Origin of the sequence: Falsiroseomonas sp. E2-1-a4 (assembly GCF_051433165.1) — a bacterium.
GTDB lineage: Bacteria > Pseudomonadota > Alphaproteobacteria > Acetobacterales > Acetobacteraceae > Falsiroseomonas.
In genome coordinates this window covers 55,213-112,619 of record NZ_JBHMFS010000010.1, presented here as the reverse complement: position 1 = coordinate 112,619, position 57,407 = coordinate 55,213, and the positions used below count along the sequence as shown (strand labels likewise).

General features: G+C 69.9%; 47 protein-coding genes and 1 tRNA gene (2 of these 48 only partly in view). 22 read left to right on the top strand and 26 right to left on the bottom strand.

The features are described from left to right. The 3 genes in view from ACFHNC_RS12955 to pcaG are tightly spaced (each overlapping or abutting the next) and all read left to right on the top strand, a layout consistent with a single transcriptional unit that may run on beyond the window. Positions 1-772, top strand: the 3' portion of a protein-coding gene (locus tag ACFHNC_RS12955; protein ID WP_437169631.1) for an ATP-grasp domain-containing protein. The gene continues 368 nt to the left of window position 1, outside the view; 772 of the gene's 1,140 nt are visible here — the last part of the coding sequence; its start codon lies beyond the left edge, outside the window; it ends in the stop codon at positions 770-772. Further along, the gene (locus ACFHNC_RS12950) at positions 772-1,476 is read left to right on the top strand and encodes a protocatechuate 3,4-dioxygenase subunit beta (RefSeq protein ID WP_437169630.1); all 705 of its coding nucleotides are present in this window, start codon (positions 772-774) and stop codon (positions 1,474-1,476) included. Before ACFHNC_RS12955 ends, ACFHNC_RS12950 begins: the two co-directional genes overlap by 1 nt. Next, a complete protein-coding gene (pcaG, locus tag ACFHNC_RS12945; protein WP_437169629.1) occupies positions 1,473-2,093 on the top strand; it encodes a protocatechuate 3,4-dioxygenase subunit alpha in 621 nt (206 codons plus the stop codon). The genes ACFHNC_RS12950 and pcaG overlap by 4 nt, the downstream gene beginning before the upstream one ends. Before the next feature lie 64 nt (positions 2,094-2,157). Here the strand turns inward: pcaG and ACFHNC_RS12940 are convergent, their stop codons facing one another. Beyond that, complete coding sequence (locus ACFHNC_RS12940) at positions 2,158-2,622, bottom strand: DUF3237 domain-containing protein (protein WP_437169628.1); 465 nt, start codon at positions 2,620-2,622, stop codon at positions 2,158-2,160. A 9-nt stretch (positions 2,623-2,631) separates the two neighbouring features. Beyond that, the gene (locus tag ACFHNC_RS12935; protein ID WP_437169627.1) at positions 2,632-3,048 is read right to left on the bottom strand and encodes a rhodanese-like domain-containing protein; all 417 of its coding nucleotides are present in this window, start codon (positions 3,046-3,048) and stop codon (positions 2,632-2,634) included. A gap of 111 nt (positions 3,049-3,159) precedes the next feature. Here ACFHNC_RS12935 and ACFHNC_RS12930 point away from each other — a divergent pair, with 111 nt between their 5' ends. Beyond that, positions 3,160-3,321, top strand: coding sequence for a hypothetical protein (locus tag ACFHNC_RS12930; RefSeq protein ID WP_437169626.1), 162 nt, complete (start codon positions 3,160-3,162; stop codon positions 3,319-3,321). Between the two features lie 49 nt (positions 3,322-3,370). Here the strand turns inward: ACFHNC_RS12930 and ACFHNC_RS12925 are convergent, their stop codons facing one another. Continuing rightward, a complete protein-coding gene (locus tag ACFHNC_RS12925; protein WP_437169625.1) occupies positions 3,371-4,105 on the bottom strand; it encodes a glycerophosphodiester phosphodiesterase family protein in 735 nt (244 codons plus the stop codon). A 159-nt stretch (positions 4,106-4,264) separates the two neighbouring features. Here ACFHNC_RS12925 and ACFHNC_RS12920 point away from each other — a divergent pair, with 159 nt between their 5' ends. From ACFHNC_RS12920 to ACFHNC_RS12910, 3 genes are all read left to right on the top strand, one after another. Next, entirely contained in the window at positions 4,265-4,585 is a 321-nt protein-coding gene (locus ACFHNC_RS12920) for a hypothetical protein (protein ID WP_437169624.1), read from the top strand. Between the two features lie 162 nt (positions 4,586-4,747). Further along, complete coding sequence (locus ACFHNC_RS12915) at positions 4,748-5,815, top strand: TRAP transporter substrate-binding protein (protein ID WP_437169623.1); 1,068 nt, start codon at positions 4,748-4,750, stop codon at positions 5,813-5,815. After that, the gene (locus ACFHNC_RS12910; protein ID WP_437169622.1) at positions 5,816-8,740 is read left to right on the top strand and encodes an ATP-binding protein; all 2,925 of its coding nucleotides are present in this window, start codon (positions 5,816-5,818) and stop codon (positions 8,738-8,740) included. Between the two features lie 19 nt (positions 8,741-8,759). Here ACFHNC_RS12910 and ACFHNC_RS12905 read toward each other — a convergent pair whose 3' ends face one another. Both ACFHNC_RS12905 and ACFHNC_RS12900 read right to left on the bottom strand, forming a co-directional pair. Beyond that, entirely contained in the window at positions 8,760-9,686 is a 927-nt protein-coding gene (locus ACFHNC_RS12905; RefSeq protein ID WP_437169621.1) for a nucleoside hydrolase, read from the bottom strand. Next, the gene (locus ACFHNC_RS12900; protein WP_437169620.1) at positions 9,683-10,852 is read right to left on the bottom strand and encodes an amidohydrolase; all 1,170 of its coding nucleotides are present in this window, start codon (positions 10,850-10,852) and stop codon (positions 9,683-9,685) included. Before ACFHNC_RS12900 ends, ACFHNC_RS12905 begins: the two co-directional genes overlap by 4 nt. A gap of 134 nt (positions 10,853-10,986) precedes the next feature. Here ACFHNC_RS12900 and ACFHNC_RS12895 point away from each other — a divergent pair, with 134 nt between their 5' ends. Genes ACFHNC_RS12895 through ACFHNC_RS12885 form a run of 3 tightly spaced genes read left to right on the top strand, consistent with a single transcriptional unit; the run spans position 10,987 to position 15,013 of the window. Next, entirely contained in the window at positions 10,987-11,679 is a 693-nt protein-coding gene (locus ACFHNC_RS12895) for a phosphoribosyltransferase (RefSeq protein ID WP_437169619.1), read from the top strand. Then, entirely contained in the window at positions 11,676-13,247 is a 1,572-nt protein-coding gene (locus ACFHNC_RS12890) for an ABC transporter substrate-binding protein (RefSeq protein ID WP_437169618.1), read from the top strand. The genes ACFHNC_RS12895 and ACFHNC_RS12890 overlap by 4 nt, the downstream gene beginning before the upstream one ends. Then, complete coding sequence (locus ACFHNC_RS12885; RefSeq protein ID WP_437169617.1) at positions 13,244-15,013, top strand: adenine deaminase; 1,770 nt, start codon at positions 13,244-13,246, stop codon at positions 15,011-15,013. The genes ACFHNC_RS12890 and ACFHNC_RS12885 overlap by 4 nt, the downstream gene beginning before the upstream one ends. Here ACFHNC_RS12885 and opgC read toward each other — a convergent pair. From opgC to ACFHNC_RS12855, 6 genes are all read right to left on the bottom strand, one after another. Further along, entirely contained in the window at positions 15,010-16,119 is a 1,110-nt protein-coding gene (gene opgC / locus ACFHNC_RS12880; protein WP_437169616.1) for an OpgC domain-containing protein, read from the bottom strand. The genes ACFHNC_RS12885 and opgC overlap by 4 nt on opposite strands. A 3-nt stretch (positions 16,120-16,122) precedes the next feature. Then, a complete protein-coding gene (locus tag ACFHNC_RS12875; protein WP_437169615.1) occupies positions 16,123-16,587 on the bottom strand; it encodes a hypothetical protein in 465 nt (154 codons plus the stop codon). Positions 16,588-16,653: 66 nt separating this feature from the next. Further along, the gene (locus ACFHNC_RS12870; RefSeq protein WP_437169614.1) at positions 16,654-17,532 is read right to left on the bottom strand and encodes an endonuclease/exonuclease/phosphatase family protein; all 879 of its coding nucleotides are present in this window, start codon (positions 17,530-17,532) and stop codon (positions 16,654-16,656) included. A gap of 82 nt (positions 17,533-17,614) precedes the next feature. Then, complete coding sequence (locus ACFHNC_RS12865; RefSeq protein WP_437169613.1) at positions 17,615-18,484, bottom strand: transglutaminase family protein; 870 nt, start codon at positions 18,482-18,484, stop codon at positions 17,615-17,617. Further along, positions 18,485-20,911: a circularly permuted type 2 ATP-grasp protein gene (locus ACFHNC_RS12860; protein WP_437169612.1), complete on the bottom strand. Its 2,427-nt coding sequence runs from the start codon at positions 20,909-20,911 to the stop codon at positions 18,485-18,487. A 47-nt stretch (positions 20,912-20,958) separates the two neighbouring features. Next, positions 20,959-24,231, bottom strand: coding sequence for a DUF2126 domain-containing protein (locus tag ACFHNC_RS12855; protein WP_437169611.1), 3,273 nt, complete (start codon positions 24,229-24,231; stop codon positions 20,959-20,961). A 143-nt stretch (positions 24,232-24,374) separates the two neighbouring features. Between ACFHNC_RS12855 and ACFHNC_RS12850 the strand changes: the two genes are divergently transcribed. The 11 genes from ACFHNC_RS12850 to ACFHNC_RS12800 all read left to right on the top strand — a co-directional run bounded on the left by ACFHNC_RS12850 (position 24,375) and on the right by ACFHNC_RS12800 (position 42,679). Beyond that, on the top strand, positions 24,375-25,121 hold the full coding sequence (locus ACFHNC_RS12850) for an SDR family oxidoreductase (protein WP_437169610.1): 747 nt from the start codon (positions 24,375-24,377) through the stop codon (positions 25,119-25,121). 87 nt (positions 25,122-25,208) lie between these two features. Beyond that, positions 25,209-25,961, top strand: a complete 753-nt coding sequence (locus ACFHNC_RS12845) for an SDR family NAD(P)-dependent oxidoreductase (RefSeq protein ID WP_437169609.1) — start codon at positions 25,209-25,211, stop codon at positions 25,959-25,961. Next, on the top strand, positions 25,958-26,902 hold the full coding sequence (locus ACFHNC_RS12840) for a glucokinase (RefSeq protein WP_437169608.1): 945 nt from the start codon (positions 25,958-25,960) through the stop codon (positions 26,900-26,902). The genes ACFHNC_RS12845 and ACFHNC_RS12840 overlap by 4 nt, the downstream gene beginning before the upstream one ends. 141 nt (positions 26,903-27,043) lie before the next feature. Next, a complete protein-coding gene (locus ACFHNC_RS12835; RefSeq protein ID WP_437169607.1) occupies positions 27,044-29,536 on the top strand; it encodes a glycogen/starch/alpha-glucan phosphorylase in 2,493 nt (830 codons plus the stop codon). A 13-nt stretch (positions 29,537-29,549) separates the two neighbouring features. Then, positions 29,550-31,787, top strand: a complete 2,238-nt coding sequence (glgB, locus tag ACFHNC_RS12830) for a 1,4-alpha-glucan branching protein GlgB (RefSeq protein WP_437169606.1) — start codon at positions 29,550-29,552, stop codon at positions 31,785-31,787. Then, positions 31,771-33,042, top strand: a complete 1,272-nt coding sequence (glgC, locus tag ACFHNC_RS12825) for a glucose-1-phosphate adenylyltransferase (protein WP_437169605.1) — start codon at positions 31,771-31,773, stop codon at positions 33,040-33,042. Before glgB ends, glgC begins: the two co-directional genes overlap by 17 nt. Before the next feature lie 2 nt (positions 33,043-33,044). Next, positions 33,045-34,487, top strand: coding sequence for a glycogen synthase GlgA (glgA, locus tag ACFHNC_RS12820; RefSeq protein WP_437169710.1), 1,443 nt, complete (start codon positions 33,045-33,047; stop codon positions 34,485-34,487). Continuing rightward, the gene (gene glgX, locus ACFHNC_RS12815) at positions 34,477-38,541 is read left to right on the top strand and encodes a glycogen debranching protein GlgX (protein ID WP_437169604.1); all 4,065 of its coding nucleotides are present in this window, start codon (positions 34,477-34,479) and stop codon (positions 38,539-38,541) included. Before glgA ends, glgX begins: the two co-directional genes overlap by 11 nt. Before the next feature lie 53 nt (positions 38,542-38,594). After that, the gene (locus ACFHNC_RS12810; RefSeq protein ID WP_437169603.1) at positions 38,595-39,695 is read left to right on the top strand and encodes an alpha-hydroxy acid oxidase; all 1,101 of its coding nucleotides are present in this window, start codon (positions 38,595-38,597) and stop codon (positions 39,693-39,695) included. Positions 39,696-40,023: 328 nt separating this feature from the next. Next, complete coding sequence (locus ACFHNC_RS12805; protein WP_437169602.1) at positions 40,024-41,820, top strand: hypothetical protein; 1,797 nt, start codon at positions 40,024-40,026, stop codon at positions 41,818-41,820. 148 nt (positions 41,821-41,968) lie between these two features. After that, positions 41,969-42,679 carry a hypothetical protein gene (locus ACFHNC_RS12800; RefSeq protein ID WP_437169601.1) on the top strand — a complete coding sequence of 237 codons (711 nt, stop codon included), beginning with the start codon at positions 41,969-41,971 and terminating at the stop codon, positions 42,677-42,679. Positions 42,680-42,743: 64 nt separating this feature from the next. Here ACFHNC_RS12800 and ACFHNC_RS12795 read toward each other — a convergent pair. The 12 genes from ACFHNC_RS12795 to thrS all read right to left on the bottom strand — a co-directional run bounded on the left by ACFHNC_RS12795 (position 42,744) and on the right by thrS (position 53,350). Then, positions 42,744-42,820 (bottom strand) — tRNA-Arg (locus ACFHNC_RS12795). 73 nt (positions 42,821-42,893) lie between these two features. Beyond that, complete coding sequence (leuB, locus tag ACFHNC_RS12790; RefSeq protein WP_437169600.1) at positions 42,894-44,006, bottom strand: 3-isopropylmalate dehydrogenase; 1,113 nt, start codon at positions 44,004-44,006, stop codon at positions 42,894-42,896. An 85-nt stretch (positions 44,007-44,091) separates the two neighbouring features. Next, positions 44,092-44,709 carry a 3-isopropylmalate dehydratase small subunit gene (gene leuD, locus ACFHNC_RS12785; protein WP_437169599.1) on the bottom strand — a complete coding sequence of 206 codons (618 nt, stop codon included), beginning with the start codon at positions 44,707-44,709 and terminating at the stop codon, positions 44,092-44,094. Between the two features lies 1 nt (position 44,710). Continuing rightward, positions 44,711-46,129, bottom strand: coding sequence for a 3-isopropylmalate dehydratase large subunit (leuC, locus tag ACFHNC_RS12780; protein WP_437169598.1), 1,419 nt, complete (start codon positions 46,127-46,129; stop codon positions 44,711-44,713). A gap of 69 nt (positions 46,130-46,198) precedes the next feature. After that, positions 46,199-46,588 (bottom strand): 50S ribosomal protein L19, encoded by a 390-nt coding sequence (gene rplS / locus ACFHNC_RS12775; protein WP_437169597.1) that lies wholly within the window; start codon positions 46,586-46,588, stop codon positions 46,199-46,201. A gap of 26 nt (positions 46,589-46,614) precedes the next feature. Then, positions 46,615-47,373: a tRNA (guanosine(37)-N1)-methyltransferase TrmD gene (trmD, locus tag ACFHNC_RS12770; RefSeq protein ID WP_437169596.1), complete on the bottom strand. Its 759-nt coding sequence runs from the start codon at positions 47,371-47,373 to the stop codon at positions 46,615-46,617. Beyond that, complete coding sequence (rimM, locus tag ACFHNC_RS12765; protein ID WP_437169595.1) at positions 47,370-47,885, bottom strand: ribosome maturation factor RimM; 516 nt, start codon at positions 47,883-47,885, stop codon at positions 47,370-47,372. The genes trmD and rimM overlap by 4 nt, the downstream gene beginning before the upstream one ends. A 25-nt stretch (positions 47,886-47,910) precedes the next feature. Beyond that, on the bottom strand, positions 47,911-48,243 hold the full coding sequence (gene rpsP / locus ACFHNC_RS12760) for a 30S ribosomal protein S16 (protein WP_168054308.1): 333 nt from the start codon (positions 48,241-48,243) through the stop codon (positions 47,911-47,913). A 13-nt stretch (positions 48,244-48,256) separates the two neighbouring features. Next, positions 48,257-49,642, bottom strand: coding sequence for a signal recognition particle protein (gene ffh, locus ACFHNC_RS12755; protein WP_437169594.1), 1,386 nt, complete (start codon positions 49,640-49,642; stop codon positions 48,257-48,259). Positions 49,643-49,805: 163 nt separating this feature from the next. Continuing rightward, the gene (locus ACFHNC_RS12750; protein WP_437169593.1) at positions 49,806-50,717 is read right to left on the bottom strand and encodes a class I SAM-dependent methyltransferase; all 912 of its coding nucleotides are present in this window, start codon (positions 50,715-50,717) and stop codon (positions 49,806-49,808) included. 25 nt (positions 50,718-50,742) lie between these two features. Beyond that, complete coding sequence (infC, locus tag ACFHNC_RS12745) at positions 50,743-51,267, bottom strand: translation initiation factor IF-3 (RefSeq protein ID WP_304807540.1); 525 nt, start codon at positions 51,265-51,267, stop codon at positions 50,743-50,745. A 127-nt stretch (positions 51,268-51,394) separates the two neighbouring features. Beyond that, entirely contained in the window at positions 51,395-53,350 is a 1,956-nt protein-coding gene (gene thrS / locus ACFHNC_RS12740; RefSeq protein WP_437169592.1) for a threonine--tRNA ligase, read from the bottom strand. Between the two features lie 139 nt (positions 53,351-53,489). On the opposite strand from thrS, the gene ACFHNC_RS12735 reads away from it, so the two are divergent. Then, on the top strand, positions 53,490-54,995 hold the full coding sequence (locus ACFHNC_RS12735; protein WP_437169591.1) for an NYN domain-containing protein: 1,506 nt from the start codon (positions 53,490-53,492) through the stop codon (positions 54,993-54,995). Between the two features lie 52 nt (positions 54,996-55,047). On the opposite strand, the gene ACFHNC_RS12730 is transcribed toward ACFHNC_RS12735, so the two are convergent. The 3 genes in view from ACFHNC_RS12730 to ACFHNC_RS12720 are tightly spaced (at most 51 nt apart) and all read right to left on the bottom strand, a layout consistent with a single transcriptional unit that may run on beyond the window. Beyond that, a complete protein-coding gene (locus ACFHNC_RS12730) occupies positions 55,048-55,965 on the bottom strand; it encodes a glycosyltransferase family 9 protein (protein ID WP_437169709.1) in 918 nt (305 codons plus the stop codon). A 2-nt stretch (positions 55,966-55,967) separates the two neighbouring features. Further along, positions 55,968-57,092 carry a glycosyltransferase family 4 protein gene (locus tag ACFHNC_RS12725; RefSeq protein WP_437169590.1) on the bottom strand — a complete coding sequence of 375 codons (1,125 nt, stop codon included), beginning with the start codon at positions 57,090-57,092 and terminating at the stop codon, positions 55,968-55,970. 51 nt (positions 57,093-57,143) lie between these two features. Beyond that, positions 57,144-57,407 carry the 3' portion of an isopenicillin N synthase family dioxygenase gene (locus ACFHNC_RS12720; protein WP_437169589.1) on the bottom strand. Its footprint extends 300 nt past the window's final position, so only the last 264 of its 564 coding nucleotides appear in the window; its start codon lies beyond the right edge, outside the window; its stop codon occupies positions 57,144-57,146.

The following is a 57,407-nucleotide window of genomic DNA, read 5'->3' as shown; positions in this document are numbered from 1 at the left end:
CATCCTGCCCGAATCCCCCGCCGCCCTGCCCGACAGCCTCCGCATCCTGCGCGGCGCCTTCCCGGCCGATCTCGCGGCACGCCTGGCGCGGCTGGTGGTGCGGCTGGCGCGGGTGATGGTGGCGGAGGATCTGGAGAGCCTGGAGATCAACCCGCTGGCGCGGCTCGCCGATGGCACCCTGGTCGCCTGCGACTGCAAGGCGGTGCGCGACGAGGCCGCCGGCTTCCGCCACGACAGCGAGGCCACGGCGCTGTCCGCGGGCCTGGAATCCGCCGCGATGACGCCCCTGGAACGCCGCGCGCGGGACGAAGGGTTCCAGATGGTCGAAATCCCTGACGGCCGCGTTGCCATGGTCACTGCTGGCGCGGGGCTTGGCATGATGATGCTGGACCTTCTCGGCGATGCCGGCTGCCCCGCCGCCTGCTTCATGGACAACGCCCAGGGCGGCCCGGTGGAGACCGCGCCGCAGCGCTTCGCGATCGCCTTCGAGATGGCGCAGCGTCCGGGGATCGACGCCGTGCTGTTCTACACCACCCTCGCCTCCCGCCCCTTGAAGGGGCGGGTGGAGGCGCTGGCGGCGCAGTTGCGCGGGCAGCCTTCCCCAAAGCCGCTCTTCGTCGGGCTGGCGGCGGGACATGCGGCGCTGGCGGGCTATTCCATGGCGCAGGCGGCGGCCGACCTCGCCGCGGTGGGCGTCACGGCGCTGGAGGCCGACCCACACGCGCTGGTCCGGCAATTGGCCACAGCAATCGGCCCGAGGAGGACCGCCTGATGCACCCGCCCGACCGCTTCGAGCCGCTGGATCCGGCGACGCAGCCGGTGGTGCCGGTGCCCGGCTACCCCAACACCATCCGCCGCAACCCCTCCCGCGCCCCCTTCCGCCGCGTCCTGACCCGCACGGAGCTGACCGGGCCACTGGACCTGTCCGCGAAACTCCGGCCCGGCGATGACAATTTGGCGGAGCTGGCGCCCGGCCGCATGGCGCAGGGCCAGCTCATCCATGTCGGCGGGCGCGTGCTGGATGAGGATGGCAGGCCGGTGGCCGGCGCGATCGTGGAGCTGTGGCAGGCCAATGCCGGTGGACGCTACTTCCACCCGATCGACCAGCGCGACGCGCCGCTGGACCCGAACTTTATCGGCAATGGCCGCACCCGCAGCGACGCCGAGGGGCGCTACGGCTTCTTCACCATCAAGTCCGGCGCCTATCCGGTGCTCGATAGCGGGCGCTGGTGGCGGCCGCCGCATATCCATATTTCCGTCCTTGGGCCGGGGTCCCTCATGCGGCTGGTGACGCAGATGTATTTCCCGGGCGACCCGCTGAACGCGATCGACCGCATCCTGAATTCGGTGCCGGATGCCGCCGCCCGCGCCCGCTGCATCGCAGGCTTCGTGGCGCCGGAGGCGGTGGCCGGCGATTGGCAGGGCTTCACCCACGACCTGGTCCTGCGCGGCCGCCACGCGACTCCGCCGCTGTGAGCGCGCGCCCCAACGCCCCGCTGGTGCCCACCGCCTGGGCCACCATTGGCCCCTTCTTCCCGCAGACCTTCTTCCGCGATGGCGACAACGACCTGACGCGGCTGGCGCCCGAGGCCCCGCAGACGGCGCTGGGCAGGCCGATCTGGCTTACGGGGCACGTCCTGCAGGAGGGCGGCGGCCCTTGCGTGAATGCCGTACTGGAAGCCTGGCAGGCCGATGCCGCCGGCCGATTCCGGCATCCGCGAGACCCGGACTGGCAGAAGGCCGATCCCGGCTTCTTCGGCTGGGGCCGCGCCTGGACGGATGCCGAGGGGCGCTTCGCCTTCCGCAGCATCATCCCCGGGGGCTACCGCGATGCCAGCGGCCCGCGCGCGCCGCACATCAACCTGGCGATCATCGGCAGCGGCATCATGGGCCGGCTGGCCACCTGCGTCTTCCTGCCGGATTTCGCCGAGGCCAATGCGGCGGACCCGGTGCTGTCCTCCCTGCCCGAGGCGCTGCGCCCGCTGCTGGTCGCCCGCGCCGATGGCCAGGGACCGGATGGCGCGCCGCGCTTCAGCCTGGATTTGCTGCTGCGCGGCGATGCGGCGGCGGAGACGCCGTTCTTCGAGGATTGACAGGCTGCTACGAAGGCCGCCTCCACCCAGGTGAAGGTCCTTCGAGGCGAATTTTCGAAGCCTGCTACAGCACCGCATACACATCATAGATCGGACCACTCGGGAAACGGTGGCCGACGCCCACCGCCATCACACGGTTCAGCCATTCATGCGGCCCCGGCCCGGTCTCGAAGCGCATGGCGACGCGCATATAGTAGCTGCCCGGCTCCATCGCCTCCCCGGCCGCCATGCGCGCGGCGATCTCGGGCGGCGCGTGGCGGATGCCCTGGTAGGTGGCGCCGATGACCTGCCCGTCATCCGCCTGGAGCACCACCCGCACATCCAGCCGCGTGCCGCCATCGGATTGCGTCACCAGCCAATCCGCCCCGCCCGGCAGTACCTTCCCCGACAGCCCCGGCCCGGCAAAGCGCCCGCCGGTGACGAGGAAGACGCGGCGATCGCCGATCGGGCCGGCGCCGATGGCCTGCGGGCCCTCCACCGACAATTCCAGGCGGAACAGAAAATCGGTGTTCAGTGGCATGCGTTCCATGGTCATGGCTCAGCGCTGCCGCCAGGGCAGGCCATCGGCCTTCCAGCCGGCGACGCCACCGCGGTGCCCGTCCTGGTCCACCGGCCCCTCGAATCCGTCGGCGACGTTGAAGGCGTGCGGAAAACCGTGCTGCTGCGCAGCCTGGCCGGCGGCCAGGCTGCGCGCACCTGAACGGCAGATGAAATAGAGTTTGGAAAGCGGCGTGGCGCCGGCGCGGTGCAGTTGCTCCACGAAGGTGCCGTTCACCTGCATGCTGGGATAGACCTGCCAGGGGATCAGCGCGACCTGCTTGCCGACCTCCCCGAGGTCCGGTAGTCCGACGAAATTCCACTCGGCATCGGTGCGGACATCGACCAGAATGGCGTCGGGGTCCTCCACCAAGGCCTGGTAGGTGGCACGGGGCGTCACATCGGGAACACCGGTCATGGCTTCCTCTCCGTCGGTTGATTTCCGGCAGGATGGGGCCTTCGTCGCCGGGGGACAACCACAGCGTGCCGCGCACAGTCCTGCGTGGCGAGAATAGGGGAAGAGCAAAGAATGTCCGAGACGCACGAGACCGAGGCGACGCACGACCACATGGGCCGCAAGATCGTCGACACGAAGGGCGCCGCCTTCCAGCAGGACCTGCCCTGGATCATCGCGATGGTGGCACTCACCGTGTTCACGATCATGGCGCTGGCCGGCTACTTCCGGCTGTAACCCGAACCCCGCAGGCCGCCCCGTCGCAGGGGCGGGTGCGGGGAAGGCTTCAGCGCGCGGCGCGCAGCGCGATGGCCAGGGGCGGGTCGTCGGTCGCGAAGATATCGACGCCGAGCGCGAGCATCCGCCGGATGCTCGGCGCATGGTTGGCGCCCCAGGTGCCGATGCCGATGCCGGCGGATCGCAGGCCGGCCACCAGCTCCGCATCGATGGCGCTTTCCTGCACGCCTATTTCGGGGAAGCCATAGGCCTGCGCCGTGGCCACCAGCCCGGTCAGGCCGAGGTCGCGCAGTGTTGCGACTTCCAGAAGCCAGGCAACCCCGGCGAGGCCGCCCGCGGCCTGTGCCTCCGCCATGGTGCCGGCGTGGAAACCGATGATCCAGCTTCGCGCCCGCTCCCCCGCCTGGTCCAGCACCGCCAGGGTGGCCGGGACGATGCCCGGATAGGGCTGGCCGGTGGCGCTGGCCTTGATCTCGATTCGCGGCGCCACCGGCGTTCCGGCCAGGATCGCGAGATAGTGCGCCAGCGTCGGCGGCGCCTCCCCCTCCGTTCCGCGCACCCGAACAGTGGCGAATTCCGCTGCGGTCAACGCCGCGACGGGGCCGCGCCGGTCCGTGGTGCGGTCGAGCGTGGCGTCGTGCATGACCACCACCTGGCCATCCGCGGTCAGGTGCACATCGCATTCCGCCTGCTCCAAGGCCAGGCGGGCGGTGTTGCGGAAGGCGAGCGCGCTGTTCTCGGGCCAGAGGAACAGGCCACCACGATGGCTGGCGATTCGGGTCATGGGCTGGGTCCGGGGGCGTATCGCCGCGCACTCTCGCCCCGCTTGCGCCGAAGCACCAGGGCGGTTCCGGGAAGTTGCATCGGATTGCAAGCAAGGCAAGCTTCAGCGCATAAGGGTCGTGGCCGATCCATGGTCACAGCTAGCCGCGCGGAGGGCTCCATGACCCTGTCCATCGTCATCCACCGTCCGGAATCCGGTCCATCCGGCAGCCCCCCGGTGGCCGATGCAGAGGCCATGCGCCTCGCCGTGCGCGATGCGGTGTGGGAGATTGCCGATGCCCACTGGACCATGGGCGACGACGCCATCCTGGTCTCCACCGACCTGTCACCCGCCTACATGCTGAGCCATTTCCGGCGCGCCCTGGCCCGGCGTGGCTTCGAGCGCAGCGGTTTGCTGCTGGTCACCGGCGTCGGCCCACGGGCCGCCTGGTCTGACCTGCCGGAGGAAGCGGAAGGCTGGCTGAAGGACGTGCTGGCCTGAACCGCCCGGCGCCTTGGCGGCACATCACGCGATTGCATGGGGCGCCACTCGCGTTATGGTTGCTGCAATCGTTAACGATGTTGTTGTAGGATGATCGCGTGGCGGGACAGTTCGCCACGGTCCGGATTTTGGCGGGCACCTCAGTCTGCCAGGGAGGCCCGCATGTTTTCGGCTCGTCGCCGCATTCACATTCTTCTCACCGCGTTTTTCCTCGCCATTGGGTTCAGCGCCGACGCCGCTCATGCCGAGCAGGCGCCGATCCGTCTGAAGATCGTCGGCGGCCTCGCCGATGTCAGCCAGTATGTGCGGTATGAGGAACCCTTCTGGCGCACGCGCATTGCCGAGCTGACCGAGGGGCGGGTGCAGGCGGAGATCGCGCCCTTCGACCGCAGCGGCATCCGCGGGCAGGAAATGCTGCAACTGATGCGCCTTGGCGTGGTGCCCTTCGGCACGGCGTTGCTGGCCGTGGTCTCGACCGAGGAGCCGGAGTTCAACGCGGTGGACCTGCCGGCCCTGGCGCCGGATATCGCCAGCCTGCGGCAGACCGTCTCCGCCTTCCGCCCGCATATCGAACAGGTGCTGCGCGAGCGCTACCAGATCGAGTTGCTGGGCATCTACACCTACCCCGCGCAGGTGGTGTTCTGCACCCGTCCCTTCACCGGCCTCGGCGACCTGTCCGGCCGGCGCATCCGTTCCTCCTCCGTCGGGCAGTCGGAGATGCTGCAGGCGCTGGGCGCGACGCCGGTGGTGATCCCCTTCGCGGAGGTGGCGCAGGCGATCCGCAGCGGCGTGGTGGAATGCGCCATCACCGGCACCCTGTCCGGCAACGCCATCGGCCTGCATGAGACCACCAGCCATGTGCACGCCATGGCGCTGGCCTGGGGCATTTCCATCTTCGGCGCCAACGCCACCGCCTGGGCCGCCATTCCCGCCGATCTGCAACAGGTGATCCGCGACGGGATCATCGATCTCGAACGGCAGATCTGGGTCGCCGCGGACCGTGAGACGGGTGAAGGCCTGGCCTGCAATGCCGGCCTGCCCTCCTGCACCGCCGGGCGCCGCGGCAACATGACAGTGGTGCCGGTCAGTGCCGCCGATGATGAGCGGCGCCGCCGTCTGCTGACCGAGGTGGTGCTGCCGCGCTGGGTCAACCGCTGCGGCATGGATTGCGTGGAGGCCTGGAACGAATATCTGGCCCCGACCATCGGTCTGCAGGCGCGGCCCGAATAAATGCAGACCGCCCGCCGCCTTCGCCTTGCGGTGCTTGCTGCCGTCATCCTCCTGCTTCTGGCGCAGGTGGTGGCGACGGCGATGCTGCTGGAACGGTCGCGGGAGGCAGCGCTGGCGGCGGCGACCGATACGGCGGACCGGGTCAGCCGCGCGGTCGAATCCTCTATCAACCGCAGCTTCGTCCAGGTGGATGCGATGCTGGCGGGGCTGCCCGCCATCCTCGCCCCCTATGCGCGTGACGGCCGCTTCGATGCGAATGCGGCCGGGCGGGTGATGCGGGAGCTGAACAACCAGAACTTCACCTTCCGCGACGTGCTGCTGGTGCGGGACGATGGCATGCCCATCGCCACATCCCTGGCCGTGTCCCGCCGCCGGCCGCTGCCCCTGCCGCTGGGCGCCGCCTTCACGGATGCCACGCCGAATGCCGGCAGCGTGATGATCGGCGGGCCGGTGCAGAACCCCGCCACCGGCGAATGGGCGCTGTTCTTCGCTCGTCCGGTGGTGATGCCGGTCCTGGGTGCCGTCACGGCGGTGGCGGAAGTGCCGGTGCCGATGGTGGGCAGCCTGCTTGCCGTGGGCGGCAGCGCCCCGGGGCTTCGAATCACGCTGGAACGCGATGACGGCACGCTACTGGCCGCCCTGCCGCATGACGAAACGCGGATCGGCCGCCGCATGTCGCAGACCGCCGCCTCGCTGACCGGGCTTTCGGAAACCCGCAGTCGCTTCAACGGGGAACCGGCGCTCATCGCGGTGCGGCCCACGCTGTATCCCTCCTTCTCCATCGTCACGACCATGGAACTGAAGGCGGCGCTGGAGGGCTGGAGCACGGACCGCGAACGCGCGCTGCTGGTCTCCGCCGCCTTCGCCGCCCTGGTCCTGGCGCTCGCCGCCGCCCTGCTGCTCGGCCTGCGGCAGCGGGAGAAGGTGGAGGCGGAGCGCGCGCGCTGGCGCTCCACGCTGGAGAATGCGCTGGAGAGCATGTCGGACGGCTTCGTCATGTTCGGGCCGGATGACCGGCTGATTGCCTGCAACCAGCGCTACAAGGAATTCTACGCCATCTCGGCGCCCTTCATCAAAGCCGGGGCGGCGTTCCGCGACATCATGCGCGAGGGTGCGCGCCGCGGGCAGTACCCCCAGGCGGTGGGCGATATCGAGGCCTTCGTGGCCGACATGGACCAATGGCGCCACGCCAACAACCCGCCGATCGAGCGGCTGCTGCCGGATGGCCGCTGGGTGCTGATCACCGAGCGCAGCACGCCCGATGGCGGCACGGTGGGCATCCGCACGGACATCACCCCGATGAAGCGGGCGATGGACGACCTGGCCCAGGCGCGAGACACGGCGCGCGCCGCCGGCGAGGCGAAAAGCCAGTTCCTGGCCCGCATGTCGCATGAGCTGCGGACGCCGCTGAACGGCGTGCTCGGCTTCGCGCAGGTGCTGCTGCGCGACCCGAACCTGACCGAGGAGCAGCGCGACCAGGTGCTGACCCTGCATGAGGCCGGGCAGCACCTGCTGGAGCTGGTGAACAGCCTGCTCGACCTGTCCAAGATCGAGGCCGGCAAGCTCGACCTGCATCTGCGCGACGTGGCGGTGCGCCCGCTGCTGGAAGCCTGCGCCGGGCTGCTGGCGCCGGAGGTGGACCGCAAGGGCATGGTCCTGACGCTCGACATCGCGCCCGGCACGCCGGAGGCAGTGGAGGCGGATGCAACGCGGGTGCGGCAGATGTTGCTGAACCTGCTGTCCAACGCGGTGAAATTCACCCCACCCGGTGGCCGCGTGGAATTCCGCGCCCGCCCATTACCGGATGGCCGCCCCGGCCTGCGGATCGAGGTGCAGGATACGGGGCCGGGCGTGCCGCCGGAAAAGCGGCATCTGCTGTTCGAGGATTTCTCCCAGCTTTTTCCCGTCGCTGGGCAGGAAGGCGCCGGCACCGGGCTGGGGTTGGCGATCTCGGCCCGGCTGGCCGCGGCGATGGGCGGGCGCATCGGCTGCGACAGCGAATTCGGCCCGGGCGCGCGCTTCTGGGTGGAATTGCCGCTGAAGCAGGTGCCGCTGCCTGCCGCCGCGACGACCCTGGCGGCGCGCCCGGCTGATCCCACGCCATCCACCCCCGTCCGCAGCCTGCGGATCCTGGTGGCCGATGACGTGGCCGCCAACCGCATGGTGGCCCGCGCCATGCTGGTCGGCGTCGGGCATCGCGTCGACAGCGCGGCGGATGGGGCGGAGGCCTTGGCCGCGGTCGAGCGTGAAGCCTATGACGTGGTGCTGATGGATGTGCAGATGCCGGTGATGGATGGGCTGGAGGCCACCCGCCGCATCCGTGCGCTGGACAGCGCCCGCCGCCGCGTGCCGGTGCTGGCCGTCACCGCCTCCGCCCTGCCGGAACAGGTTGCCGCCTGTCATGCCGCCGGCATGGATGGACACCTCGCCAAGCCGATCGACCGCGAATCGCTGATCATGGCGGTGGCCCGGCTGGCGGGCGGGGACACCCTGCAGGCGACCACCAATATCGCCGCGGTGGATGAGCAGCAGCCGCTGCTGGACTTGTCGGCGCTACGGAACCTGGCCGCCGATCTCGGGCCGACCGCCGATGCGGTGATCTCCGAATTCGTCTCCGAGGTGCGGATAGGCTTCGAGACCTTGTCGGTTCCCGCCATTCTCGATGACCTGCCCCGTATGCGCCATGCCGCGCACCGCATGCTCGGCGCCGCGCGCACCCTGGGTGCCCGGCGCCTCGGCGCGGTGACGGAGGCGCTGCAAAAGGACATGAATGCGGAGCAGGATCTGGCGGCGCCGCTGCGCCTTGTCCTCGACACCGCCGCCGCCACGCTGCCGCTGATCGAGGCGCCGCTGGGTTCCCTGGCGCAGAACGATTCCCCCTCCCGCAGCCGCGCCGCGCGGCTGGCGCAGGGCGTGGCGGACTGAAGGCGGCCGCGGCGGATCGTCAGCGCAGCGTTGCGATGCGCGTGGCCAACAGGTCGAAGAAACCGGGCGCGTCCAGCGTCTCCAGCAGGTTCAGGTTTGGCGGGCGGGCCAGCCGTTGCCAGCGATCGATCACGGTGCGGCCTCGGCCCGGGCCGGGGCCGCAATCCACCTCCGCCTGAGCCTCGCGCGCGCCGAATAGCGCCGGCGCCAGCAGCCAGGCCACCGCGGTCGGGTCGTGCAGCGGGAAGCCGCGATGACCCATGCGGCGGGAGGGTGGCAGCGCGCGCAGGATGGCCGTCGCCGCGCGCCAGCAGGCCCCGCCCGCCCGCGCTTCCAGCGCCGTCACCACCACCGGGGTGACGAAGGCCTGCGCCGTCAAGTCTAGTGTCGCCATGGTCAGGCGGCAGCCCAGGCCAAGCAGGATGGCCAGCGCCTCCGGGTCGTTCCAGGCGTTGAATTCGGCGGCGGGGGTGATGTTGCCCTCAGACCAGGCACCGGACATCAGCACGATCTCCGCCACCCGATCCACCAGCGCCGGCTCCGTCGCGAAGGCCAGCGCCAGGTTGGTGACGGGGCCAAGGCCGATCACGGTGACGGAGGCAGCGGGCGCCGCCCGCAGCAGGTCCCGGATCGCATCCGCGGCGATGCCGGGGGCGAGCGGCGGGCCATCCGGCAGGCGCACGCCGGCCAGCCCGTCCTGGCCATGCACCGCCGTCTCGAAGCGGAAGGGCGCCATCAGGGACCGCGCGGCACCGGCCGCCACCGGGATGTCGCGGCCCGCCAGCCCGACGATGGCGCGCGCATTGGCGGTGGTCGACGCCAGGCCGACATTGCCGCCCGCCACCGTGACAAGCCGCACATCCAGTTCCGGCGAGGCCAGCGCCAGCCACAGCGCGATGGCGTCATCCGTGCCCGGGTCGCAATCGATGATCGTGGTGCGGCTCATGCCAGTTCGCGCTCCACCAGGCTGCACCAGAAGGCCGCGCCATGCGGCAGGGCGGCGTCGGGGAAGTCGAAATGGACGTTGTGCTGGAAGCCTTCCGGATGCACGGGCTCACCGGTGCCGAGCCAGGCATAGGCGCCGGGTATGCGGGCCAGGAACTCGGAGAAATCCTCGCCCGCCGTGATCGGTGGATGGTCGTCCCGCACCGCCGTGGCCGTGCCGGTCGCGGCCGCCAGCATCACCGCGGCCTGCGCGGCGTGGTTCACGGTGGGGCCGAGGCGGCGGATGTAGCGCGGCGCCGCCTGGACCCGGTGCTGAAGCGCGACAGCCTTGGCGATCTCCCTGATGCGGGTTTCCAGATGTGTGCGCACCGCTTCCTCCAGCGCGCGCGCAGTGCCGCGCAGGAAGACGCTGTGGGGGATGACATTGGGCGCCACCGCATCGCCGGCCGCGATATGGCCGACGCTGACCACGGCGGTGCCGAGCGGGTCCACCTCCCGCGCCGCAATGGCTTGCAGGCCGAGGATGAAGGCCGCCGCCGCCAGCGTCGCGTCGCGCCCGAGATGCGGCTTGGCGCCGTGGGTACCGATGCCGGTGAAGGTCACCTCCCACGTATCGGAACTCGCCAGCACCGGGCCCTTCGGCACGGCGACGGTGCCCAGCGGCAGGCCGGGCAGGTTGTGCAGGCCGTAGATGGCATCCACGGGGAAGCGCTCGAACAGGCCTTCCTCCGCCATCACTCGCGCGCCGCCGAGCGATTCCTCGGCGGGCTGGAACACCAGTTGCACGGTGCCGGCGAAGCGGTCGCGATGCGCGGCCAGCCATTCGGCGGCGCCGAGTAGCATCGCCGTGTGGCCATCATGGCCGCAGGCATGCATGCGGTCGGGGGTGGTGCTCGCGTAGGTCAGGCCGGTCGCTTCCGTCATCGCCAGCGCGTCCATGTCCGCGCGCAGGGCGATGGCGCGGTTGCCGGGGCGGCCCTGGATGGTGCCGACCACGCCGGTGCCGGCGATCCCCTCCGTCACCGCAATGCCCCAGCCCCGCAGCAGGTCCGCGACGCGAGCGGCAGTGCGGTGTTCCTGGAAGCCGAGTTCCGGGTGGCGGTGGAAATCCTGGCGCCAGGCGGTCATGGCGGGCAGGGCGACGGCGAATTCTGCGGGGCTGGGCAAGGCGGGCGCCTCGGGCAGTGGAGGGTGCTGGCCTACTGCATTTTTCAATCCGGCGGAATCGCAAGGCGCGGGGCGCTGTTGCGGCACAGCGCCGCAGCGTGGCAGTTTGCGCCACGCAACCCCATGGAATCCGGATGGCGTATTGGCAGCATTTCGGCGCGCCGCCGGCCGCGCGCCCGCCGTTCCGCGAGACCTACCCCGCCCCCCTGCCCGATGGCACGGTGCTGGACCTGCCGCTGCGCGATTTTTCCGACTTTGCCGTGGCCGGGCTGATCGCCAACCAGGCCAGCTTCGCCGTGGTGCGCCGCCTGGCCGGCCTCATGGCCCAGGCCGCCCGCCCGCTGGGGGCGGAGGTGGTGGTGGGGCTGCCGAGCCTGGGTCAGGTCTTCGCCCCCATGGTCGCCGAATCGCTCGGCCACACCAACTGGGTCGCGCCCGGCTGGTCGCGCAAGCGGTGGTATGAGGATCGGCTTTCGGTGCCGGTGCATTCCATCACCTCCCCCACCCCGCGCCGGCTCTGGCTGGATCCGCGCATCCTGGACCGGATGGCGGGACGGCGGGTGCTGCTGGTGGATGATGTGATCTCCACCGGCACCTCCGCCCTCGCGGGGCTGGAATTGCTGGAAGCTGCCGGCATCACCCCGGTGGGGCTGCTGGTGGCGATGGTGCAGGGCGATCGCTGGCAGGACGCCTGGCCCGCCGCCATCCCCATCCGCGCCGCCTTCGCCACGCCGATCTTCCGCCCCTCCCCCGCCGGCTGGCTGCCGGAGCCCGGGACCGCCCCGCATCACCTGTGTCTGACGACCGCCAAGGACCACGCCGCATGATCCGCTCGCTTCGCGCCGCTTTGCTCGGCACCGCACTTCTCGCCAGCCCCGTGGTGGCGCAGGAGAATATCCGCATCGGCGTGGAGGCGGGGCCGACCAGCCTGGACCCGCATTTCGCCAGCCTGATCACCAACATCGCCTTCGCCCGGCACGTCTTCCAGCCGTTGATGGAACAGGATGCGACGCAGAATCTGCGCCCGGCCATCGCCCTGTCCCTGCGCGCGGTGGAGGATCTGGTCTGGGAGGTGAAGCTGGACCCCGCCGCCCGCTTCCATGACGGCGCGCCGGTGACGGCGGAGGATGTGGCCTTCACCATCGCCCGCGCCGGCGATGTGCCGAACTCCCCTTCCTCCTTCCGCTATGCAACGCGGCCGATCGCGGCGGTGGAGGCGGTGGATGCCACCACCATCCGCATCCGCACCACGCAGCCCACACCGCTGCTGCCGAACTTCCTGGCGCTGGTGATGATCGTCTCGAAGAAGCATGGCGAGGGTGCTTCCACGGCAGACTACAATGCCGGCCGCGCCATGATCGGCACGGGGCCTTTCCGCCACGTCTCCTGGCAACCGGGCAGCCCCTACGTGATGGAGCGCAACCCGGCCTTCGCCGGCACCGCGCCGGCCTTCCAGCGGGTGGAGTTCCGCCCCATCGCCAACACCGGCGCCCGCGTCGCCGCCTTGCAGGCCGGCGATGTGGACATGATCGAGATCGTCCCGCCCGACCATTTCGCCCGCTTCAAATCGGAAGCCGCGCGCTTCACGACCGCCGAAAGCCCCTCCAACCGCCTGATCTTCCTGACGCTGGACAGCGACCGGGAGGACAGCCCGCACATCCGCGGCCGCGACGGCGCGCGCATCGCCAACCCGCTGCGCGATCCCCGCGTGCGGCGTGCGCTGTCGCTGGCCATCAACCGCGATGCCATCGTCTCCCGCATCATGCAGGGCCAGGCGCTGGCGGCCGGCGATCTTGGCCCGCCCGGCTATTTCGGCACCTCCCCCGACCTGCGGCCGACGCCGTTCGACCTGGACCAGGCGAAGCGCCTGCTGGCGGAGGCGGGCTACCCGGATGGCTTCGCGGTGCAGATCAACGGCCCGAATGACCGCTACATCAATGACGAACAGGTGGTGCAGGCCATCGCCCAGATGTGGACGCGGCTGGGTCTTGCCCCCACCGTGGAGACCAAGACGCGGTCCATGTGGCTAAGCGAGGCGGCGCAGTTGCGCTATTCGGTGAACCTGGCCGGCTTCTCGCCCAACCCGGAACTGCTCGGGATGCTGGAGACGCAGATCCATAGCTGGAACACCACGCTCGGCCTCGGTACCGCCAATCGCGGGCGGTTTTCCAACCCCGAGATCGACGCCATCATCCAGCGCGCCCGCACCACCATCAATGACGACCAGCGCCGCACGCTGACGCAGCAGGCGACGCGGATGGCGCTGGTGGACCAGACGGCGCTGATCCCGCTGTTCTTCCCGGTGAACACCTGGGCGATGCGCCGCGGCTTCACCTATGAGGCGCGGACGGATGAGATGACGCTGGCCTTCAGCGCCGGGCGCGCGGCGCGGTGAGCGAGGCCGTCGATCCGGCGGTTCGCGCCCGCGCTGTTCAGGCCGCACGCGGCGCCGCGCCGTTTGACCTGCTGCTGCTGGGCGGCACGGTCGTGGATGTGGCGACCGGCGAATTGCGCGCGGCGGATGTCGGCATCGTCGGTCCGCTGATCGCCTCCGTCCATCCGCCCGGAACGCGGAAAGATGCGGCGGTGGTGGAGGATGTGGCGGGGCGTTACCTGGCGCCGGGCTTCATCGACAGCCACCTGCATTACGAAAGCAGCCTGATGGCGCCGGCGGATTACGCCGCCGTCGTGGTCCCCGCCGGCACCACCACCTGCGTCTGGGACCCGCATGAGCTGGCGAACGTGCTCGGCGTGCCGGGCGTGCGCTGGGCGGTGGAGGCCTCCCGCGGCTTGCCGCTGCGGACGCTGGTCGCGGCGCCATCCTGCGTGCCCTCCGCGCCCGGGCTGGAGCTGGCGGGGGCCGAGATCGGCGCGGCGGAGATGGCGGAGATGCTGTCCTGGCCGGAGGTGGTCGGCGTGGCGGAGGTGATGGACATCCCCGGCGTGCTGCGCGGCACGGCGCATATGACGGGCATCGTCGGCGCGGGGCTGGCCGCCGGCAAGAACGTCAACGGCCATGCGCGCGGGCTGCTGGATGCCGATCTGCAGGCCTATGCCACGGCGGGCGTCACCTCCGACCACGAGATCACGGCGGCGGAGGATTTCCTCCAAAAACTGCGCGCGGGGCTGACGGTGGAGCTGCGCGGCAGCCACGACCAGGTGCTGCCCGGTGCCGTCGCGGCCCTCGCCACGCTGCCGCTGCTGCCGGTGAACCTGGTGCTGGCGACGGATGATGTGTTCCCGGATGAGCTGGTCGCGAAGGGCGGGTTGCGGGACACCATCGCGCGGGTGATCGTGCGCGGGTTGTCGCCGATCAGCGCCATCCGGCTGGCGACGCTGCACGCGGCGATGCGGTTGAAGCGGGACGATCTCGGGCTGGTGGCGCCGGGGCGGCGGGCGGATATCGTGGTGCTCTCGGACCTCGCCACGGTCGCGGTGGATCGCGTGCTGGTGGATGGCGTCGTGGCCGCGCGCAGCGGTGCGCTGGTCGCGCCACCCGCGCGCCGGACCGATGCGCCGACGAACACCATGAAGCTGCCAGCGCAAACAGCGGATGCCTTCCGGCTGCATGTCCACGGCGTGCAGAATGGCCGCGCGAGGCTGCGCCGCATCATCGGCAATCGTTTCCCGGCCTGGGGCGAGGCGGAGGTCGTGGTGCGCGATGGCGTGGCGGAGCCGCCGCCGGGCCACGCGGTACTGACCATCATTCACCGTCACGGCCGTGCACCGGCCACGCCGCGCACCTGCCTGACGGATGGCTGGGGCGCGCTGCGCGGCGCCATCGCCACCACCATTGCACATGACAGCCACAATCTGCTGGTGCTCGGCGACACGGCGGAGAACATGGCCGCCGCCGCGAATGCCGTGATCGCAGCCGGCGGCGGCATGGCGGTGGCGGAGGGCGGTGCGGTAACGGCGCTGCTGCCGCTGCCCATCGCCGGCCTGCTGGCGGAAACGCCGCCCGCCACCACCGCGCGCAACTTCGCCGCACTGCGTCAAGCTGCGGATCGGGTGTGCGACTGGCAGCCGCCCTACCGCATCTTCCGCGGCATCACCGGCGTTTCGCTGGCCTGCAATGCGGGGCCGCATCTGACCGACCTGGGCCTGACCGATGGCGGCACCGGCGACATCTTCGACCCGGCGGAGCCGCTGCCGGCCTAGGCCCGCGCCAGTTTTCGTCCCGCCAACCGCCGCCGGTCCAGCACCGCGGCGAAGCCGGCCAGTGCCGCGACGCCGGCCGGCATCAGCGCCAGTTCCAGCCACCAGGCGCCGGCCGGGTGCAGCGCCAGCGCCGTGGCCACACCCCAGGACAGGAACAGGCCGAGGCAGAACACATGCAGGCTGTGCTGGCCGATCAGCGCCAGCACCTGCGGCACCGCGCCATGCATCCAGGGCGCATCGCGCGGCACCAGCACCGCCACCAGCCAGGCCAGGGCCAGCGCATGCGCCAGCCGCAGCGGCCCTAGAATGGGTTTCTCCGCCGCCCCCTCCAGCAGCACCGGCGCCGGGACGGCCCAGCCATAATGGCCGAGCTTCACCCACAGCCCCGCCGCGACCACCGCCACCGCCAGCGCCAGCAGCGTCGGGTCGCGCCGCAGCGGCGGGCCGCCGAGCAGCGCGCGCCGCCCACACCAGGCCCCGAGCAGGAACAGGACCTGCCAGGCGAAGGAATTGAAGCCGATCTCGGTGCCGCCCAGCCCGGGCAGGTTCAGGCCAGTGATTTGCGCCGTGGCGTACAGGCCAAGCGGAAAAAGCAGCGCCCGATCGCCCAGCCGTTCCAGCAACCACAGGAAGGGCGCCAGCAGCAGCATGCAGAAGACGAACAGCGGCAGGATATCCATGAAGGCGGGCTGGTACAGCAGCACCAGCGTGCCGCCGATGGCGCGCAGCGGGTCCTCCGCCAGCCAGCCCCAGCCCACGGCCTCGGGCGGCACCGGCGCCGTCATCCGCATCCAGAACACCATCGCGGCGAACAGCGCGAAGACCAGCAGATGCGTCAGGTACAGCTTGCGGATGCGCATGCGGAGGTCGCGCAGGGCCGCGGCGAACCCATCCCGCGCCCGCTTCAGCGTGAAGACGGAGCCGAGCGCGAGTCCCGACAGCAGCACGAACTGCTCCGAACTGTCGGAGACACCCCAACTCGCATGGATGCCCCAGAAGTAGATCGCGCCAAAGGCGTGGGCGATGAAGATCGAGACCTGGAGCCAGCCGCGCAGGACATCCAAACGGACATCGCGGGGCGGGCGCTTCAACGCGGCGGGCGCCACGGCTCAGGCCGCCTGCGGCAGCAAGCGGCCGCGCAGCCAGTCCAGCAGCGCGAGCGCCTCGGCGCGATGCGCGAACAGCACGAAGGCCGCCATGAACCAGGTGAACACCGCTTCCTTGAACAGGCCGCCGCCATCGCCATAGGGATCGATGCCGAGCGGGCTGACCGTGTGGAAGAAGATCGCGCCCGACATGGTGCCGAGCGACAGCGCCGCGCCGATCATCCGTGTGCGCGGGATCAGCACGAAGACGGCGCAGAAGATTTCCAGGATGGCGACGAACAGCCGGAACGGCTTCTCCCCGCCCGGCGTGCCGAGCCAGTCGGAGAGGATGGTGAACAGATGGACCGAGCCTTCGTTGCCCGTCAGCTTGAACTGCTGGTACCAGGTCAGCTCATAGGCAATCCAGATCGCCGCCGGCCAGGCCAGCCATTTCAGCACGCGATCGGTGCCGGGGGAGAGGGTCAGCATGGCGGGCGCTCCGCTTGATGGATGCACCCAGCTTCGCCGGCCCCCTACGCCCGGTTACGGAATGTCTCAGCCCAGATCGAGATCGAGGAAGATCGGCAGATGGTCGCTGCCCTCGGCCTCGGTGCCGATGCGCGCGGCGCGGAAGGCGGGCACCAAGGCGGGGTGCAGCAGCGCGTAGTCGATCCGCGCACCCTCCTGCCCCTTCCACTGCGCCATGGTGTAGCCGGACAGCTCGACATGGCCCGCCAGCACCCAGGAATCCGCGAACTGCCCGCGCACCGCCACGCGACCCGGGCGATGCGTCGAATCGCCTACCAGCATGGGGTATTCGGGGCCGTCCGGGCGCAGGTTGAAGTCGCCGAACAGGATGCAGGGCTCGGGCGGCGCGGGCTCGGCCCAGCCCTCGGTCCAGTCATTGTCGCGACCATTCGCCCAGGCCATCCCATCCCGCGGCGCGCTGGCCACCATCGCCTTCAGCGCCTGCACCTGCGGGATGCGGGTGACGGGCGCCAGGTGCGACAGATGGATGGAATAGATGCGGATGGGCCCGCCCGGCAGGTCGATCACCGCCTCCACCGCGCAGCGCTGCACATCCTGCTGATCCGCCGGCGGCAGGAAAGGCAGCGGCAGGGTGCGGGTGGAGCGGATCGGGAAGCGGGAGAACACGGCATTGCCGAAGCGCCGCCGGCGGTTCACCACGCGGCCTGCGTCATCGGTGAAGCTGGCATCGACATCATAGGTGGCGCCAAAGACCATGTGGCGGTTCAGCCGCGCCGCGAACCAGGCGGCCTGGTCGACGAAATCATTGCGCGCGAAGCCGGTGGCGACTTCCTGCATGGCGATCACGTCGGCCGCCTCGACCTCCCGCGCGATGCGCTCCAGGTCATACAGGCCGTCCTGGCCCTTGCCGTATTGGATGTTGTAGCTGGCGAAGGTGATGGTCACGAAAATGTCCCCGACATGTCGCCCAAAACTGGCGCCGGAGGGTGCGCGGCGTCCAGGGTCGGAAATGTGACAGGCGGCGTCGCTACTCCGCGATCAGGTCCACGCCCACCGTCAGCTTCTGCCGCCCGCCGCCGAGCAGGATGCCGGTCACCGGGCTGACATCCGAGAAATCCCGTCCCCAGCCAAGCAGCAGATGCTCGTCCGACACCACCAGATCGTTCGTCGGGTCCAGATCCACCCAGCCATGCCGCGGGCCGAGCCAGCAGCCGACCCAGGCATGGCTTTGATCCGCCCCCTGCCGGCGCTTCTGCCCCGGCGGCGGGCGGGTACGGACATAGCCGGAGCAGTAGCGGGCCGGCAGCCCCAGCGCGCGCAGCCCGGCGATCATCAGATGCGCGAAATCCTGGCAGACGCCTGCGCGCAGCTCAAGCACCCGGGAGACGGGGGTGGAGATGCTGGTGACGCCCGCCTTGAAGGCGAAATCCCGCCGGATGCGGGCGCATAATTCCCGCACGCCGGCCATGATCGGCCGGCCCGGCGGGAAGGATTCGACGGCATAGGCGCCGGCGGCGCGCTCGGCCGGGGCGTGGTGGCTGGGCAGGGTGAATTCCGCCGCGTCCCAGCCTTCCGGGCTGCGCGCGGCGTCGCGCACCTGTTCCCAGGGCAGAGTGTCCTCGGCCGGGGGCGGTGGCGCGAAATCCACCTCGACCGTCGCCTTCAGCGTCACCTCGAAGGCGTCATGCGTGGTGCCGATGAACAGCCAAGTGACGCCGTTGCCGAAATGGTCCTGGCCATCCTTGCGGTGCCCGCCCTCGGGCAGCACCGCGATCTCCGCGGCGCGCACCACCTGCCCCGGCAGCTTCCGCGGCGACAGGTGCAGAAGGTGGGAGGCGAGGTCCACCGAGCGGCCGTAACGATAGGCGGTGCGATGCCAAAGGGTGTAGCGGGTCATCTAGTCCTGCGCCCCGCTCTCGTCTTCGCCCAGCGAATGGGTGCGGACATGGCTGACATAGCGCCGCGCCACCGCATCCGACAGGGCCGCCGTCTCCGCCTCCAGCGCGTGCAGCGCCGCCGGCAAGGCGGCAACCGCCGCATCCCGGTCCGCGGCCACCAGCACAGCATCCACCAGCGCCTGCGGCCGCGCGGCGAGCGAGGCAGCGGTGGCGGCCAGCAGATCCTCCGCCCCGGCAATCTCCGCCAGTCGTTCCTTCACCGCGGCCAGCTGATAGCCCAGCGCCCGCGGGTTGCCCGGATCGGCCAGCACCAGGTCCAGCACCGGCGCCGCCTGCACCGCCGCCAGGTAGCGGGCGCGATAGGTCAGCGCGCTATCGCACAATTCCAGCGCCAAGCGCAGCCCGGCCTCCAGCCGTTGCGGTGGCTGGTCCAGCGCATGCGCCAGGTTGCGCGCGGTGGCCGTCGCACGCTCGATACGCCGGCCGAGGTCGAAGAACATCCAGGCGCCGCCGCGCACCATGTTCTCTGCCGCGATGCCGGACAGCGCGGTGCAGAAGCGGATGATGGCGGTGGCCGCCGGGGCCAGCGCGTCCAGCCCGCCGACACCGGCCAGCAGCCGCGCCCTTCCCTCATGGATCAGATGCGCGAAGGCGGCCCACATGTCATGCGTCAGCCGGTCCCGCACCGCCACCTGCGGCCGCTCCACTGCCTCCAGCAGGCCGAGCAACGCGCCGCCCGGCCCGGCGGCGGCGCGCAGCGCGCGCGGCAAGGCGGTGCCATCGGCGGGGCTTGCGGCGGCCTCGGCATCGATCAGCCCGGCGGCGTGCAGGCAGCGGGCGAGCGCCTTGATCTCCGCCACCTCCCGCGGCATCGCGGCGCCACGCAACAGGCGCGCCAGCAAGGCGCGCATCAGCCGCGCCGCCGCATCCAGCCTTTCGACGTAGCGGCCGAGCCAGTACAGATCATCCGCCACCCGGCTCGGCAGGTCGCCGGAGGCGCGCTGGATGGTGAGCGTCGCAGCGCGCGGGGCGGCGGGGCCGACGATGTCGTGCGTGTCCTCCGACATTACCCAGACATCCTTGGCGGAGCCGCGGCGAGCCGGCGGGCCGGCGATGGCGCCGCTGCCCTCCAGCACATGCGCCATGCCGCCGGGCATGGCGTGCCATTGGCCGGCGGCGTCGCGCATCAGGAACATCCGCAGCACCACCGGCGCCGGCTCCAAGGCCTCGCCAGCCAGTTGCGGCGCGGCGGAGGGCGGCATGGGGCGGGTGGCGGCGAACATCCATGGGGCGGCGCTGCCGCGCTCCGAAAACGCCTCCAGCGCGCCCAGCGGCGGCTCCTGCCCCTGCTCGAAGGCGGAGCGCAGACGCCAGGCTTCGGGCGCGGCCTGCACGGCTTCCCGCGCCGCCGGGTCGCCCATCCACAGCGTCTCCAACCCGGCCAGCGCCAATTCCTCATCCAGCAGCAGCCGGGCACAGGCGGGCAGATAGGGCGTGGCGCCGGGCATTTCGGCCAGCATCGATCCGGGCGCATTCACCAGCCGCACGGCGCCATCGCGCAGCACCCGCATCAGGCCGGGCACGCCGGTGCCGGCATCGAATTCCAGCGGGTCCGACATCTCGCCCTTGATGCGGCGCAGGATGACATCGACACGCTTCAGCCCGCGCAGGGTCTTCAGGAACACCTCGCCGTCGCGCACGGTCAGGTCACCGGTCTCGACCAGTTCAAGGCCCAATTCGCGGGACAGGAACAGATGCTCCAGCCAGGTTTCCTGCTTGGCGCCAGGGGTCAGCAGGGCGAGGCGCGGATTGTCCACGCCGGGCGGCGCCAGGGCCTGGAGCGAGTCGATCCAGCCATCGAAGAAGGGGCGCAGGCTGCGGACCTGCACGGCGCGAAACGCCTCCGGCAACACGCGGGCCAGCAGGTTGCGGTTCTCGGCGGCGAAGCCCACGCCATTGGCGCCGCCGGTGCGGTCCGCCAGCACCCGCCAGGCGCCGTCGGGGCCGCGCAGCAGGTCGGCGCCATAGAAGGTCAGGCGCGGGAACGGGACATTGGCGGGTGCCCGGCAGGGGCGCAGGAAATGCGGATTGCCGAACACCAGCGTCGCCGGCAGCGCGCCCTCGGACAGCAGGCGCTGGGGGCCGTACAGATCCTCCAGCATCGCCGCCATCAGCCGGGCGCGCTGGGCCAGGCCGGATTCGAGGGTGGCGAATTCGGCCGCGGACAGGATCAGCGGAACCGGGTCGCAGCGCCAGGGGCGGCGGGGGCGGCTGGCGGAATCGGCCAGCACGGTGGCCACGCCCTCCTCCTCGAAGGCGCGATCCAGGCGGCGTCCGCGTTCGGCCACCGCGGCGTAGCCGAGCGAGGAGAAGGCGCCAAGCAGCCCACGCCAATGCGGCCGCACCTGGCCGCGGCCGTCCACCATCTCATCCAATTGCGGTTGCGCGTGGTCCGCGTGGGCGGGTGCGTCGGTCAGGTGTGGCGCCTCAGATCCAGGGTACGGGGAGTTGCACGGGAGTTTAGCACGCGCGGTGGCGGCATGGCGCCCGGTGTATGGCCGAATGCGAAGAACAACGCGCGGCGGCGCGCCTCGGCTTCGTTCGCATTGACAGGGAAGCTCTGGTAGTTGCGGCCGCCTGGATGCGCCACATGGTGCTGGCAGCCGGCCAGGCTGCGGCCGGTCCAGCTATCCCACACATCGAAGGTCAGCGGCGCCTGGGCGCGCACCGTGGGGTGCAGGGCGGAGGGCGGGTTCCAGGCCTTGAAGCGGATGCCGGCGACGTATTCACCCTCCGTCCCCGTCGGCGTCAGCGGCACGGCAGCGCCGTTGCAGGCCAGCACGAAGCGTTCCTCCACCCAGCCCGTCACCCGCGCCTGCAGGCGTTCCACGCTGCTGTCCACGTAGCGCGTGGTGCCGCCGGCGGCGGTTTCCTCGCCCAGCACATGCCAGGGCTCCAGCGCATTGCGCAGTTCCAGTTCCATGCCGCGGACGGCGATGTGGCCGACCTTCGGGAAGCGGAACTCGAAATGCGGCTCGAACCACTCGGCCTGCACGGGGAAGCCGAGCGCCTGCACTTCCTCGATGACTTCAGCAAAATCCTGGCGGGCGTGGTGGTGCAGCATGAAATCGTCATGCAGGCGCGTGCCCCATTTGATCAGGCGGCGCTCATAGGGCCGCTGCCAGAAGCCGGCGACGAGGGCGCGCAGCAGCAGTTGCTGGGCGAGCGACATGCGCCAATGCGGCTGCATCTCGAAGCCGCGGAACTCCACCAGGCCGAGGCGCCCGCCCGCGCGGCCCGGATCATACATCTTGTCGATGCAGAATTCGGTCCGGTGGGTATTGCCCGTCATGTCCACCAGCAGGTTCCGGAAGATGCGGTCGGTCAGCCAGGGGGAAACCTGGGTGCCGGCCGGGGGAACCTGCGCCAATGCAGTTTCCAGCTCATGAACCGCATCGCCGCGGGCCTCATCCACCCGCGGATGCTGGCTGGTCGGGCCGATGAACAGCCCGCTGAACAGGTAGGAGAGCGAGGGGTGGTTGTGCCAGAAGCCGACCAGCGACTTCAGCAGGTCCGGCCGCCGCAGGAAGGGGCTGTCCGTCGGCGTCGCCGCGCCCATCACCATGTGGTTGCCGCCGCCGGTGCCGACATGGCGGCCATCCAGCATGAATTTCTCGGCCGCCAGCCCGATCTGGCGGGCTTCCTCATACAGCGTCTCGGTCCGCGCGCTGGTCTCGGCCCAGCTGGCGGAAGGGTGGATGTTCACCTCGATCACGCCCGGGTCGGGGGTGACGGAGAAGTTCAGGACACGCGGGTCCTGCGGCGGCAGGTAGCCTTCGAGGAACACGCGGCGACCGGTCTCCCGCGCCGTGGCCTCGATGGCGGCGACCAGGTCGAGCCAGTCCTGCACCACGGCGAGCGGCGGCAGGAAGATGTGCAGCAGGCCGCTGCGGGGCTCCACGCACAGCGCGGTGCGGACCACGCCCGGCTCCTCCTTCCCCGGTTCCGGCACCGGCTGTTCGACAATCCGGGCGCGGGCCGGGCCTTCGCGGCGCGGCTGCAAGGGTTCGCGCCGGGCGAAAGGATCGGGCTCCGGCTCCGCCTCGATGCTGTCCTCGGTAGCCCAGGGAAGGCTGTCCAGCGGCAGGCGGAAACCCATGGGGCTGTCGCCGGGGACCAGGAACAGCTCGCCGTCGCGGAAAGACCACTTGCCGGATTCCCACACCCGATCCCCGGCGCCGACGCGGCGCAGCGGCAGCACGCAGCCGACCTCCGCCGCGAGGCCCTGGCCGAACAGCCGCGCCAGGCGGGCGCGTTCCAGCGGGTCCTTCAGCTTGGCGTCCTCGGCCACGACATTGGCCGGCAGCCGGCCTTCCTTCCACAGATAGTAGTGGACGTCCTCCCGCGCCGACATCAGCAGCGACGCATCCAGGCCAAGCCGTGTCGCCAGCGCCGTGGCGAAGGTGGCGGCATCGGCGGCGGTCGCATCGCCGGTATCGTCATCCGAGGCCAGCAGCGCAGGGTCCGTCCAGACCGGCTCTCCATCCGTGCGCCAGTGGCAATGCAGGCCCCAGCGCGGCAGCGGCTCGCCGGGGTACCATTTGCCCTGGGCGTAGGTCAGCGCGGCGCCGGGCGCCCAGATCGGCTGCAGGCGGCGCAGCAGGCGGCCGGCGAGCTTGCGCTTGGTGGGACCCAGCGCATCCGTGTTCCACTCCGCCGCATCACGGTCACCCTCCGCCACGAAGGTCGGCTCGCCGCCCACGGTCAGGCGCACATCGCCCGCGGTCAGCGCCTGGTCCACGGTGGCGCCGAGCGCCATGATCCGCGCCCAGTCTTCTTCCGTGTAGGGCTTGGTCACGCGCGGCGATTGCGCGACGCGGCGGACCTCCATGTGGAAGCCGAATTCCGTCTCCGCCTCATCCACCCCGCCGGTGATGGCGGCCGCCGAGGCCGGCTCCGGCGTCGCTGCCAGCGGGATATGCCCCTCGCCCGCCAGCAGGCCAGAGGTCGGGTCGAGGCCAATCCAGCCGGCGCCGGGCACATAGACCTCGCACCAGGCGTGCAGATCGGTGAAATCGGCGGAGGCACCGACCGGGCCAGTGACGGATTTCACATCGGGCACGAGCTGGATCAGATAGCCCGAGACGAAGCGCGCGGCGAAGCCCAGATGCCGCAGGATCTGCACCAGCAGCCAGCCCGAGTCGCGGCAGGACCCCTTGCGGTTGGAAAGCACTTCCTCCGGCGTCCAGACGCCGGGCTCCATCCGCACGATGTAGCCGATCTCGGTGGACAGCTTCTGGTTGAGGTCCACCACGTAGTTCACCGTGCTCGGCGCCTCACGCGGAATGTCCTTCAGATAGGCTTCCAGCAGCGGGCCGGGCGTCGCGACCCGGCGGAAGGGGGCGAGCTCCTGGGCGAGGGTCGGGTCGTAGGTGAAGGGAAAGGTCTCGGCCTCCGGCTCCACGAAGAAGTCGAAGGGGTTGATCGTGGCCATGTCGGCCAGCAGATCCACAGTGACGACGAATTCCCGCACACGTTCCGGGAACACGACGCGGGCGATGAAATTGCCCTGCGGGTCCTGCACCCAGTTCAGGAAATGCGGCTTCGGCGAGATATCCAGCGAGTAGGACAGGATCGGCGTGCGGCAATGCGGTGCCGGCCGCAGCCGGATGAGTTGCGGCGACATGCCAACCAGGCGGTCATAGCTGTAGCTGGTGCGATGGGTGAGCGCAGCGTGGATGCTCATGGGGCGTGCGGGTCCGGCCGGGATTGCGTCAAACGCTATCCCACCGGAATGGAGGGGGCCGCAAGGCAGAGAATGGCCTCGGGTGGACAGGACCGCCCCGGACGCTCCAACCTGCCGCGCAGATCGGCTTTGGGGAAACGGGAATGGCTGAAAAATATGCATTGGTGACGGGGGCCGGCTCCGGCGTCGGCCGCGCCGCATCGCTGGCGCTGGCCGAGGATGGCTGGACGGTGGCCCTGCTCGGTCGCCGGCGCGACGCGCTGGAGGAGACGGCGGGCCTGTGCAGCGGCGGCAAGACGCTGGTGCTTCCGGCGGATGTGACGGAGCCGGCACAGATCGAGGCCGCCTTCGCGACGATCGAAAAGGAATTCGGCCGGCTGGACCTGCTGTTCAACAATGCCGGCAACAACGTGCCCGGCACGCCGTTCGAGGAACTGACGGCGGAACAGTGGTTCAAGGTGGTGAACGTCAACCTGAACGGTGTATTCCTCTGCGCCCATGCGGCCTTCCGCATGATGGCGAAGCAGAACCCGATGGGCGGGCGCATCATCAACAATGGCTCGATCAGCGCGCATGCGCCGCGGCCGGGCAGCGCGCCCTATACCGCCACCAAGCATGCCGTCACCGGCCTGACCAAATCCATGAACCTCGATGGCCGCCGCTTCGACATCGCCGTGGGGCAGATCGATATCGGCAATGCGGCGACGCCGATGGCGGAACGCATGGCCAAGGGCGTGCCGCAGGCGGATTGGCAGATCAAGGCGGAACCGCTGATGAAGGTGGACCATGTCGGCCGCGCCGTGGCGCAGATGGCCGCCTGGCCGCTGGAGACCAATGTGCTGACCATGACCATCATGGCCAGCAAGATGCCCTTCGTCGGTCGTGGTTAGAGGGGGCAGGCCCATGCGATCGCTGGAGGGCGCAGGCGCCCGCAGGGCAACGAGCACCGGAAGCGTGAATCGCATGGGAGAAAACGCATGAACAAGCTCGATCTTCAGGGCCGCGTTGCCGTCGTCACCGGCGGCGCGCGCGGCATCGGCCTCGCGGTGGCGCGGCGCATGATCCAGTCCGGCGCCGCCGTTTCGATCTGGGATGCGGACCCCGGCAAGGCGGAGGAAAGCCGCGCCGCGCTCGCCGCCGATGGCACCGTGACGGCGGAGGTGCTGGACCTGGCCGATGAACTCGCGGTGGCGGAGGCCACGGCGAGCACGCTCAAGGCGCATGGCAAGGTGGATATCCTGGTCAACAATGCCGGGATCACCGGCGGCAACATGCCGGTGGCGGAGATCCCCGCCGCGCAATGGCGCCGGGTTGTCGAGGTGAACCTGACCGCGCCCTTCCTGGTCTGCCAGGCGCTGGTGCCGCATCTGGTGGCCAATGGCTGGGGCCGCGTGGTCAATGTCGCTTCGGTCGCGGGGAAGGAGGGCAATCCGAACGCCGCGCATTACTCCGCCAGCAAGGCCGGGCTGATCGGGCTGACCAAGTCGCTGGCGAAGGAACTGGCGACGAAGAACGTGCTCGTGAACTGCGTGACGCCGGCGGCCGCCAAGACCGATATTTTCAATCAGATGACGGAAGCCCATATCGCCTTCATGCTGTCGAAAATCCCCATGGGCCGTTTCGTCGAGGTGGAGGAGATCGCCGCCCTGATCTGCTGGCTCTCGACGCCCGATTGTTCCTTCTCCACTGGCGGCGTGTTCGACATCAGCGGCGGGCGCGCCACCTATTGAGCGCGCTTCTGGCGGATATCGGCGGCACCAACGCCCGCTTCGCGCTGTTGCAGGATGGACGGGTCACCGACCCTGTCATCCTGCCCGTGGCAGAATACGCCACGGCCGAGGATGCGATGGCGGAGGCGCTGCGCCGCCTCGGCCCCGCCACGCCGCCGGACCGCGCGGTCCTGGCGCTGGCCGGGCCGGTGCTGGTTGAGCCCGTGCAACTGACCAATGCCGACTGGGCCTTCTCCAGCACCGCCATCGCCGACCGCTTCGGCATGAAGCGCGTGCGGCTGGTGAACGACTTCCTGGCGCTGGCGCATGCGCTGCCGCATCTCGGCGCCGCGGATGTGCACCGGATCGGCGGCGGCCATCCCGTGGCCGATGCGCCGATGCTGGTGGTCGGCCCCGGCACCGGCCTCGGTGCGGCCGGCCTGGTGCCCTCCCCTGCCGGTCCCATCGCCGTGCCGACCGAGGGCGGCCATATCGGCCTCGCTGGTGAGACGGTGCGGGAGGATGCGGTGATCAGTGGGCTCCGCGCCCGTTGCGGCCGCGCCGGGGCGGAGGAGGCGCTGTCCGGCCGCGGGCTGGTGAACCTGCACGCCATCGTCGCCGATCTGCAGGGCGTGGCCGCGCCGCCGCGCGATGCCGCGGAGATTGTCGCCGCCGCCGGGACCTGCCCCGTGGCGGCCGAGGCGGTGACGCATTTCCTGGCCTTCCTGGCAGGCTTCGCGGGTGACATGGCGCTCGCCTGGGGCGCGCGCGGCGGCGTCTTCATCGCCGGCGGCATCCTGCCGCGCCTGCTGCCGACACTGGATGCGCGGCAGTTTCGTGAACAATTCGAGGCCAAGCCGCCGATGCGGCACTGGATGGCTGATGTGCCCCTGGCCGTGGTGACACACCCTGCCCCGGCCTTCCTCGGCCTTGCCGCCATCGCGCGGTTCAGCACGGATTAACCCCCACTGCCTGCAACTGTCGGGCGAATGCGGGGGGCTCGTTTTCATTTGGCGGCTCCCACATTTTGCTGCAAAGCAGCGATGTTGACGTGACCGTGCTATTTCCGCGCGGTCACGCCTGCCTAAGGAGCCTGAGACACGATGGATACCCCGACGACGCCGAGCCTCGCCACCGCGCCCCATCGGATGCCGGCGGATGATGCCGCCGCGCTGCGTGAGACCATCCTGCACAAGCTGACCTATGACCTGGGCAAAAGCCGGCTCGGCGCGCGGGATCGCGACTGGTTCATTGCCACGGCGCTGGCTGTGCGGGATCGGATCGTCGATCGCTGGATCGACCTGACGCGGGCCACCTACCAGTCCGGCGCCAAGCAGGTCTATTATTTGAGCCTGGAGTTCCTAATCGGCCGGCTGCTGCGCGACAACGTGTCCAACCTCGGCCTAGTGGGCGCCATCCGCGACGCGCTGGAGCCGCTCGGCGTGGACCCGGAAAAGCTGCGGATCGCGGAGCCGGATGCGGCACTCGGCAATGGCGGCCTCGGCCGGCTGGCGGCCTGCTTCATGGAGAGCATGGCCTCCCTCGGCATTCCCGCCTTCGGCTACGGAATCCGTTACGACCATGGCCTGTTCCGCCAGATCATCCGCGACGGCTGGCAGCATGAATTCCCCGAGGACTGGCTGAATTTCGGCAATCCCTGGGAATTCGCCCGCCCCGAAATCTCCCACACCATCGGCTTCGGCGGCGTGGTGGAGGCGGTGGCCGTCTCCGAGGCCATCGTGAAGCATGTGTGGAAGCCGGGTGAGACGGTGCAGGCGGTGGCCTATGACACGCCCATCGTCGGCTGGCGCGGCGCGCATGTGAACACGCTGCGCCTGTGGTCCGCCCGTGCGACGGATGCGCTGAAGCTGGAGGCCTTCAATTCCGGCGACCATATCGGTGCGCTGAGCGAGAAGGTCCGCGCCGAGAGCATCTCGAAGCTGCTCTACCCGTCCGATGAAAGCCCCGCCGGGCAGGAATTGCGGTTGCGGCAGGAATACTTCTTCTCCTCCGCCGCGCTGCAGGACCTGGTTCGCCGCCACCTGCGCGTCTACGGCGATATCCGGTCCCTGCCCGATCGCGTGGCGATCCAGTTGAATGACACCCACCCGGCCATCGTGGTCGCGGAACTGCTGCGCATCCTGGTCGATCTGCACGACGTTGCATGGGACGAGGCCTGGGACATCACGCGTCGCACGATCAGCTACACCAACCACACGCTGCTGCCGGAGGCGTTGGAAAGCTGGCCGGTGCCCTTGATGGAACGGCTGCTGCCCCGCCACATGCAGTTGATCTACCTGATCAACGCCTTCCACCTGGATGAGGTGCGAAGCGCCAATCCCGGGGATGGGCGGCTGCTGTCCTCCGTCTCCGTGATCGAGGAAGGGCATGGGCGACGCGTGCGGATGGGCCATCTGGCGGTGGTCGGCTCGCACAAGGTCAATGGCGTCTCGGCGCTCCACTCGGATCTGCTGAAGCAGACGGTCTTCGCGGATTTCCACCGCCTGTTCCCCGGGCGGCTGACCAACAAGACCAACGGCATCACCTTCCGGCGCTGGCTGCAGCAGTGCAATCCGGGCCTGACGGGCCTGCTCGTGGAAGCCTGCGGTGCGGAAGTGCTGGACAATCCGGCGGCGCTGGAAAAGCTGCGGCCGCTGGCCACGGATAAGGCCTTCCAGGAAAAATTCGCCGCGGTGAAGCGTGCCAACAAGCAGGCGCTGGCCGCCCTGGTACGGGACCAGTACCAGCTCAAGATCGACCCGGATGCGCTGTTCGACGTGCAGATCAAACGCATCCACGAATACAAACGCCAGTTGCTCAACGTGATCGAGGCGGTCGCGTTGTATGACGAAATCCGCAGCCAGCCCACGAAGAACTGGGCCCCCCGGGTCAAGATCTTCTCCGGCAAGGCGGCGAGCAGCTACCATCGGGCGAAGCTCATCATCAAGCTCGCCCATGACGTGGCCCGCGTGGTGAACAGCGACCCCACCGTGCGCAACCTGTTGAAGGTGGTGTTCCTGCCGAACTACAACGTCTCCCTCGCCGAGATGATCGTGCCCGCCGCCGACCTGTCCGAGCAGATCAGCACGGCGGGCATGGAGGCATCCGGCACCGGCAACATGAAGCTGGCACTGAACGGCGCGCTGACCATCGGCACGCTCGACGGCGCCAATGTCGAGATCAAGGAACATGTCGGCGACGACAACATCTTCATCTTCGGCCTGACGACGGAGGAAGTGGCGAAGCACCGGGCCGAGGGCATCCAGGGCGCGGTCGCCATTGCGCGCTCGCGACGTCTTCAGGAAGCGCTGGAGCAGATCGAGGCCGGCGTCTTCTCGCCGGATGATCCGACCCGGTACCGGGAGCTGGTCGCCTCGCTCCGTGCCTCCGACTACTTCCTGGTGAGCGCGGATTTCGACAGCTACTTCGACGCGCAGCGCCGGGTCGATGAGCACTGGCACGACCCGGCCGCGTGGTGGAAATCCGCCGTGCTGAACACCGCCAATGTCGCCTGGTTCTCCTCCGACCGCACCATCGCGGAATATGCGGAGGAAATCTGGAACGTCCCGGTCAAACGAAGCCCTGCCAACGGATGAGGGTGAAGCGCCCATGATGGAAGCCTGGCATATGCCGATGGCCGAGCTTGAGGCGCTGCGAAACGCCCGCCATGGCGACCCCTTCGCCTGGCTCGGGCCGCATGAGGTGGCGGGCGGCCTTGTCGTCCGCGCCTTCGTGCCGGATGCGGCGCGACTGTTCGTCCTGCCGGCCGAGGGCGGGCCGCCGGTGCCGCTCATCCAACGCGATGGCGCCGGCATCTTCGAGGGGAGGCTTCCGGAACGGCGCCTGCCCTTCGCCTATCGCCTGCGCGCCGAGAATGACGGCGGCGTGTGGGAGCTGGACGACCCGTTCCGCTTCGGCCCGACGCTCGGCCCGCTCGATGACCATCTGCTGGTGGAGGGGACGCATCGGCGCCTCCATGAACGCCTCGGCGCGCATGTGGTGGTGCATGAGGGTGTGCAGGGCACGCGTTTCGCCGTCTGGGCGCCGAATGCGACGCGGGTTTCCGTGGTCGGCGATTTCAACGCCTGGGACGGCCGCCGCCACCCGATGCGCAAGCGCGTGGATAGCGGGCTCTGGGAGATCTTCATCCCCGACCTCGGCACCGGCGCGGCCTACAAGTATGAAATTCTCGGCGCGGATGGGGCGGTGCAGCCGCTGAAGGCAGACCCCTTCGGCCGCGCCGCGCAGCTTCGCCCCGCCACGGCATCCCTGGTGCAGGCGGATGCGGATTTCCCCTGGCAGGATGCGGATTTCCTGGCGCGACGCACGGAGCGCCAATCGGCCCGCGCGCCGATCACGATCTATGAGGTGCACGCCCCATCCTGGCGCCGCCACCCGGACGGCCGCTTCTATTCCTGGGACGAGCTGATCACCGCGCTGGTGCCCTATGTCGCCTGGATGGGTTTTTCGCATATCGAGCTGATGCCGGTGATGGAGCATCCGCTGGATGAGAGCTGGGGCTACCAGCCGGTCGGGCTGCATGCACCCACGGCGCGCATGGGCGACCCGGCCGGGCTGAAGCGCTTTGTCCAGGCCTGCCACGATCATGATTTGGGCGTGATCCTGGATTGGGTGCCGGCGCATTTTCCGCAGGACAGGCACGGGCTGATCCGGTTCGACGGCCACACGCTGTACGAACACCCGGACCCGAAGCGCGGCTTCCACAGAAGCTGGGGCACTGCGACCTTCGATTTCAGCCGGCGCGAGGTGGCGAGCTTCCTCGCCTGCAACGCCCTGTACTGGACACAGGAATTTCACGCGGATGGCCTGCGCGTGGATGCCGTCTCCACCATGGTGCATCTGGACCATGGCCGTGCCCCCGGCGACTGGATTCCGAATGAGGAAGGCGGCACGGAGAACCACGAGGCTGTCGCCTTCCTGCGCCAGGTGAACGCCCTGGTGGCGGAGGAAGCGCCGGGGGCCGCGATGTTCGCGGAGGAGGCGACATCCTGGCCAGGCGTCACCCATGCGGCGAAGGATGGCGGGCTTGGCTTCCAGTTCAAATGGAACATGGGCTGGATGAACGACACGCTGCGCTACATCGCAATGGACCCGCTGCACCGCCGCTGGCACCACAATCTGGTGACCTTCGGCATGGTCTATGCCCATGCCGAGAATTTCGTGCTGCCGCTGAGCCATGACGAGGTGGTGCATGGCAAGGGTTCCCTGCTCGGCCGGTTGCCCGGCGATGACTGGCAGCGCTTCGCGACTCTGCGCGCCTATTACGGTTTCATGTACGGCCATCCCGGCAAGAAGCTGCTGTTCATGGGCGATGAGATCGCGCAATGGCGCGAATGGTCCGAGGCGCGGGAGCTGGACTGGTGGCTGCTGCAATTCGCCGCCCACCAGGGCGTGCAGAGCCTGGTGCGGGAACTCAACCAACTTTACCGCGACATCCCGGCCCTGCATGCGGGGGATTCAGACCCGGCAGGTTTTCGCTGGATCGACGCGGATGATGCGGAACATTCAGTGTTCAGTTGGCTGCGGATGGATGGCGAGGGTGGGGAACCCGTTGCGGTGCTTTGCAACCTGACCCCCGTGCCGCGGCTGCATCTCCGCTTTGGCCTGCCGCAGCCCGGCGTGTGGCGAGAAGTGTTGAACACCGATGCGACCGGTTTCGGCGGCTCGGGGATGGGCAATCTCGGGCGCGTGGTGGCAGAAGAGCTTCCGGCGCATGGGCTGCCCGCCTCGGCCGTGGTGGTGTTGCCACCGCTGGCAACCATCTATCTGATGCCGGAGCGTCGCCAGAACGAAATCGAGGGAGAAAACCATGCCGAGCAGCCGTAGCCAGGCCCAGGCGCCCCTGGCCCGAACTGCCATGGCCTTCGTGCTTGCCGGGGGCCGGGGGTCGCGCCTGATGGAATTGACGGACCGCCGCGCCAAGCCCGCCGTGTTCTTCGGCGGCAAGTCCCGCATCATCGACTTCGCGCTGTCCAACGCGATCAATTCGGGCATCCGCCGCGTGGCAGTCGCCACCCAGTACAAGGCGCACAGCCTGATCCGCCACCTCCAGCGCGGCTGGAACTTCCTGCGCCCGGAACGCAACGAGACCTTCGACATCCTGCCCGCCAGCCAGCGCGGCGATGGGCAGAACTGGTACCTCGGCACCGCGGATGCCGTGTACCAGAACATCGACATCATCGAGGATCTGGCGCCGCGCCACATGGTCATCCTGGCGGGAGACCACGTCTACAAGCAGGATTACGAGTACATGCTGCAGCAGCATGTGGAATCCGGCGCCGATGTGACGGTGGGCTGCATCGCCGTGCCGCGCATGGAGGCCACGGCCTTCGGCGTGATGCATGTGGACACCAACGCCAACATCGTGGCCTTCCTGGAAAAGCCGAAGGACCCGCCGGGCATTCCGGGCCGCGAGGACCTCGCTCTGGCCTCCATGGGCATCTACGTCTTCGAGACGAAGTTCCTGTTCGACCAGCTTCGTCGCGATGCCGCGGACCCGCACAGCCAACGCGACTTCGGCCACGACATCATCCCCTACCTGGTCAAGCACGGTAAGGCGGTGGCGCATCGGTTCGAGCGGTCCTGCGTGCGGTCCAGCCAGGAAGCCGCACCGTACTGGCGCGATGCGGGCACCATCGATGCCTATTGGGAAGCCAATATCGACCTGACCGACGTGGTCCCGGGCCTCGACTTGTTCGACCGCGACTGGCCGATCTGGACCTATGCCGAGGTCGTGCCGCCGGCCAAGTTCGTGCACGACGTGGACGGTCGGCGTGGCGAGGCCATTTCCTCTCTCGTCTCCGGCGGCTGCATCGTCTCGGGCGGCAGCGCGCGACGTTCGCTGCTGTGCACCGGCGTGCATATGCATTCCTACACCAAGGTCGATGGCGGGGTGCTGCTTCCCTATGTCGATGTCGCCCGCGGCGCACGGCTGACCAATGTGGTGGTCGATCGCGGCGTCCGGATCCCCGAAGGCATGGTGATCGGCGAGGACCCGATCCTGGATGCCCAGCGCTTCCGGCGCACGGAGAAGGGCATCTGCCTGGTGACCCAGGCGATGCTCGACAGACTGGAGGCATGAGCCTGCGCGTCCTTTCCGTCGCATCCGAATGCGTGCCGCTGGTGAAGACCGGCGGCCTGGCGGATGTGGTGGGCGCGCTGCCGGCGGCACTCGCCGCGCAGGGCGTGCGCGTCACCACGCTGCTGCCGGGCTATCCGGCGGTGATGGCGGCGATGGGCGGGGGACGCGCGCTACGGCGGGTGGATGACCTGTTTGGCGGCCCGGCGCGATTGCAGCGCGGGGAAGTGGCGGGGATGGACATCATCGCCATCGACGCGCCGCATCTGTTCGCCCGGACGGGCAATCCGTATCTCTCGCCGCACGGTGGCGAATGGGCCGATAACGGCGTGCGCTTCGCGGCCCTCGGGGCGATGGCGTCGCTGGTCGCCACGGGCGGCATCCGCACGCTGCATTTCGACGTGGTGCACGCGCATGACTGGCAGGCGGGCCTCGCGCCCGCCTATCTGCGCTATGCGTCGAAGCGCGTGCCCTCGGTCTTTACCGTGCACAATCTGGCCTTCCAGGGAAAATTCCCGCTGGCCCTGTTCCCGCTGCTCGGCCTGCCGGCGGAGGCGCTGTCGGTGGAAGGCGTCGAGTATTTCGGCACCACCGGCTTCCTCAAGGCGGGGCTGTGGTACGCGGACCGTATCACCACCGTCTCCCCCACCTACGCCGCCGAAATCCGCACGCCGGAGATGGGGATGGGGCTGGATGGGCTGTTGCGCGGGCGGGCCAGTGCGGTCTCCGGCATCCTCAACGGCATCGATGAGGCCGCCTGGGATCCTTCGAAGGACAAGCTGCTGCCAGCGAATTTCAGCGCCGCCAATCCGAAGCCGCGCGCCATCAACAAGGCGGCGCTGCAACGCCGGCTCGGGCTGGATGAGGACCCGGATGCGCTGCTGTTCGGCTTCGTCGGGCGGCTGACCTGGCAGAAGGGGGTGGACCTGATCCTCGGCGCGCTCGGCACCATGCTGGGCCAGGGCGCGCAGCTTGCCGTGCTCGGCACCGGCGAGCCGGATCTGGAATCCGCCTGCCGCGCCGCCGCCTGGGCCAATCCCGGCCGGATGGGGCATGAGATCGGCTATGACGAGGCGCTGGCCCGGCAGATCTATGCCGGCGCTGACGTGGTGCTGGTGCCGAGCCGCTTCGAGCCCTGCGGCCTCGCCCAGCTTTGCGCGCTGCGCTACGGCGCGCTGCCGCTGGTGGCCCATGTCGGCGGGCTGTCGGACAGCGTGATCGACGCGAATGAAATGGCGCTGGCGGAAGGCCAGGGCACCGGGCTGCACTTCTCCCCGGTGAGCCGGGAAATGCTGGAAGCCGCGGTGCTGCGCATGGCCGGGCTGTGGCGGGACAAGCGGGTATTCAACAAGCTCCAGGCCAATGCGCTGCGCTGCGACGTGTCCTGGACCCGCTCCGCGGCGCGCTATGCCGCGCTGTACAAGGATGCCGTCGCGCATGCACGCTGAGGCCGCGGCGGGGTCCCCCGAACCGCTGGGCGCGACACTGGACGAGCTGGGCGCCAACTTCGCCTTTCCGGCGCCTGACGCCACCGCCGTGTCCGTCTGCATCTTCGACGCGCAGGACCGGGAGGTGGCGCGCATCCGCCTGCCCGGCCGCACCGGCGATGTGCATCACGGCCACATCGCCGGCCTCGCCCATGGCACGCGCTACGGTCTGCGAGTGGAGGGGCACTGGCAACCCTGGCGCGGCCACCGCTTCAACCCGCGCAAGCTGCTGGTGGACCCCTGGGCACGGGCGCTGGACCGCCCCTTCACGCTGCACCCCAGCCTGTTCGACACCGGCGAATCCCCCTGCGAGGCGGACAGCGCCCCGCATCTGCCGAAGGCCATTCTTGCCGCGCCGCTACCCGCCGCGCCGGGCCGCGCGCCCGCCGGGCCGCAGGTGATCTATGAGCTGCATGTGAAGGGCTTCTCCCAGGCCAATCCGGCGGTGCCGGAAAGCCTGCGCGGCACCTTCGCCGGCCTCGGCCATGCCGCCAGCGTGGCGCATCTGAAGCGCCTCGGCGTGACGATGGTGGAGTTGCTGCCGGCCGCCGCCTGGGTGGATGAACGCCATCTGCCGCCGCTCGGCCTGACCAATTACTGGGGCTACAACCCGGTGGCCCTGCTGGCCCCCGATCCGCGCCTGGCGCCGGGCGGCATGGCGGAGGTGCGGTCGGCGATCGCGGCGCTGCATGCGGCGGGCATCGCCGTGGTGCAGGATGTGGTCTTCAACCACACTGGGGAGGGTGACGAGCTTGGCCCGACCCTGTCGCTGCGTGGCCTCGGCAACGCCGCCTTCCACCGCCTGCTGCCGGAGGATGGCCGCCGCTACGTCAATGATGCCGGCTGCGGCAATACGCTGGCGCTCGACCGGCCCTGGCCGCTGCGGCTTGTGATGGACGCCTTCCGGCATTGGGCAGAACAGGCGGGGCTGGATGGTTTCCGGCTGGATCTGGCGACCACGCTCGGCCGGCGCGACTGGGGTTTCGACCCGCAGGCGCCGCTGCTGCAGGCCATGCGCCAGGACCCGGTGCTACGAAACCTCACCATCATCGCGGAGCCCTGGGACATTGGGGCGGATGGCTACCAGCTTGGTCGCTTTCCTCCGGGCTGGGGCGAGTGGAACGACCGCTTCCGCGACGATGTGCGCCGCTTCTGGCGCGGCGACCCGGGGCGCCTCGGCGCGCTGGCAACGCGCCTGGCCGGGTCGGCCGATACCTTCGTCGGGCGGCCGCTGTCGGACAGCGTGAACTACATCACCGCGCATGACGGCTTCACCCTCGCCGACCTGGTCAGCTACGCCCACAAGGCCAACCACGCCAATGGCGAGGACAACCGGGACGGCACGGGGGACAACACCTCCTGGAATTGCGGTGCGGAGGGGCCGACGGAGGACCCCGGCATCATCGCCCGCCGCAGCCGGGACATGCGCGCGCTGCTGGCCACCCTGCTGCTGGCGCGCGGCACGCCAATGCTGGCGATGGGCGATGAGGCCGGGCGCAGCCAGGGCGGCAACAACAACGCCTATGCCCAGGACAATGCGCGAAGCTGGCTCGATTGGGCCGGGATGGACACGGCGCTTTGTGATTTCACCGCGCGCCTGGTAGCCGCCCGCCTGGCGCATCCGGCACTGCATGGCACGGCGCCGCTGACCGGGCTGGCGGATGCGGCGGGGTTGCCGGATGTGCTGTGGCTGCGCGCCGATGCCGCGCCGCTGCAGCCGGAGGATTGGCACGACCCTGCCAGGCAATGCCTCGGCGCCCTGCTGCATGAAGCGGGCGATCGCTGCCTGCTGCTGCTGAATGCCGGCGACGCCAAACCCCTGGCGCTGCCGGAGCCGCGCCCTGGCCACCATTGGCGGCTGCTGGCCGACAGCGCCGATCCTGCCGCCACGGCCCTACCGAAAACGCTTCCCGCCCGCGCGGTCCTGCTGCTGGCAGAGGAACGAACGGCGCGTGGCGCGGTTGAGACGGGCATGAACGACGAATCACTGGCGCGGCTGGCCCGCGCAGCCGGTATCGACACGGAATGGCACCCGATCTCCGGCCCGCGCAGCGTGGTGCCGGCCAGCACGCTGCGCGCGCTGCTCGGCGCGCTCGGCCTGCCGGCGGAGAATGCGGCGGCGATCCGGGGCAGCCTGGATGCGCTCTCGGCGCCGCCGGCCCTGCCGACCTCCCTCACCCATCGCGGCGCGACGCCGCCGATGGTGCCGCTGCCACTGTCCGACCGGCCGGTGATGCTGCGGCTGGAGGCCGAGGATGGCAGCACCCAGCGCATCCCGGTTCCGCCCGATGCCGGCACCACCCAGCGCCTCGCCCTGCCCGATGGCTGCGCCGCGGCGCAGCGCCTGGTGGCGCTGCCGCCGCTGCCGCCGGGCCGCCACCTCCTGTTCGATGAGGCCGCGCCCGACCGCGCCTGCCTGCTGAGCGTGGCTCCCGCGCGCTGCTACATGCCGCCGAAGCTTGCCGGTGGCGGCCGCGGCTTCGGGATTTCCGCCCAGATCTATGGGCTGCGCGGCGCGCGGGACCAGGGGATCGGGGATTTCTCCGCCGTCGCGGAATTCGCCCGCATGGCGCAGGACCAGGGCGCGATGGTGGCGGGCCTCAGCCCGCCGCATGCGCTGTTCCCCACCGACCGCAGCCGCGCCAGCCCCTACCACCCCTCCGACCGCCGCTTCCTCGACCCGATCTACATCGATGTGACGGCGCTGCCGGGCCAGGCAGATACCCTGCCGGGCTTCGAGACGCTGGCCGCGCGCGGTTCGGTGGATCATGCGGCGGTCTGGGAGGCCAAGCGCGCCGTGCTGCTGGCCGCCTGGCGCGCCCTGGGTGACGAACCGCAGGGCCTCCGTGCCTTCCGGCAGGCGGGTGGCGAGGCGCTGGAGCATTTCTGCACCTTCATCGCCATCGCCGACCATGTCGGCCACAGCGATTCGCGCGTTTGGCCCGCCGGGCTGCGGCATGGCGAGGATGTCGGCCTCGCCGCCTTCCGCGCCGAACATGCGGATGCCATCGGCTTCGCCGCCTTCCAGCAATGGGTGGCCGACACCCAGCTCGCGGAGGCGGGCCGCGCCGGCGCCGGGCTGTATCGCGACCTCGCGGTGGGCGCCGCGCCGGACGGTGCCGAGATCTGGTCCGGTGACAGCCGCTTCCTGCCCGGCTTCTCGGTCGGCGCGCCGCCCGATCCCTTCGCGCTGGATGGCCAGGTCTGGGGCCTGCCGCCGCCCGATCCGCGTCATGGCGCCGCACTCGGCCACGCCCCCTTCGCCCGGCTGATCCGCGCCAATATGCGCCACGCCGCGGCGCTGCGGGTGGACCATGTGCTCGGCCTGAAGCGCCTGTTCCTGGTGCCGGACGGCGCCCGCGGATCCGAGGGCACCTACCTCGCCCAGCCCTTTGAGGATCTGCTCGGCCAGCTCGCGCTGGAGAGCCTGCAGGCGAAATGCCTGGTGGTGGGGGAGGATCTGGGCACGGTACCGGAAGGCATCGGCGATGCCCTGCAATCCGCCGATGTGCTGTCCTACCGCGTGCTGTGGTTCGAACGGCACGGCCCCCGCTTCACCGCGCCGGACCATTGGCCGGCCCGCGCCGCCGCCTGCGTCTCCACCCACGACCTCGCCACGCTGGCCGGTTTCTGGACCGGTGCGGATATCGCCGAGCGCGCCGAGCTCGGCCTGCTGCCGGATGTGGCGGCCGCACAGGCCGAACGCGCCGCGGACCGCGCGGCGCTGATCGAGGCGCTGACCGATCAGCGGCTGCTGCCGCCCGATGCCTCCGCCGATGGCCCGATGACGGACGCGCTGGCCGCCGCCATCCACGGCTTCGTCGCTGCCACCCCCTCTGCCCTGCTACTGGCCCAGGCGGAGGATCTGGCCGGCGAGACGCAGGCGGTGAACCTGCCCGGCACGGACCGGGAGCGTCCGAACTGGCGCTTGCGCCTGCCGGTGCCCGTCTCGGCGCTTGCTGCTTTGCCCCGCGCGCAGGCCATCCTTGCCACCTTGCGCCGGGTGCGGGGGTAGGAAGCCCGGAGCCGGCGGGGCAGACTGCGCCGCCAACATCCAAGGGGTGGGAAATGTCGACGGAAGCACAGCAACGGTTCCAGACGATGCATGAGCTGGTGAAGGCGGCGAAGATCCGCCTCAACGCCAATATCTGGGACTACCTGGTCGGTGCGACCGAGACCGAGACCACCATGCTGCGCAACCGCGCCGCACTCGATTCCTGGGCCTTCCGGCCGCGCGTGCTGCGCGATGTCAGCGCGGTGGACAGCAGCGGCGATTTCCTCGGCAAGCGGCGCATCCGGCTGCCGGTGGCCCTCGCCCCGGTCGGGTCGCTGGACAGCTTCGATCCGGGCGGCGCCGCCACGGCGGGCCGCGCCGCGGCGGAATTCGGCGTGCCGATCATCGTCTCGAGCGTGACGGAGCCGGGGCTGGAAGGCTCGGCCCAGGCCAATCCGGACGGCGTTAAGGTGTTCCAGCTCTATGTCCGCGGCGGGGCGGATTTCATCGACGAGCACATCCGCCGCGCCATGGATGCGGGCTACGACGCCTTCGCCATCACGGTGGACACCGCGCATTACAGCCGCCGCGAACGCGACATCGCCAAGCGCTTCGTCAAGCATTGGCGGGCGCGGTCCTCCGGCATGAACTACCAGGCGTCCCTGTCCTGGGCCGATATCGCGCGGGTTCGCGCGACGCATCCGAACGTCACCCTCATCCTGAAGGGCATCGGCACCGGGGAGGATGCGGAGATCGCGGTCGAGCATGGCATCGAGGTGGTCTATGTCTCGAACCATGGCGGCCGCCAGCTCGACCATGGCCGCGGCTCGCTGGACGTACTGCCGGAGGTCGTGCAGGCAGTGTCCGGCCGCGCCCGGGTCTGGATGGACGGCGGCATCAGCCGTGGCTCGGATCTGGTGAAGGCGGTGGCGCTGGGGGCGGAGGTCGTGGGTCTCGGCCGGCTGTACTGCTACGGCCTGGCCGCCGCGGGCCAGGAAGGCGTGCTGCGGGTGCTGCAATTGCTGGAGGATGAGGTGCAGACCTGCCTCGGCCTGCTCGGCGCCACCAGCTTCGCCGAGGTCAAGCCCAGCATGCTGCAGGCCGTGACGCCGGTGGTGCAACCGCATGTGCAGTCCGCCTTCCCGCTGCTGGCGCAGCCCGAACGCGGCTACTGAATGGGTGGGCGCAGCGGGCGGCTTGCCCGCGGCGCGAGGTGGGTGGAGTATCCACCCACCGCCCTGGCCCGCCGTAGCCTTTCCGTCGCCTGCGCCGGGGGCTTCGCAGCATCCGAAACACCGAGGACAAGTGCGAGCCACACGCCCCCTGCTTCGCCACCTTGCCCGGGCCACCCTGGCCCTGACCCTGCTCACGGGCGCAGTGGAGGCCGTGGCGCAGCCACGTGGCCGGGCACCGGCGGCCGAACCGATTCCCCTGCCGCCACCCCCCGCCCCGGTGGAACCACAGGCGCCCACGGCCGCGCCACCCTCGCCCGCGGCCGCCCCCTTGGACACCGGGACCCAGCCCCCGGAGGCGCCCGCCCTGCAAAGGCGGCTCACCCTGGGCGAGATCGGCCTGCCGACCGGCCTGGGTTTCGATGCCGCCGGCGCCGAGGCGAGCTTCCCGCTGCCGCGCGGCGTGCCGGGCCTGGCGGGGCGGCTGTCGCTCGTATTCGAACTTTCCGCCCCCTTCCCCGGCCGCCATGCGGTGGAGCTGCGGGCCAATGGTCGCCTGCTGGCCAGCACGGCCTTCCCGCCCGGCAGCAGCCGCCTGACACTCGATGTCGCGCTGCCCGAAACCGATCTGGCGGAGACCGAGCTGCGCCTCGGGCTGCGCCTGCTGGGCGATACCGACCAGGCCAGCGCCACCCTGCTGCCCGAAAGCCATCTGGCGCTGCTGCTGCCCGACCCCGGGCAGCTTTCCATCGCCGCCCTGTTCAGCCTGCTGCCGCCGGCAACGCAGGTGCTGCTGCGCCCCGGACCGATCTCGGCCACGGAAGCCGCGGCCGCACTCCGCATCGGCCTGGCACTGGCGGCCTCGGGGCGGCAGGCGACCATCGCCAGCGCCCCGCCCGGCGTAGCCCTGCCCGGCCGCGCTGGCACCCGGCTGTGGGCAACCGGTGCCGTGCTGGTGGGCGAGGGGGCGGAGGCCGCGACCGTAAGACTGGTGAACGGCCTGCCGGTGCTGAGCCTCGGCGGCGCCACGCCGGAAAGGTTGGCCCGGCTGCTCGACAGCCCCTGGCGTGGCCTGGCCCTCGCGAACAGCCTGACCGGCGGCACCGAGGCCGCCCCGGCGCCCGCAACGCCCAGCTTCCTGCCCTTTACCGCGCTGCGCGGCAGCCTGGCACCGCAGGAGACGGCGCGCGCTGCCTGGAGCCTCGGCTTCCACATCCGGGACCTGCCGCCCGGCACGCAGGTGGAGGCGGTGGAGGTGCTGCTGCGCGCCGCACCCGACCCCGCCGGCGCGCCAGGCGTGGCGACACTGCTGCTGAACGAGGTGATCCTCGGCAGCACCACTCTATCTGCCGAGGGCCAGGGCCGCATCGCATTGCCGGTGCCGGGCGGCGCGCTGGCCGCCGAGAATCGCATCGAGGTGGTGTTGCAGCGCGCCACGGCCAGCGGGCCGGCGCAGCTTCTGCCGGGCAGCCAGCTACGCCTGGGCCCCGCTGGCGCGCCCCGCAACTTCCTCGGCCTTCCGGCCGCCTTCGGCGCGGGTGTGGAGGTGCTGGTGGACGCGCCGGGCGGCGTGCTGGTGGCGGAGGCGTTGAACCCGTTGCTGTGGGTGCTGCGCGCCGTGGTGCCCGCCGCCGCGCCGCTGCGCGTGAGGCTGGCCGAACCGGGCACACCGGCCAGCCCGACCGGCCCCTTCGTTGCCGCCACCTATGAGCCGCCTTCCGGCAGCGACCCGGTGCTCCGCTTCGATGCCGGGCGCATCCGGCTTTCCAACCAGGCTGGGCGGCCGGTGCTGGAACTGGGCGGCGTGGCACGCGCCCTGTCGGTTCAGCTTGTCAACGCCAGCGGACACCCAGGGCTGTGGTTGCGGCCGATCGGCCCGCCGCCCCTGCTACCCAACGCGGCCCCGCGGCTGGACCAGGGGGATGTGGCGCTGCTGGATGGGCAGGGCGTGGCGCTGGCCTGGTCCAGCGCGCCGGGGCCCCAGCTGCGTGTGGACTACCCCGATGCGCCCCGCCCAGTGGCATGGCTGCCACTGCTGATGGCGTGGCGACCCTGGATCGTTGGCGTCCTGTGGCTCGTTGGCTTCGTGCTGGTGGTCTGGGCCTTCCTGCGCCCGCGCCAAGCCTGACCGAGGATCACAGATCCGGTGGCGGACCATGCCCCAGCCTGGCATTCCGCTTCGGCAGAATGGGGCTCGGCCTGCCCGCGGCACCGCGCGGCGTGGCAGTATGGTAAGGTTCCCACCGCACCGACACCAAAGGGAATTTCGCCCGCCCATGCCCCATGACGATCCGACGAATCCGCCATCTCCGGTTCAGCTCATCTTCGTCCACTTGCCCAAGACCGGTGGCTTCGCCCTGCACGCCGCGCTGGAACGTGCCCTGCCCGCCGGCAGCGTGCTGCGGATCGGGGACAGCGCGGCGCAGCAGGAATTCGCCGCCATGAGCCCGGAGCAGGTGGCGCCCTACAGCATGGTCAGCGGCCACTTCACCTTCGAGGAGGCGCAGGCCCGCGCCCGCCCGGGCGCCCGCTTCGCCACCCTACTACGGGACCCGGTGGCGCGGCTGCTGTCTGCCTTCAACTACATGTCCACCTGGCAAGAGCACCCGCTGCACGCCAGCTTCCGCGATCGCGGCTTTGCGGACTTCATCGCCGATTCGAGCCAGGAGCTGGCCGCCGAGGCCTGCCGGCAGCTCACCGGCCGCGACACGGCGGCGGAGGCGATTCCGATCCTGGAGACCTGCTACGCCCTGGTCGGCACGACCGCCCGCCTGCCCGATGTCTCCCACCATCTGCATCAATGGCTGGGCCTGGCGCCGCAGGTGCCGGAGCGGGAGAACGTGACCGCAGGCCAGGGCCGCGTGAGCCTGACCAGCGAGACCTGCGAGCAGCTTCTGGAGCTGACGCGGGAAGACCGGAAGCTTTTCCAGCACATCGCCGGCCGGCACGACGGGATGTTCATCCAGGCTGCCAATTCCGCCGTGTAAAGAACGGCAGAAACGCAGAAAGGCCGGATCAAAGATCCGGCCTTTTCTTCAGCATATGCACCCGTGGCGGACCCGAAGGGACTCGAACCCCTAACCCCCAGATTCGTAGTCTGGTGCTCTATCCAATTGAGCTACGGGTCCGTACGGGAAGCGCTAGATAGCGGGGGCTTTTGGATCGTGCAACCCCGCCCCCGGCAATTCTATGCAGCCAATTCTAGGCAGAGAGTTTTTCAAGCTCCCGCAGCACCGCTTCGCCCATCACGGTGGTGCCGACGCGCGCCATGCCGGGGGCCATGATGTCGGCCGTGCGCAGACCGCCGCCGAGCACCTTCTCCACCGCCTGCTCGATCAGCGTCGCATCCTCATCCATGCCGAAGGACAGGCGCAGCAGCATGGCGAAGGACAGGATCTGGGCGCTGGGATTGGCGATGCCCTTGCCGGCGATATCCGGCGCCGAGCCATGGATCGGCTCGTACAGCGCATGGCGACGGCCATCCGGTTGCAGCGCGCCGATGGTGGCCGAGGGCAGCATGCCGAGCGAGCCGGTCAGCGCCGCGGCGAGATCCGACAGCACGTCGCCGAACAGGTTGCCGCCGAGCACCACGTCGAACTGCTTGGGCCGCGAGGCGAGCTGCATGGCGCAGTTATCCGCGTACATGTGCTCCAGCTCGACGTCCGGGTACTCGGCCGCGCCGACCTCGCCCACCACGGCGCGCCACAGGCGGCCGGATTGCATGACGTTCGCCTTCTCGACGCTCGTCACCTTGTTGCGGCGCTTGCGCGCCAGATCGAACGCCACGCGGGCGACGCGGGCGATCTCGTCCTCGTCGTAGATCTCCGTGTCGATGCCGACGCGCTTGCCCTGTGCATTCACATGGATGCCGCGCGGCTCGCCGAAATAGATGCCGCCAGTGGTCTCGCGCACGATCATGATGTCGAGGCCGCGCACCAGTTCCGGCCGCAGCGAGGAGGCATCGATCAGCGCATCCAGCACCACGGCGGGACGCAGATTGGCGAACAGGCCGAGATCCTTGCGCAGCCGCAGGATGCCGAGTTCCGGCCGCTTGTCGAAGGGCAGGCTATCCCATTTCGGGCCGCCGACGGAGCCGAACAGCACGGCATCGACGGAGGAAGCGGCGGCAACCGTCTCGTCCGGGCAGGGCGAGCCGGTGGCATCCAGCGCGGCACCGCCGACCAGCCCCTCGGTGATCTCGAAAGTGACGCTGCGGCGGCGATCCATCCAGTCGATCAGGCGGCGCACTTCGCGCATCACCTCCGGCCCGATGCCGTCGCCGGGCAGGATGAGAAGCTTCTTGTTGGCGGGCATGGGGGTGTCCTGTCGCGGAAAGGCTCTCCCTTCCCCGCCTCGCGGGGGAGGGTCGGGGTGGGGGCCAGGACGGCCCCCGCATCACTCAGACTTCGGCGTAGAGCCAGGGCTGCGCGGCGCGCTGCTTTGCCTCGAAGCCATCGATCGCCGGGGCGTGCTGCAGGGTCTGGCCAATATCATCCAGGCCGTTCAGCAGCAGGTGGCGGCGGAAGGGATCGATCTGGAAGGGAATCTCCTCCCCATTGGGGCGCACCACCACCTGGCGCTCCAGATCCACGGTGAGGCGGGCATTGCCGCCCATCCGCGCGTCTTCCATCAGCTGCTCACACACCGCGCGCGGCAGGGCCACGGGCAGCACGCCGTTCTTGAAGCTGTTGGAATGGAAGATGTCCGCGAAATCCGGCGCGATGACGCAGCGGATACCGAAATCCAGCAGCGCCCAGGGCGCATGCTCGCGGGACGAACCGCAGCCGAAATTGTCGAAGGCGATCAGGATCTCGGCGTGCCGGTAGGGTTCCTGGTTCAGCACGAAGTCCGGGTTTTCCGACCCGTCCTCCTTGTACCGCATATTGGCGAACAGCGACTTGCCGAGGCCGGTGCGCGCGATGGTCTTGAGGAAGCGCGCCGGGATGATCTTGTCCGTGTCGATGTTGGCGGCGGGCATCGGTGCGGCGACGCCGGTCAGCGTGGTGAAGGCCCTCATCTCACACACCCTCCTGCAGCTTGCGGACATCGACCAGATGCCCGTGGATCGCCGCCGCCGCTGCCATGGCGGGCGAGACGAGATGCGTGCGCCCGCCCGGACCCTGACGGCCCTCGAAATTGCGGTTCGAGGTGCTGGCGCTGCGCTGGCCGGGTTTCAGCTTGTCCGGGTTCATGCCGAGGCACATGGAGCACCCCGCCTCGCGCCACTCGAAACCGGCTTCCTTCAGCACGATGTCGAGCCCCTCATCCTCCGCCTGCTTCTTCACCAGGCCGGAGCCGGGCACCACCAGGGCGCGGACGCCATCCGCCACCTTCTTGCCGCGCGCGATGGCGGCAGCGGCGCGGATGTCCTCGATGCGGGAATTGGTGCAGGAGCCGATGAAGGCAACATCGATCTTGAGGCCTTCCAGCTTCTGGCCCGGCTGGAGGTCCATGTACTGCAGCATGCGCGCCATCTGCGCGCGGCGGTCCTCATCCTCGACCAGCGCCGGGTCCGGCACCAGGCCGGTGATCGGCAGCACGGCCTCGGGGTTGGTGCCCCAGGTGACCTGCGGCGCGATCTGCGCGGCGTCGAGCACCACTTCCTTGTCGAAATGCGCGCCGGCGTCAGAGGGCAGCGTGCTCCACCAGGCCACCGCCTTGTCGAAATCCGCGCCCTTCGGCGCGAAGGGGCGACCCTTCACGTAGTCGAAGGTGGTCTGGTCCGGCGCCACCATGCCGGCGCGTGCACCGGCCTCGATGGTCATGTTGCAGAGCGTCATGCGCCCGGCCATGTCCAGCGCGCGGATCGCCTCGCCGGCGTATTCGATGACGTAGCCGGTGCCGCCGCCGGTGCCGATCTGGCCGATGATGGCGAGCACGATGTCCTTCGCCGTGCAGCCCTGCGGCAGCACGCCATCCACCGTCACGCGCATATTCTTCGCGGGTTTCTGCAGCAGCGTCTGGGTGGCCATCACATGCTCCACCTCCGACGTACCGATGCCGAAGGCCAGCGCGCCGAGCGCGCCATGCGTGGAGGTGTGGCTGTCGCCGCAGACCAGCGTCATGCCCGGCAGGGACAGGCCCAGCTCCGGCCCGATGACGTGCACGATGCCCTGGCGGATATCGGTCAGCGGAATGTAGGGCACGCCGAATTCAGCGACGTTGCGCTCCAGCGTCTCGACCTGCATCCGGCTTTCCGGATCCTCGATGCGGCCGTAGCGTGAGCTGTCCGTGGCGATGTTGTGGTCCACGACAGCAATCGTGGCATCCGGCCGGCGCAGCTTGCGGCCGGCGAGGCGAAGACCTTCGAAGGCCTGGGGGCTGGTGACTTCGTGGGTGAGGTGCTTGTCGATGTAGAGGACCGCGGTGCCATCCGGCAGCGTGTCCACCACATGGGCGTCCCAGATCTTGTCAAACAGCGTGCGTGGCTTGGCCATCGCTTTCCCCTTCTTGTCTTTCCTCCACCAGCCCGATGGCCCCGCCCGAATGGCGGGGCCGATGTCGGTTCAGGAGGCGGTGGCGGGCACTTCGCGCTTGTCGCGCGCCCGCTCAACGATGCGCGCGGACTTGCCGGTCCGGCCACGCAGGTAATACAGCTTCGCGCGCCGCACCTTGCCGCGCCGCACCACGATGATCTCCGCCACATTCGGCGAATACAGCGGGAAGATGCGCTCCACGCCCTCGCCGTAGGACAGCTTGCGGACGGTGAAGTTGCTGTTCAGGCCGCGGTTGCTGCGGGCGATGCAGACGCCTTCATAGGCCTGCACGCGGGTGCGCTCGCCTTCCACGACCTTCACCATGACGCGGAGCGTATCGCCCGCGTCGAAGGCCGGCGTCGGGCGGGTGGCGGAGAGGCGCGCCTGCTGGGCGGCCTCGAACTGCTGGAGCAGGTTCATCGGGTGGTTCCTTCCAATCAATGCATCTAGGCGGCGGCCGGGTGGCCGTCCAGCCGCCCCGCCTTGGCCGTGTTCGGTTGTTCCGCCATGCGGCGGGTGAATTGGTCCCAGAGGTCCGGCCGCCGCGCACGGGTCGCGGCCTCCGCCTCGGCGCGGCGCCAGCGGGCCACTTCGGCATGGTGGCCGGAGAGCAGCACATCGGGCACGCGATGCCCCTGCCATTCGGCGGGGCGGGTGTAGTGCGGATATTCCAGCAGGCCGTCCGTGCCGTGGCTTTCCTCCGCCGCGCTCGCCGCCCCGCCCATCACGCCCGGCAGCAGCCGGATGCAGGCATCGAGCAGCAGCAGCGCCGCAGTCTCACCGCCCGACAACACGAAATCCCCCGCCGAGACCTCGACCATTTTCCGAGTTTCGATCACGCGCTGGTCGACACCTTCGTAGCGGCCGCAGAGCACGACCACGCCGGGGCCGGCGGAGATCTCGCGCACCAGCGCCTGGTCCAGCAGGCGCCCACGCGGCGTCAGATAGACCAGCGGCGCGCCCGGGTTGGCCGCGGTGGCCGCTTCGCAGGCCGCGTCCAGCACATCCGGCCGCATCACCATGCCGGCGCCGCCGCCGAAGGGCGTGTCATCCACCGTGCGGTGGCGATCCGTGGCGAAGCCGCGGATATCCATCGCCTCGATCGCCCAGCGCTCCTCCCGCAAAGCCTTGCCGGCAAGCGACAGGCCGAGCGGCCCCGGAAACATCTCCGGGAACAGGGTCAGGATGGTGGCCTGCCAGGTCACGCCGCTGCCTCACCCGGCTGAGGGGTCACGATGACCTCGCCGGGCGGCACCACCACCACGCGGCCACCGGCGACATCCACCACTGGCACAACGGCCTTGGTGAAGGGCAGCAGCAGCTCGCCGGAGGCACAGTCGATCACCAGGAAGGCGCCGGCTCCGTGGTCCTGCACCGCGCGTACCGTGCCGAGCTTCGCCCCGTCCTCCCCGAAGGCCGGCAGGCCCTCCAGGTCGCACAGGAAGAACTCGTCCGGGTCCTCGGACGGCGGCAGGCGGTCGCGCTCGGCGTAGAGCTTCACGCCCGTCAGCTTTGCGGCCTGTTCGCGGTCCGTCACACCCTCGATGCGGGCGATGCCATCCGGCATGGCGGTCACGGCGAAGCGGCGCGTCCCAGCCTCATCCGTCAGGGGGCCGTAATTGCCGATCGCGCGCGGGTCCGCGGTGAAGGCGCGCAGGCGCACGAGTCCGCGCACGCCATGCGGCCTGCCGATCTCGCCCACGATCACGCGCTTCACCCGGTCCACCGATCAGCCCTTACGCTCAGCCCGCATTCGCGGCGGCGCGTTCCTGCGCCTTCTTCTTCGGCAGGGACTGCTTGGGCTGCTCCGGGTACACCGGCATCGGCGCCAGGCCGGCATGGCCGAGGAACTTGGCCACACGCTCCGTCGGCAGCGCGCCGACCGACTTCCAATGGGTGATGCGCTCGGCGAACAGCCGCACGCGATCGGGGTGGTCCGACGGCAGCATCGGGTTGTAGCTGCCCAGCTTCTCGATGAAGCGGCCGTCACGCGGGCTGCGGCTGTCGGCCACCACGATGTGGTAGTAGGGACGCTTCTTGGCGCCGGCGCGCGCGAGGCGGATCTTGAGGCCCATCTGTATTCTGCTCCTAGAAAGGTCGTTTGTTGCCGAGACCGGGCATCAGCGCGCCGAGACCGCCGCGCATCATCCCCTTCTGGCCCATCTTGTTCATCCGCTTCATCATGTCCGACATGTCGTCGAACTGCTTCAGCAGACGATTCACTTCCTGCACCGTCGAGCCTGACCCCGCGGCGATGCGCTTCTTGCGCGAGGCCTTGATCAGCTCCGGCTTCCGCCGCTCCTTCATCGTCATCGAGGAGATGATGGCGGCCTGGCGCTTCAGCATCGACTGATCGAGATTCGCATTCTCGATCTGCGCCTTCATCTTGCCGATGCCGGGCAGCATGCCGAGGATGCCGGACAACGAACCCATCTTGCCGATCTGCTTGATCTGCTGGGCGTAATCCTCGAGGTCGAAAGACCCCTTCTGCATCTTCTTGGCGAGCTTTTCGGCTTCCGCCTGGTCGATGGTCTCCGCCGCACGCTCAACCAGGCTGACAATGTCGCCCATGCCGAGGATGCGGTTGGCGATGCGATCCGGATGAAAGTCTTCCAGCGCATCCAGCTTCTCACCGGCGCCGAGCAGCTTGATCGGCGCGCCGGTGACGGCGCGCATGGACAGCGCCGCACCGCCGCGCGCGTCGCCGTCGACGCGCGTCATGACGATGCCGGTGACGCCCACCTGTTCGTTGAAGGCGCGCGCCGTCTGCACCGCGTCCTGGCCGGTCATCGCATCGACCACCAGAAGCGTCTCATGCGGCTTGGCAAACGCCTTCACCGCGGCGACTTCGGCCATCAGTTCGGCATCGATGGACAAGCGGCCGGCGGTGTCGAGGATGACCACGTCGAACAGCTCGCGCCGCGCGACATCGAGCGCGCGGGCGGCGATCTCCAGCGGCTTCTGGCCCATGACGATGGGCAGGCAGGTGACCTCAGCGCGGTCCGCCAATTGCTGCAGCTGCAGCTGCGCCGCCGGGCGATGCACGTCGAGCGAGGCCAGCAGGACCTTCTTGCGATCCCGTGTGCGCAGCCGCAGCGCGATCTTGCCGGAGGTGGTGGTCTTGCCCGAGCCCTGCAGGCCGACCATCAGGATCGGCAGCGGCGACGGTGCGTTCAGGTCGATGCCGCGCTTGCCGTCATCGCCTTCACCGCCGCCCAGCGCCTCGACCAGCGCATCGTTGACGATCTTGATGACCTGCTGCGCCGGCGAAACGCTGCGGATCACCTCGGCCCCCACGGCGCGATCGCGCACGCGGTTCACCAGGTCCTTCACCACGGGCAGGGCGACATCGGCTTCCAGCAGCGCGACGCGGACTTCCCGCAGCGCCTCCTGGACATCGGCGTCCGACAGCGCACCGCGACGGCGCAGCTTGTCGAAAACCCCTGCCAGCCTGTTGCCCAGCGCCTCGAACATCGTGGCGGATCTACCCCTTGCAGCCGTTGCGACGCCCCCAAACGAAATCGCGCCGCTGCGCGAGTCTTCGCGGAGCGACGGAGCCGACCCACCTTTGGCGGGGCGACCAAGACATCAGGGGGCGCCTGATGCCGCGTTCCCTACTGCCTGGCGGGGTCCCTGGTCAAGCGCCCGCCGCCGGGTGGCGTGGTTTGCGCCCAACCACCACCAGGTTTCGCAAGGCGTCGGCGGGCAGGCTGGCCGCCGCCTCCGCATTGTCCCAGCAGGCGGAGTACTGCGCCACCTCAAGTTCCAACCCCGCCGCCTGCATCGCCTCCAGCAGCTCCGCCATGGTGTACTCGCGGACATGGTGGTGGAAGCGGTCCTCCGGCCGGTATTCGGGCCGGAACAGCGGCTGCGGGTTGCGGCCGGCGAGAATAAGGCCGCGGCAGCCCTGGCGCAGGAAATTCGGCGTCGTCACATACAGCAGTCCGCCCGGCCGCAGCGTGGTGGCCAGCGCGCGGAACAGATTGGCCGGATTGACCAGCAGGTGTTCCAGCACCTCGCACAGCATGACCAGGTCGAGGTCGCGTAAAGGTGGGTCGGGCAGCGCCAGGGCGGCGTCGCCGCGCAGATCCAGCTTCTCCAGATCCACCTGCACCGCCCGCTCCACGATGCCATCGAGCTGCTTGTGCCGGAACAGGCAGGCGGCGGTCAGGCGGAGTTCCGGGAAGGCGGCATGGAACAGCATCGGCGTGATGGAGGAGCCGATTTCCATCACCCGGCAGCGCGGCCAGCCCGGTTCCGGCTTGAGGAGGGTCTCGATGGCATAAAGCGCCTCAGCGAAGCGCAGCCGGTGGTCGCGGGCGTAATCCTGCTGGTCCGGGCGCAGGCTGCCCGCCGCCACCAGCCCGGCCAGCGCCTGGTCATAGGCGGTGACGTGGGACCGGCAGCCGGCGCCGAAGGCCGCGGAGCGGGCTTGCAGACCTGCATCTTGCGCAAGCGGGGCCGGAACCGGCACCGCGAAAGGCGAGGCCGGCACAACCGGCGCTGGGGCGGAGGGGCCGGACAGCCGCTTCCGGATTGCGCCGAACATACCGGCCAGCCCCCCGATCGGCTGCCTATTTGGGTGCCAGCACCATGATCATCTGGCGGTTTTCCAGGCGCGGCATGGATTCCACCTTGGTGGCTTCCGCCAGTTCCGTCCGGATCCGGTCCAGCACCTTCAGGCCGAGGTCCTGGTGCGCCATTTCGCGGCCACGGAAGCGCAACGTGACCTTCACCTTGTCGCCGTCGCCGATGAACTCCTTCATCTGCCGCATCTTCACATCGTAATCGTGGTCGTCGATATTCGGACGGACCTTGATTTCCTTCAGCTCGACGACCTTCTGGCGCTTGCGCGCCTCATTGGCCTTCTTCTGCTGCTCATACTTGTACTTGCCGTAGTCCGTGATCTTGCAGACCGGCGGAGCAGCGTTGGGGCTGATCTCGAGCAGGTCGAGCCCGACCTCATACGCCCGCAGCAACGCGTCGCGCGCAGACATCACCCCGATCATTTCGCCGTCCTGATCGATCAGGCGGACCTGGGGTACACGGATGTCTTCATTGACCCGCGGGCCGTCGCGCGTCGGCAACTGGGCGGGCATCGGACCTCGGGCTATAGCGCTCTCCTGTCGTGGTTCAAGACGTATTCCGGATTGTTATGGCGATCCGGTCCCGCCGAAGCAAGCGGCGGCGGGTGTTTCGACCCGCGCGCCGCCGCGAAATGTGGCATTATTGCGCCGCTTCGGGGACCGACCGGAGAAGGTCGGGCGCCGTGGCTTCGACCACCAGCCGGGCGACTGCCTCCGAAAGTGGCAGGCTTTCCTGTTCCCGCCCAGGAAGGCGGCGCAGCACCAGCATGCCTTCCTCGGCCTCCCGCCGCCCCACCACGGCCAGCACCGGCACGCGCTGGGCGATGTGGTCCGGCACCTTGCGGTTGATCTTCTCGTTCCGCAGGTCGAGCTCCACGCGCAAGCCAGCGTTGGCCAGCGCCGCCGCGGCCTGACGCGCATAGTCATCGGCATCCGAAACAATGGTCGCCACCACCACCTGCACCGGCGCCAACCAGAGCGGGAAGCGGCCCGCATGCTGCTCAATCAAGATGCCGAGGAAGCGTTCGAAGCTGCCCAGGATCGCCCGGTGCAGCATGACCGGCCGCTTGCGAGTGCCGTCTTCCGCCGCATAGGTGGCATCAAGGCGTTCCGGCAGCACGAAATCCACCTGCAGGGTGCCGCACTGCCAGTCGCGGCCGATCGCGTCCCGCAGCACGAATTCCAGCTTCGGGCCGTAGAAGGCGCCCTCCCCCGGGTTCAGCTCATACTCCACCCCGGCAACGGCGCAGGCTTCCTTCAGCGCACCCTCCGCCCGGTCCCAGGTCGCGTCGTCGCCGGCGCGCACCGCCGGCCGATCCGAGAACTTCACGCGGAAATCGGTGAAGCCGAGGTCCCGATAGATGCTGGACAGCAGCGCCACGAAATGCACCGTCTCATCGGCAATCTGGTGCTCCTCGCAGAAGATGTGCGCGTCGTCCTGGGTGAAGGCGCGCACCCGCATGATGCCGTGTAGCGCGCCGGATGGCTCGAAGCGGTGGCAGGCGCCGAATTCGGCCATGCGCAGCGGCAATTCGCGGTAGCTGCGAACGCCTTGGTTGAAGATCTGCACGTGGCAGGGGCAGTTCATCGGCTTCAGCGCATAGACGCGGTCCGCCTCGTCCTTGTCCTCGACCTTGGCGAGGAACATGGCGTGGCGGAATTTCTCCCAATGGCCGGATTCCTCCCACAGGCGGCGGTCCACAAGCTGGGGGGTCTTCACCTCCTGGTAGTCGGCCTGGTCCAGCCGGCGGCGCATGTAGTCTTCCACCGTCCGGTACAGCTTCCAGCCCTTCGGGTGCCAGAAGACGCTGCCGGTCGCTTCCTCCTGCAAATGGAACAGGCCCATTTCCTTGCCGATGCGGCGGTGGTCGCGCTTCTCCGCCTCCTCGATCTGGAGCAGGTGGGCGTCGAGTTCCTTCTGGTCGCGCCAGGCGGTGCCGTAGATGCGGGAGAGCACCGGGTTCTCGGACTTGCCGCGCCAATAGGCGCCGGCGACCTTCATCAGCTTGAAGGCGGTGCCGACATCGCCGGTGCCGCGCATATGTGGCCCGCGGCACAGATCGATCCAGTCGCCCTGGCTGTACAGGCTGATATCCACGCCATCCGGCAAGTCGCGGATCAGTTCGACCTTGAACGCCTCGCCCTTCTTCTCGAACAGGGAGGTCGCCTCGGCGCGGGAAACGACGCTGCGCTGGAACGGGGCATTGCGCGCCACGATCTCCCGCATCCGGCCCTCGATGGCGGCGAAGTCTTCCACGCTGAAGGGCTGGTTGCGGAAGAAGTCGTAGTAGAAGCCGTTCTCGATGGTCGGGCCGATGGTCACCTGGGTGCCAGGGAACAGGTCCTGCACCGCTTCCGCCAGCACATGGGCGGTGTCGTGGCGGATCATCTCCAACGCCTCGGGGTCGCGGCGGGTGATGAAGCGCAGGCTGGCATCGGCCGAAATCTCGTCCGACAGGTCCCGCAGCACACCATCCACCTGCATGGCGAGCGCGGCTTTGGCCAGGCCGGGGCCGATGCTGGCCGCGACCGTCGTGCCCGTGACGGGCCCGACGAAGTCGCGGACGGAACCGTCAGGCAGGGTGATCGCGGGCATTGGAATACAAGGCTCCTGGGCTGTGCCATAAAGGGCGCGGACCATGGCCAGCCCACCGCCCCGCCGTCAAGGCGCCGCACGGCATGCCTGGCCCATATCACTCGTATGACGCGTCTTTATCTTTTGCCTGGAAGCCTGAATGACCGATCGAGATCCGCTCCCGCGTGCCGCCCTTTATGTCGATTTCGACAATGTCTTCATGGCCCTGCTGCGCTGGGACGAGCGCGCCGCCTATGCCTTCGGCGAGCGTCCCGATGCCTGGCTGGCGTGGCTGGAGGGGCGTGAGGAAGGCGGCAAGCCCGGCATCCGCCGCACCCTGGTGCGCCGCTGCTATTTGAATCCGGGCGGATACTGGGATTTCCAGGCCGGGCGGCCGGTGGCCCGCTACCGGGCGACCAAGGATTTGCGGAACCGCACCTATTTCTCCGAATTCCGCGCCGCCTTCGTGCAGGCCGGCTTCGACGTGGTCGATTGCCCACCCGTCGCCTGGCTGAAGAACAGCGCCGACATGAAGATGGCCCTCGATATCCGGGAGGCGCTGGACCACCGCACCCGCTTCGAGGAATTCGTCCTGCTGTCCGGCGACAGCGATTTCCTGCCGGCGCTCGCCCGCCTGCGCGCGCATGACCGGCGCATCACCATCCTGGCGCAGGATACGGCGAAGGCCGCCTATCTGGCGGCGGCCGACCTGGTGGTGGGCCTCGATGAATTCGCGCATGACGGCATGGGCAACCTGCCCGTCGCCCAATTCTCCACCACCGCCCCTGCCACCGCCCCCGCCCCCGCCGCGCGCGTGGACGTGCCGCGCAGCGACCCGGCGCGGCCCGATCTGCCTTCGCTGCGCGCCCAGGCGCTGGAATGGGTGCGGGAGGCGGTTGCGCGCAGCCCCGGCGGCGCGCTGCGGCTGACCGATATCGGCCAGGCCCTGCCGCGTGCCTTTCCGGCCCTGCGGCACACGGATTACGCCGGCGCCGGCTCGCTCGGCGCCTTGATCGAGGAAGCGCAGGACCGCCGCCTGTCGCTCTCCGGCCCGCCGGCGCGGCGCTGGGTGTTCGATGCCGATCGCGGCGCGGCGCCCGAGGATTCGCCCGCCGAGGACAAGCCGGCGGAGGAGAAACCGGTCGAGGCCGCGGACGCGCCGGACACCACCTCGGTCGAAGCGCCTGAGGCCGAGCTGCCCACGATCGCGGCGCGCGAAGCCGAGGCATCGGAGCCGGAAGCGAGCGCCGTCAGCGAAACCGCTCTGATGGAAGCGCCGCAATTGCTGCGCGACCTGCTCTGGGGCTCGCGCGACCCGAAGGGCCTGCCGCACGACCTGCCGGCCTTCACCCCGGCGGAGTTGGGCTTCCTGCTGGATGCCATCGCCACCGCCCTGCCGCTGGACCCAGCCATCGCCGCCCCCGAAATCGCCAAGGCCGCGAGCGCGGAGGGCCTATGCGTCTCGGCGCGAGAGGTGACGGCGCTGCTGCGCTGGCTGATGCGCGGCTACGTCAAGCTGCATGAACCGGCGACACCGGAGGGCGCCGCCCGCCTGTCCCGCGTGCTTTTCGCCACCCTGGTGAACACCGCGCGCGCGGCCGGTGAGAAGCTGAGCGAGACGGAGACGGAGGCGCTGCGCGCCTGGACGCAATCCGGCCTGGGGTGAAGCCGACAGCCAAGCCCCCGGAGGATCCCGCCCGGCAACCGGGGGCATGAACTCAGTCGGACGGCAGGATGCCCGCCAGCGCCGCATTCACCGCATCCAGCCCCAGCCCGGACAGCGGCACATGCCGCAGCACCGCCACGCTGGGGCCGCGCGGGGCACACAGCGCCGGGTCGCTGTCGGCGCCGAACAGCGCCAGGGTCGGGCAACCGGCAGCGGCGATCAGATGCGTCGGGCCGGTATCATTGCCCAGCGCGAAGCGGGCGCGGCGGGCGAGCGCCGCGATCTCGGCGAAGCCGGTGCGCCCGGCCAGGTTGATGGCGCCCGGCGCGGCCTCGGCGATCTGCGCCGCCATCGCCATCTCCGCCTTACCGCCGAGCACCACGCAGGGGATCGGACTGGCAGCGGCGAAGGCGGCGAAGCGCGCCTCCGGCCAGCGCTTGCCGGGCCGCTGCGGCGATGCCCCCGGCACCAGCAGGGCGAATTCCGGCGGCAGGCCGAAGCCATCGAGATCAGCCGCGAGCCAATCCAACACCGGCGGCGGGAACTGCGTAATCCCCGCGGCTTCCAGCTGTTCGCGCTGCCGCTCGATGGTGTGCAGCGAGTCGCGGTTCGGATTGTCATGCGGGTGGGAGGCACCGCGCGCCACGCCGGACCACTCCACCCCCAGCCCGACCAGCCAGCGGTAGCGGGAGGATCGGCCGGAGGTCTGCAGATCATACACCCGCCCGAACCGCGCCGCCCGCAGGCGGCGCCGCAGGCCGAGCACGGCGCGCGGGTCATGCCAGGCGGGGCGGCCCTCGGACCAGATTTCGTCGAACCAGGGGCTATGGTGCGCCAGGTCGGCGAAGGGCGGCGTCGTCAGCAGCACGATGCGCGCGCCGGGGTGGTGCGCGCGGATCGCGGCGAAGGGGCCGAAGGACTGGACGAAATCGCCCAGCGCGCCGAGCCGGATCACCAGTATGGCGGGCACGGTCATGCCAAGAACTCCCGATAGACGGCCAGCGTCGCCGCTTGCATCGCCGCGGTGCTGTAGCGCGCCAGCACCGCCTGCCGCGCCGCATCCCCCACCGTCTGGCGCGAGGCCGCCGGCATGGCCAGCACCCGCGCCAGCATCGCCGCCAGCGCCGCCGGGTCGTCCGGCGTCACGCGCCAGCCCGTCACGCCATGTTCCACCGTCTCCCGCGGCCCGCCGAGATCGGCGGCGATCACGGGGCGCGCCATGGCCTGGGCCTCGATGACGGTGCGGCCGAAGGCTTCCGCATCGGTGCTTGCATGCACCACCACATCGGCGGCGGCGAGCGCCAAAGCCAGCTCCGGCACATGGCCGAGCATCCGCAGCCGCCCGGCCACACCGAGCGCCCCGGCCAGCGCCTGCAATTCCTGGGCGTAACCCTCCCGCCCGCCGCCGGCGAGCACCACGCGCACTGTCTCCGGCAGCAGCGCCAGTGCCCGCAGCAGAACCGCCTGGCCCTTCCAGCGCGTCAGCCGCGCCGGCAGCAGCAACACCGCATCGCCCGGCGCGGCGCCCCATGCGGCACGCTGCGCCGCAACGGCCTCGGCGCTCACCAGGGCCGGATCGAAGCGGCGCGGGTCGACGCCGCGCGGGATCAGGCGGATGCGCTCGGCCGGCACGCCGTGGCGCGCCTGCACCAGCGCCGCGATGAAGCCGCTGATCGCGATCACCCGGTCGCCGCGCGCCATGACGGAATTGTACAGCCGCTTGCCCGGCAGGCCTTCATTGTAGGCGCCGTGATAGGTGGTGACGAAGGCCGCCCCGCTGCGCCGCGCCGCCAGCAGCGCCGACCAGGCCGGGGCGCGGGACCTGGCATGGATGATCCGCACATCCTCCGCCTGCGCCAGCGCGGTCAGCGCCGCGGCGTTGCGCCAGATGGCGATCGGCGATTTCGTCGCCAGCGGCAGCTTCACATGGCGCACGCCCAGCCGTTCCAGATCCGCCACCAGCGCGCCACCGGCCGAGGCGACAAGCGGCCGCAGCCCGGCGTCGCGCAGCGCCTCGGCGATTTCGATGGTGCCGCGCTCCACCCCGCCGGAGGCCAGAGCGGGCAGCACCTGGAGCACGGCGGGGGGCATCGTCATGGCCCGACGTTCCTACCCCCGGAGGTACAGGGCGTCCATCGGGCGCGGCTCTCAGCCCTGGCGGCGATGCGCGTAGGTCGCGTCCAGCCGCTCCCGCAGGTAATCGGCGCCGATCACGGCCGGGTAGCGGGCGGGGTTTTGCGGGCCGGTGCAGCTGGGCAGCACTTCCACCACCGCATCCGGATTGGGGTCGAGGAAGAAGGCGGCCGAATAACGCTCCGCCGCCGGCGCCCGCACGCGATGCGGGGTGGAGACATAGACATCATTGGTCCAGCGCATCAGGCAATCGCCGATATTGCAGACGAAGGCGCCCGG

What these genes read in the sequence shown, in the direction of transcription:
- ACFHNC_RS12950 (WP_437169630.1), top strand. Translation starts at nt 772, where the DNA reads ATGCACCCGCCCGACCGCTTCGAGCCGCTGGATCCGGCGACGCAGCCG.
- ACFHNC_RS12940 (WP_437169628.1), bottom strand. Translation starts at nt 2,622, where the DNA reads ATGGAACGCATGCCACTGAACACCGATTTTCTGTTCCGCCTGGAATTG.
- ACFHNC_RS12935 (WP_437169627.1), bottom strand. Translation starts at nt 3,048, where the DNA reads ATGACCGGTGTTCCCGATGTGACGCCCCGTGCCACCTACCAGGCCTTG.
- ACFHNC_RS12930 (WP_437169626.1), top strand. Translation starts at nt 3,160, where the DNA reads ATGTCCGAGACGCACGAGACCGAGGCGACGCACGACCACATGGGCCGC.
- ACFHNC_RS12925 (WP_437169625.1), bottom strand. Translation starts at nt 4,105, where the DNA reads ATGACCCGAATCGCCAGCCATCGTGGTGGCCTGTTCCTCTGGCCCGAG.
- ACFHNC_RS12920 (WP_437169624.1), top strand. Translation starts at nt 4,265, where the DNA reads ATGACCCTGTCCATCGTCATCCACCGTCCGGAATCCGGTCCATCCGGC.
- ACFHNC_RS12915 (WP_437169623.1), top strand. Translation starts at nt 4,748, where the DNA reads ATGTTTTCGGCTCGTCGCCGCATTCACATTCTTCTCACCGCGTTTTTC.
- ACFHNC_RS12910 (WP_437169622.1), top strand. Translation starts at nt 5,816, where the DNA reads ATGCAGACCGCCCGCCGCCTTCGCCTTGCGGTGCTTGCTGCCGTCATC.
- ACFHNC_RS12905 (WP_437169621.1), bottom strand. Translation starts at nt 9,686, where the DNA reads ATGAGCCGCACCACGATCATCGATTGCGACCCGGGCACGGATGACGCC.
- ACFHNC_RS12895 (WP_437169619.1), top strand. Translation starts at nt 10,987, where the DNA reads ATGGCGTATTGGCAGCATTTCGGCGCGCCGCCGGCCGCGCGCCCGCCG.
- ACFHNC_RS12890 (WP_437169618.1), top strand. Translation starts at nt 11,676, where the DNA reads ATGATCCGCTCGCTTCGCGCCGCTTTGCTCGGCACCGCACTTCTCGCC.
- ACFHNC_RS12875 (WP_437169615.1), bottom strand. Translation starts at nt 16,587, where the DNA reads ATGCTGACCCTCTCCCCCGGCACCGATCGCGTGCTGAAATGGCTGGCC.
- ACFHNC_RS12865 (WP_437169613.1), bottom strand. Translation starts at nt 18,484, where the DNA reads ATGACCCGCTACACCCTTTGGCATCGCACCGCCTATCGTTACGGCCGC.
- ACFHNC_RS12860 (WP_437169612.1), bottom strand. Translation starts at nt 20,911, where the DNA reads ATGGTGGACGGCCGCGGCCAGGTGCGGCCGCATTGGCGTGGGCTGCTT.
- ACFHNC_RS12855 (WP_437169611.1), bottom strand. Translation starts at nt 24,231, where the DNA reads ATGAGCATCCACGCTGCGCTCACCCATCGCACCAGCTACAGCTATGAC.
- ACFHNC_RS12850 (WP_437169610.1), top strand. Translation starts at nt 24,375, where the DNA reads ATGGCTGAAAAATATGCATTGGTGACGGGGGCCGGCTCCGGCGTCGGC.
- ACFHNC_RS12845 (WP_437169609.1), top strand. Translation starts at nt 25,209, where the DNA reads ATGAACAAGCTCGATCTTCAGGGCCGCGTTGCCGTCGTCACCGGCGGC.
- ACFHNC_RS12835 (WP_437169607.1), top strand. Translation starts at nt 27,044, where the DNA reads ATGGATACCCCGACGACGCCGAGCCTCGCCACCGCGCCCCATCGGATG.
- glgB (WP_437169606.1), top strand. Translation starts at nt 29,550, where the DNA reads ATGATGGAAGCCTGGCATATGCCGATGGCCGAGCTTGAGGCGCTGCGA.
- glgC (WP_437169605.1), top strand. Translation starts at nt 31,771, where the DNA reads ATGCCGAGCAGCCGTAGCCAGGCCCAGGCGCCCCTGGCCCGAACTGCC.
- glgX (WP_437169604.1), top strand. Translation starts at nt 34,477, where the DNA reads ATGCACGCTGAGGCCGCGGCGGGGTCCCCCGAACCGCTGGGCGCGACA.
- ACFHNC_RS12810 (WP_437169603.1), top strand. Translation starts at nt 38,595, where the DNA reads ATGTCGACGGAAGCACAGCAACGGTTCCAGACGATGCATGAGCTGGTG.
- ACFHNC_RS12800 (WP_437169601.1), top strand. Translation starts at nt 41,969, where the DNA reads ATGCCCCATGACGATCCGACGAATCCGCCATCTCCGGTTCAGCTCATC.
- leuB (WP_437169600.1), bottom strand. Translation starts at nt 44,006, where the DNA reads ATGCCCGCCAACAAGAAGCTTCTCATCCTGCCCGGCGACGGCATCGGG.
- leuD (WP_437169599.1), bottom strand. Translation starts at nt 44,709, where the DNA reads ATGAGGGCCTTCACCACGCTGACCGGCGTCGCCGCACCGATGCCCGCC.
- leuC (WP_437169598.1), bottom strand. Translation starts at nt 46,129, where the DNA reads ATGGCCAAGCCACGCACGCTGTTTGACAAGATCTGGGACGCCCATGTG.
- rplS (WP_437169597.1), bottom strand. Translation starts at nt 46,588, where the DNA reads ATGAACCTGCTCCAGCAGTTCGAGGCCGCCCAGCAGGCGCGCCTCTCC.
- rpsP (WP_168054308.1), bottom strand. Translation starts at nt 48,243, where the DNA reads ATGGGCCTCAAGATCCGCCTCGCGCGCGCCGGCGCCAAGAAGCGTCCC.
- ffh (WP_437169594.1), bottom strand. Translation starts at nt 49,642, where the DNA reads ATGTTCGAGGCGCTGGGCAACAGGCTGGCAGGGGTTTTCGACAAGCTG.
- ACFHNC_RS12750 (WP_437169593.1), bottom strand. Translation starts at nt 50,717, where the DNA reads ATGTTCGGCGCAATCCGGAAGCGGCTGTCCGGCCCCTCCGCCCCAGCG.
- infC (WP_304807540.1), bottom strand. Translation starts at nt 51,267, where the DNA reads ATGCCCGCCCAGTTGCCGACGCGCGACGGCCCGCGGGTCAATGAAGAC.
- thrS (WP_437169592.1), bottom strand. Translation starts at nt 53,350, where the DNA reads ATGCCCGCGATCACCCTGCCTGACGGTTCCGTCCGCGACTTCGTCGGG.
- ACFHNC_RS12735 (WP_437169591.1), top strand. Translation starts at nt 53,490, where the DNA reads ATGACCGATCGAGATCCGCTCCCGCGTGCCGCCCTTTATGTCGATTTC.
- ACFHNC_RS12725 (WP_437169590.1), bottom strand. Translation starts at nt 57,092, where the DNA reads ATGACGATGCCCCCCGCCGTGCTCCAGGTGCTGCCCGCTCTGGCCTCC.